The sequence below is a fragment of the Micromonospora sp. NPDC023966 genome (assembly GCF_040639095.1).
In the GTDB taxonomy this organism is placed as follows: domain Bacteria; phylum Actinomycetota; class Actinomycetes; order Mycobacteriales; family Micromonosporaceae; genus Micromonospora.
The window spans coordinates 1-57,671 of record NZ_JBEZZJ010000029.1 but is presented as its reverse complement, the minus strand read 5'-3'; the positions used below and the strand labels follow the sequence as shown (position 1 = coordinate 57,671).

Annotated in this window: 45 protein-coding genes and 3 pseudogenes (1 of these 48 running past the window's edge); 14 read left to right on the top strand and 34 right to left on the bottom strand. The window is 69.5% G+C overall.

The window, feature by feature from the left end; genetic code table 11:
- Together AB0F68_RS27285 and AB0F68_RS27280 are read left to right on the top strand one after the other, a co-directional pair.
- A protein-coding gene (locus tag AB0F68_RS27285; RefSeq protein WP_357343306.1) for an NYN domain-containing protein crosses the window boundary here: on the top strand, positions 1 to 475 show its end. The gene continues 980 nt to the left of window position 1, outside the view; the window shows 475 of its 1,455 coding nt (coding positions 981-1,455); the start codon falls outside the window, past its left edge; the stop codon is at positions 473 to 475.
- An 8-nt stretch (positions 476 to 483) separates the two neighbouring features.
- Positions 484 to 1,281, top strand: coding sequence for a hypothetical protein (locus AB0F68_RS27280; protein WP_357343304.1), 798 nt, complete (start codon positions 484 to 486; stop codon positions 1,279 to 1,281).
- Positions 1,282 to 1,527: 246 nt separating this feature from the next.
- Here the strand turns inward: AB0F68_RS27280 and AB0F68_RS27275 are convergent, their stop codons facing one another.
- The 6 genes from AB0F68_RS27275 to AB0F68_RS27250 all read right to left on the bottom strand — a co-directional run bounded on the left by AB0F68_RS27275 (position 1,528) and on the right by AB0F68_RS27250 (position 13,884).
- A complete protein-coding gene (locus tag AB0F68_RS27275) occupies positions 1,528 to 2,850 on the bottom strand; it encodes an AAA domain-containing protein (RefSeq protein ID WP_357343302.1) in 1,323 nt (440 codons plus the stop codon).
- 78 nt (positions 2,851 to 2,928) lie between these two features.
- Positions 2,929 to 3,357, bottom strand: a complete 429-nt coding sequence (locus AB0F68_RS27270) for an SUKH-3 domain-containing protein (protein WP_357343300.1) — start codon at positions 3,355 to 3,357, stop codon at positions 2,929 to 2,931.
- Between the two features lie 13 nt (positions 3,358 to 3,370).
- Positions 3,371 to 3,844: an SUKH-3 domain-containing protein gene (locus AB0F68_RS27265; RefSeq protein WP_357343298.1), complete on the bottom strand. Its 474-nt coding sequence runs from the start codon at positions 3,842 to 3,844 to the stop codon at positions 3,371 to 3,373.
- Complete coding sequence (locus tag AB0F68_RS27260; RefSeq protein ID WP_357343296.1) at positions 3,844 to 12,264, bottom strand: DNRLRE domain-containing protein; 8,421 nt, start codon at positions 12,262 to 12,264, stop codon at positions 3,844 to 3,846. The genes AB0F68_RS27265 and AB0F68_RS27260 overlap by 1 nt, the downstream gene beginning before the upstream one ends.
- A gap of 340 nt (positions 12,265 to 12,604) precedes the next feature.
- Positions 12,605 to 13,153 (bottom strand): hypothetical protein, encoded by a 549-nt coding sequence (locus AB0F68_RS27255; RefSeq protein WP_357343294.1) that lies wholly within the window; start codon positions 13,151 to 13,153, stop codon positions 12,605 to 12,607.
- A 143-nt stretch (positions 13,154 to 13,296) separates the two neighbouring features.
- Complete coding sequence (locus tag AB0F68_RS27250) at positions 13,297 to 13,884, bottom strand: TetR/AcrR family transcriptional regulator (protein ID WP_357343293.1); 588 nt, start codon at positions 13,882 to 13,884, stop codon at positions 13,297 to 13,299.
- Positions 13,885 to 13,931: 47 nt separating this feature from the next.
- Here AB0F68_RS27250 and AB0F68_RS27245 point away from each other — a divergent pair.
- Positions 13,932 to 14,480, top strand: a pseudogene (locus AB0F68_RS27245) (GNAT family protein); the annotation flags it as partial.
- A gap of 596 nt (positions 14,481 to 15,076) precedes the next feature.
- Here the strand turns inward: AB0F68_RS27245 and AB0F68_RS27240 are convergent.
- Entirely contained in the window at positions 15,077 to 15,988 is a 912-nt protein-coding gene (locus AB0F68_RS27240; protein WP_357343291.1) for an EamA family transporter, read from the bottom strand.
- A 353-nt stretch (positions 15,989 to 16,341) separates the two neighbouring features.
- On the opposite strand from AB0F68_RS27240, the gene AB0F68_RS27235 reads away from it, so the two are divergent.
- Entirely contained in the window at positions 16,342 to 17,268 is a 927-nt protein-coding gene (locus AB0F68_RS27235; RefSeq protein ID WP_357343289.1) for an NAD(P)-dependent oxidoreductase, read from the top strand.
- A 36-nt stretch (positions 17,269 to 17,304) separates the two neighbouring features.
- Here AB0F68_RS27235 and AB0F68_RS27230 read toward each other — a convergent pair whose 3' ends face one another.
- The 3 genes from AB0F68_RS27230 to AB0F68_RS27220 form a co-directional block, all read right to left on the bottom strand.
- Positions 17,305 to 18,168, bottom strand: a complete 864-nt coding sequence (locus tag AB0F68_RS27230; RefSeq protein ID WP_357343287.1) for an aldo/keto reductase family oxidoreductase — start codon at positions 18,166 to 18,168, stop codon at positions 17,305 to 17,307.
- A gap of 219 nt (positions 18,169 to 18,387) precedes the next feature.
- Complete coding sequence (locus tag AB0F68_RS27225) at positions 18,388 to 18,993, bottom strand: hypothetical protein (protein WP_357343285.1); 606 nt, start codon at positions 18,991 to 18,993, stop codon at positions 18,388 to 18,390.
- Positions 18,990 to 19,253: a hypothetical protein gene (locus tag AB0F68_RS27220; protein ID WP_357343283.1), complete on the bottom strand. Its 264-nt coding sequence runs from the start codon at positions 19,251 to 19,253 to the stop codon at positions 18,990 to 18,992. The genes AB0F68_RS27225 and AB0F68_RS27220 overlap by 4 nt, the downstream gene beginning before the upstream one ends.
- On the opposite strand from AB0F68_RS27220, the gene AB0F68_RS27215 reads away from it, so the two are divergent.
- The gene (locus AB0F68_RS27215; protein WP_357343281.1) at positions 19,233 to 21,311 is read left to right on the top strand and encodes a helicase-associated domain-containing protein; all 2,079 of its coding nucleotides are present in this window, start codon (positions 19,233 to 19,235) and stop codon (positions 21,309 to 21,311) included. The two genes, AB0F68_RS27220 and AB0F68_RS27215, sit on opposite strands and share 21 nt — an antisense overlap.
- Positions 21,312 to 21,338: 27 nt before the next feature.
- On the opposite strand, the gene AB0F68_RS27210 is transcribed toward AB0F68_RS27215, so the two are convergent.
- Together AB0F68_RS27210 and AB0F68_RS27205 are read right to left on the bottom strand one after the other, a co-directional pair.
- Complete coding sequence (locus AB0F68_RS27210) at positions 21,339 to 22,397, bottom strand: DUF2293 domain-containing protein (protein WP_357343279.1); 1,059 nt, start codon at positions 22,395 to 22,397, stop codon at positions 21,339 to 21,341.
- A gap of 160 nt (positions 22,398 to 22,557) precedes the next feature.
- A complete protein-coding gene (locus AB0F68_RS27205; RefSeq protein ID WP_357343277.1) occupies positions 22,558 to 23,052 on the bottom strand; it encodes a hypothetical protein in 495 nt (164 codons plus the stop codon).
- A gap of 275 nt (positions 23,053 to 23,327) precedes the next feature.
- Between AB0F68_RS27205 and AB0F68_RS27200 the strand changes: the two genes are divergently transcribed.
- Positions 23,328 to 23,582 (top strand): hypothetical protein, encoded by a 255-nt coding sequence (locus AB0F68_RS27200; protein WP_357343276.1) that lies wholly within the window; start codon positions 23,328 to 23,330, stop codon positions 23,580 to 23,582.
- Between the two features lie 143 nt (positions 23,583 to 23,725).
- On the opposite strand, the gene AB0F68_RS27195 is transcribed toward AB0F68_RS27200, so the two are convergent.
- Both AB0F68_RS27195 and AB0F68_RS27190 read right to left on the bottom strand, forming a co-directional pair.
- A complete protein-coding gene (locus tag AB0F68_RS27195) occupies positions 23,726 to 23,998 on the bottom strand; it encodes a helix-turn-helix domain-containing protein (RefSeq protein WP_357343274.1) in 273 nt (90 codons plus the stop codon).
- A 32-nt stretch (positions 23,999 to 24,030) separates the two neighbouring features.
- Complete coding sequence (locus AB0F68_RS27190) at positions 24,031 to 24,225, bottom strand: type II toxin-antitoxin system RelE/ParE family toxin (RefSeq protein ID WP_357343272.1); 195 nt, start codon at positions 24,223 to 24,225, stop codon at positions 24,031 to 24,033.
- A gap of 569 nt (positions 24,226 to 24,794) precedes the next feature.
- Here AB0F68_RS27190 and AB0F68_RS27185 point away from each other — a divergent pair.
- The 4 genes and pseudogenes from AB0F68_RS27185 to AB0F68_RS27170 all read left to right on the top strand — a co-directional run bounded on the left by AB0F68_RS27185 (position 24,795) and on the right by AB0F68_RS27170 (position 26,302).
- On the top strand, positions 24,795 to 25,127 hold the full coding sequence (locus tag AB0F68_RS27185; RefSeq protein WP_357343270.1) for a YciI family protein: 333 nt from the start codon (positions 24,795 to 24,797) through the stop codon (positions 25,125 to 25,127).
- A 413-nt stretch (positions 25,128 to 25,540) separates the two neighbouring features.
- Positions 25,541 to 25,768, top strand: a pseudogene (locus AB0F68_RS27180) (maleylpyruvate isomerase N-terminal domain-containing protein); the annotation flags it as partial.
- 85 nt (positions 25,769 to 25,853) lie between these two features.
- On the top strand, positions 25,854 to 26,036 hold the full coding sequence (locus tag AB0F68_RS27175; RefSeq protein WP_357343339.1) for a hypothetical protein: 183 nt from the start codon (positions 25,854 to 25,856) through the stop codon (positions 26,034 to 26,036).
- Entirely contained in the window at positions 26,033 to 26,302 is a 270-nt protein-coding gene (locus tag AB0F68_RS27170) for an SCP2 sterol-binding domain-containing protein (protein WP_357343338.1), read from the top strand. Before AB0F68_RS27175 ends, AB0F68_RS27170 begins: the two co-directional genes overlap by 4 nt.
- Positions 26,303 to 26,455: 153 nt before the next feature.
- On the opposite strand, the gene AB0F68_RS27165 is transcribed toward AB0F68_RS27170, so the two are convergent.
- The 9 genes from AB0F68_RS27165 to AB0F68_RS27125 form a co-directional block, all read right to left on the bottom strand.
- The gene (locus AB0F68_RS27165) at positions 26,456 to 27,109 is read right to left on the bottom strand and encodes a 4Fe-4S single cluster domain-containing protein (RefSeq protein ID WP_357343268.1); all 654 of its coding nucleotides are present in this window, start codon (positions 27,107 to 27,109) and stop codon (positions 26,456 to 26,458) included.
- Positions 27,102 to 27,929 carry a helix-hairpin-helix domain-containing protein gene (locus AB0F68_RS27160; protein WP_357343266.1) on the bottom strand — a complete coding sequence of 276 codons (828 nt, stop codon included), beginning with the start codon at positions 27,927 to 27,929 and terminating at the stop codon, positions 27,102 to 27,104. The genes AB0F68_RS27165 and AB0F68_RS27160 overlap by 8 nt, the downstream gene beginning before the upstream one ends.
- The gene (locus AB0F68_RS27155) at positions 27,913 to 28,125 is read right to left on the bottom strand and encodes a DUF2997 domain-containing protein (RefSeq protein ID WP_357343264.1); all 213 of its coding nucleotides are present in this window, start codon (positions 28,123 to 28,125) and stop codon (positions 27,913 to 27,915) included. Before AB0F68_RS27155 ends, AB0F68_RS27160 begins: the two co-directional genes overlap by 17 nt.
- Entirely contained in the window at positions 28,122 to 28,577 is a 456-nt protein-coding gene (locus tag AB0F68_RS27150; protein ID WP_357343262.1) for a hypothetical protein, read from the bottom strand. Before AB0F68_RS27150 ends, AB0F68_RS27155 begins: the two co-directional genes overlap by 4 nt.
- 31 nt (positions 28,578 to 28,608) lie before the next feature.
- Positions 28,609 to 30,312 carry an AAA family ATPase gene (locus AB0F68_RS27145; protein ID WP_357343260.1) on the bottom strand — a complete coding sequence of 568 codons (1,704 nt, stop codon included), beginning with the start codon at positions 30,310 to 30,312 and terminating at the stop codon, positions 28,609 to 28,611.
- A 353-nt stretch (positions 30,313 to 30,665) separates the two neighbouring features.
- A complete protein-coding gene (locus AB0F68_RS27140; protein WP_357343258.1) occupies positions 30,666 to 31,214 on the bottom strand; it encodes a hypothetical protein in 549 nt (182 codons plus the stop codon).
- A gap of 117 nt (positions 31,215 to 31,331) precedes the next feature.
- Positions 31,332 to 33,659 (bottom strand): acylase, encoded by a 2,328-nt coding sequence (locus AB0F68_RS27135; protein WP_357343256.1) that lies wholly within the window; start codon positions 33,657 to 33,659, stop codon positions 31,332 to 31,334.
- 152 nt (positions 33,660 to 33,811) lie between these two features.
- Positions 33,812 to 34,630: a hypothetical protein gene (locus tag AB0F68_RS27130; RefSeq protein WP_357343254.1), complete on the bottom strand. Its 819-nt coding sequence runs from the start codon at positions 34,628 to 34,630 to the stop codon at positions 33,812 to 33,814.
- A complete protein-coding gene (locus AB0F68_RS27125) occupies positions 34,627 to 35,982 on the bottom strand; it encodes a hypothetical protein (RefSeq protein ID WP_357343252.1) in 1,356 nt (451 codons plus the stop codon). Before AB0F68_RS27125 ends, AB0F68_RS27130 begins: the two co-directional genes overlap by 4 nt.
- Before the next feature lie 845 nt (positions 35,983 to 36,827).
- On the opposite strand from AB0F68_RS27125, the gene AB0F68_RS27120 reads away from it, so the two are divergent.
- The gene (locus tag AB0F68_RS27120; RefSeq protein ID WP_357343250.1) at positions 36,828 to 37,694 is read left to right on the top strand and encodes a DUF2637 domain-containing protein; all 867 of its coding nucleotides are present in this window, start codon (positions 36,828 to 36,830) and stop codon (positions 37,692 to 37,694) included.
- 453 nt (positions 37,695 to 38,147) lie between these two features.
- Positions 38,148 to 39,086, top strand: a complete 939-nt coding sequence (locus AB0F68_RS27115; RefSeq protein WP_357343248.1) for a replication-relaxation family protein — start codon at positions 38,148 to 38,150, stop codon at positions 39,084 to 39,086.
- Positions 39,087 to 39,211: 125 nt separating this feature from the next.
- Here the strand turns inward: AB0F68_RS27115 and AB0F68_RS27110 are convergent, their stop codons facing one another.
- The 6 genes from AB0F68_RS27110 to AB0F68_RS27085 all read right to left on the bottom strand — a co-directional run bounded on the left by AB0F68_RS27110 (position 39,212) and on the right by AB0F68_RS27085 (position 40,973).
- Entirely contained in the window at positions 39,212 to 39,466 is a 255-nt protein-coding gene (locus AB0F68_RS27110; protein ID WP_357343246.1) for a hypothetical protein, read from the bottom strand.
- A complete protein-coding gene (locus AB0F68_RS27105; protein ID WP_357343244.1) occupies positions 39,463 to 39,753 on the bottom strand; it encodes a hypothetical protein in 291 nt (96 codons plus the stop codon). Before AB0F68_RS27105 ends, AB0F68_RS27110 begins: the two co-directional genes overlap by 4 nt.
- Before the next feature lie 262 nt (positions 39,754 to 40,015).
- Positions 40,016 to 40,186 (bottom strand): hypothetical protein, encoded by a 171-nt coding sequence (locus AB0F68_RS27100; protein ID WP_357343242.1) that lies wholly within the window; start codon positions 40,184 to 40,186, stop codon positions 40,016 to 40,018.
- 18 nt (positions 40,187 to 40,204) lie between these two features.
- The gene (locus tag AB0F68_RS27095; RefSeq protein WP_357343240.1) at positions 40,205 to 40,459 is read right to left on the bottom strand and encodes a hypothetical protein; all 255 of its coding nucleotides are present in this window, start codon (positions 40,457 to 40,459) and stop codon (positions 40,205 to 40,207) included.
- Positions 40,456 to 40,722, bottom strand: a complete 267-nt coding sequence (locus AB0F68_RS27090; protein WP_357343238.1) for a DivIVA domain-containing protein — start codon at positions 40,720 to 40,722, stop codon at positions 40,456 to 40,458. The genes AB0F68_RS27095 and AB0F68_RS27090 overlap by 4 nt, the downstream gene beginning before the upstream one ends.
- Positions 40,719 to 40,973 (bottom strand): hypothetical protein, encoded by a 255-nt coding sequence (locus AB0F68_RS27085; RefSeq protein ID WP_357343236.1) that lies wholly within the window; start codon positions 40,971 to 40,973, stop codon positions 40,719 to 40,721. The genes AB0F68_RS27090 and AB0F68_RS27085 overlap by 4 nt, the downstream gene beginning before the upstream one ends.
- 418 nt (positions 40,974 to 41,391) lie before the next feature.
- Here AB0F68_RS27085 and AB0F68_RS27080 point away from each other — a divergent pair.
- Positions 41,392 to 41,619 (top strand): annotated as a pseudogene (locus AB0F68_RS27080) (winged helix-turn-helix domain-containing protein).
- Positions 41,620 to 41,802: 183 nt separating this feature from the next.
- On the opposite strand, the gene AB0F68_RS27075 reads toward AB0F68_RS27080, so the two are convergent.
- From AB0F68_RS27075 to pglW, 5 genes are all read right to left on the bottom strand, one after another.
- Entirely contained in the window at positions 41,803 to 42,405 is a 603-nt protein-coding gene (locus AB0F68_RS27075) for a BREX system ATP-binding domain-containing protein (RefSeq protein WP_357343234.1), read from the bottom strand.
- Between the two features lie 9 nt (positions 42,406 to 42,414).
- Positions 42,415 to 45,108 (bottom strand): BREX-2 system phosphatase PglZ, encoded by a 2,694-nt coding sequence (gene pglZ / locus AB0F68_RS27070; RefSeq protein WP_357343232.1) that lies wholly within the window; start codon positions 45,106 to 45,108, stop codon positions 42,415 to 42,417.
- Entirely contained in the window at positions 45,105 to 48,914 is a 3,810-nt protein-coding gene (locus AB0F68_RS27065) for a hypothetical protein (protein ID WP_357343230.1), read from the bottom strand. The genes pglZ and AB0F68_RS27065 overlap by 4 nt, the downstream gene beginning before the upstream one ends.
- 97 nt (positions 48,915 to 49,011) lie before the next feature.
- The gene (pglX, locus tag AB0F68_RS27060; RefSeq protein WP_357343228.1) at positions 49,012 to 52,605 is read right to left on the bottom strand and encodes a BREX-2 system adenine-specific DNA-methyltransferase PglX; all 3,594 of its coding nucleotides are present in this window, start codon (positions 52,603 to 52,605) and stop codon (positions 49,012 to 49,014) included.
- Positions 52,602 to 56,777, bottom strand: coding sequence for a BREX system serine/threonine kinase PglW (gene pglW, locus AB0F68_RS27055; protein WP_357343226.1), 4,176 nt, complete (start codon positions 56,775 to 56,777; stop codon positions 52,602 to 52,604). Before pglW ends, pglX begins: the two co-directional genes overlap by 4 nt.
- A 335-nt stretch (positions 56,778 to 57,112) precedes the next feature.
- Here pglW and AB0F68_RS27050 point away from each other — a divergent pair, with 335 nt between their 5' ends.
- Entirely contained in the window at positions 57,113 to 57,649 is a 537-nt protein-coding gene (locus AB0F68_RS27050; protein ID WP_357343223.1) for a hypothetical protein, read from the top strand.
- The last annotated feature ends 22 nt before the right edge of the window (positions 57,650 to 57,671 follow it).

The following is a 57,671-nucleotide window of genomic DNA, read 5'->3' as shown; positions in this document are numbered from 1 at the left end:
CGGCCTCACCATGGAGAGCTTCCGCACCCAGAGCCGGACCATCCCGTTCCGCCGCCTTCCCGGCCTGCTCAGCGCGACCGGCGTCGGGCAGGGCCCGGAGAAGTTCAACGCCGGCCTGGTCAACCGGGTCCTGAAGTACGCGAGCGCGGCAGGCGTCGTGGACGCGGTCGCGGTCGACGGCGCCCGCCACGCGCTCCCCACGAACTCGCCGTTCGCCCGTCCCATCGAAGACGCCTATCACGAGCTCTACCGCGCGTTCGTCGCTCGGGCTCCCAGCCCGATACCGGAGAGCGAGATCCTCGAGTTCATGACGGTCAAGGACCGCGCGCGGGCCGAGCCGGTCTTCGGCTACGACCAGCGTGACCGGCACCGGATCCTGCGCGTCCTGGCCCAGTCCCGGGCCATCACCTGGCGGGGCGAGAAGGTCACCATCCCCCAGACGCGGTGGGGCGACGCCGGTTCGCCGTTCGCCTAGGAACGCGCGTGCTGCGCCGGACGTGGATGTGGCTGCGCGGCGCCGGCAGGTACGGGCTGGCGGTGCTGCGCCGGACCTGGACCTGGCTGCGCGGCGCCGGTAGGTACGGGCTGGTGCTCGCCGGGGCGCTGGCGGTCTGCGCCGCCGGCGCGGCCCTCGTGGTGGCCTTCACCTGGCGGGCCCAGCGGGCGGCCGCGGTTGCCGGCTCCTTCGCCGCCATCGCGTCCACCATCGGCGTGCTGGCGGCGATCTACCTCTCCCGGCAGGCGCTGTCCCGGACCGACCGGCAGCTCACCGAAAACCGCCGGGCCCTGGTGCTGAGCCGGTACCCGCTCCTGCTGCCGATCCACCAGTCGGTGGCGTTTCCGGACTCCGGCGGCATGCTGGCCCAGCACCCACCCGCTCAGGAGCGCTTCGCGCTGACCTCCGCGCCCGCCCCGGCGTACGCGTTCCTCGCGGTCGCCAAGGACCGGTTCCTCATCCCGGTGGAGAACGTCGGTGAGGGGCCGGCGCTGCGCGTTCGCGGGACGTTGTGGTGCTCGGACGGGCGCAACGGCGCGGTCGACGGCGTGGCGGCCCTGGGTGCGGGCCGGACCGGCGTGATGGCGGCCGTGATCAGGGCGGACGGACGGCCGCTGCCGGAGGAGTTCCGCACCGCCCTGGACGACGCAATGGGCGTCGCCTACTGGCTTGATCTCGACTATGCCGACGTCTTCGCGTATCCCCGCCGGACGGTGGCGCTGTTCGACCCGCGAGGGCTCGGCGCGTGGCACTACGTGCAGGGACACGAGCCGGGCACGCTCTGACCGCGCCGGCCGCCCCTGCGGACAAAGTGAAAGCCCCAGCACGGAGGCTGGGGCCGGGTATTGAGACAGATCGAACGATGACTACATTTCAGCTCATCATCGCCAGCCACCATCTCCCCTATGAGTAGAGGCTACGGACACGCTCCGCGAGCGTCAACTCGGCCACCCGTCCGTGTCTGCACACCGATCAGCCATCGAAGACCGCGATTCGACGCCCGCCGCCGGCCATGAGGTGAGCCGCGTACCTCACGGGGCGCGGTGGGCGGCGAGGTGGGCGAGCATCGTGTGGTTGGCCTCCCAGCCGTCCGGGAACTTCACCGGCACGTCCAGGTGCACCCGCTCGGTCGACGGGTGCGCGTCGAGCAGCTCGGTGATCCCCGCCCGCGCCACCACCACACACGCGTGCCGGTGCCGGGAGGCCAGCACGCAGAGCCGACCCGACTCCAGGTGGAACGCGGTCGCGTCCCGCCGCCCGGAGAGCGGGTGCAGCACGATCGTCACGTCGTACTCCCGGCCCTGGAGCCGGTTGGCGGTGTCGACGGTGATGCCCGCGCCGGCCGCGCCCAGGTGCGACCGGATGGCCGCCACCTGGTCACGGTGCGCGGCCCCGACGGCGATCCGGTCCGCGGTCACCGGCACGCCGCCGGGCGCCTGCTCGGAGAACCCGACCGGTCCACGGTCCAGGAATCGCCGGGCGAGGGCGGCGCAGGCCGCCGCGGCCTCGGAATCGGTACGCGGCGTGTGCCGGGCGGGCAGCTCGTGCAGCGCCCAGCCACCTGAAGCCGCCACCTCGACCGTCGCGTCGAAGCCGTCCCCCGGCCCCGGCTCGGTGAGGGCCAGCGCCCGGTCGACCGGCCCGGTGCCGGCGCGGAACCCGGTGAACGGGTAGAACGCGGCGGCCACCACCGGCGCGGCGGTGGCCGGCAGCCGCCAGGACACCGGCAGCCGGTGCACCGGCAGCTCCGGGTTGTGCCGCAGCAGTGTCGCCACCGCCGACTGCATCGGATCCCAGGTCAACCCGGCCCACCGCGCGGTCTCCACGGTGGAGAACGGGTCGAGCTGCCCCGGGTCGCCCACGAACAGCGCCCGCTCGAACCGCCCGGCCACGCGCAGCAGGGCGTCCGCCCGCATCTGGTACGCCTCGTCGACGATCGCCCACGGCCAGACGCCCTCGGCCACGGTGGCCCACTTCGCCGCCGTACCGACGATGACGGCCGCGCCGCCGAGGTCGGCGATCTTGGCGGCGACCCGGACCGTCGCATGGCCCTTCACCCGGTCGGTGGGCTGGTAGTCGGTGGCGGAGAGCCGGCCGATGGGCAGCTCGGGGGCCTTGCGGGCGAGCCGGTCGATGAGGTCGTCGACCTGCTCGTTGGTCTGCGCCACGATGATCAGCGGCTCGCCGGCGGCGGCCAGCTCGACCGCGGCGCGGACCACGAGGGTGGACTTCCCGGCGCCGGGCGGGGAGTCGACCACCACGCCCCGATGGTCGCCGGAGCGCAGGTCGGCCAGCACGGCGGTGATCACCCGCTCGGCCGCGACGGCCGGCGGCGCTGCCAGTTCCGCGAGCATGGACCAACCTCCCCGAGCCGACTGCTACGCCCCGCCACCATACGAGCCGTGGCGAGGTCGCCCAGACCTCGCATCTGATCAGCCTGGATACGCGTCCCATCTGGTGTCCGGAGCGACGCCGAGAATGAGCTTCTCCACGGCCTGCCGAGCCGGTCCGTAACTGGCCAACCAGTCGGCCACCAGATACACCTCTCCGGTCTCGTCGATCCCCAGGAAGAACCGCCCCTCGTCGAGTTCGCCGAGCGGGAACAGCGATCGGTGGATGACCGACGACCAGTCGGCGAACCGGTCGTCCTCGCCGAGGCACAGCAGCGGGTCCAGCTCGAACGGGGCACGCGCCTGCGAGATGCCCGGCCCGCGGTGGGCGACCGTCAGCCCGCCGAACTCGGCGAGGAACCGTTCGGCCGCCTGGTGCATGTCGAACCCACCCGCCTCCAGCTGCGTCCGCCATGCGCTGGTGTCCACCCGTCGGCCCGGCTGCCAGCCGGCTTCGGTCAGTATCCGCACGACAGTACGGGGATCAGTGGCTGTAGGTGTGCAGCACCGGTGGCTCACGGTCGGCTAGGAGCATGACGCGTAAGGCGTCCGCGAAGCTGTCCGCGACGTGCAGCACTTCCACGTCGTGATCATCCACTACCGTCCCGGCCGAACCGAGGAAGACCGTGCTGTTGGTGATCCATTCGGCGATCGGGTAGAAGTCCTGCCCGAACATCTTCTTCAGCTCCACGGCGATGTCGAACATCCCGCTGCCGGCGAGCTCGGGCTCGAAGAGGATGTCGCTGTTCCGGAAGGCCCCGACCGCGACCGGGGGCGTCACGCGGAGCCCGCCGAAGTTCTCGAGCACCTGCCGGGCCAGTGGATGCAGGACGAAACCCTCGGCTCCGAGGATCTCGTGCCAGCCGCGGACGTCGACCGAGCGGTCAGGGGCCCAGCCGGCCGCCCGCAGCGCCTGCACTGCGGCTGCGGGCAGCCGGCTGGTGAAATCCTGTGCCATCAGAACTTGATACCCAGCCTTCCCAGGAGTGGGGTGCAGTAGTCCGGACAGGGGTCGATCGGGGTGCCGTGAGCGTCGCCCCCGGATTGCTGGGAACGTACCCGGACCGATCGCATGGTGCCACCGTAGATCCCGCTCACGCCCTCCTGGTTGAACGCCTGGATGAGGCAGTGGACCTCGCCGCACGCGCCGTGCCGGTTGCTCAGCGGTGCGATCTTCTCCATGATCGCGCGGAGTGGCCCGGGAATCGGGAGTCCGTGTCCGCTGCGCCCGTAGTACGTCTGACCCGACGGCGAGGTGTACTCCGACGCCACCCGCGGGGTCGACGCCTTGTTGGGCCCGCGCAGGCTGTCCGCGTGTTCCGCCAGCGACTTCGGCTTGGCCGGAGCCGCGGCCGGCTTCGCCGGGGCGGGAGCGGGCTTGGCGGGGGCGGCGGTGGGCTCCGGAGTTCCCGCGTGCGGCGCGGCCGGGGAACCAGGCGTCCCCTCCTTGGGAGCGGCGGTCGACGGTTTGGGGGCACCGCCGCCCCGGGCCTTGTTCAGGCCCGCCCGGAGGAGCTTGCCGCCGCCGTGGAGCAGCCCGGCCGTGGCCGCGCCGATCAAGCCGTCGACCAGCACGGTCTTGCCGAAGTCGCCCCAGTCCCAGGAGTGCTCACCCTGCGCGGTGTCGACGCCGTAGCCGTAGGCCCCGGCCGCCGCCCCGGCTGCCGCGCCGGCCAGGATCACGCAGCCGACGCCGGTGGCGCAGACGGCGCCCACCGCGATCGCCGCCGCCGCGCCGATGGCGACCTCGCCGACGAACTGCAGCGGGTCTTCCTTGATGTGGTCGACCACGCCGGAGGCGAAGCTCTTCACCGAGTCGAAGAACCCGTGCCCGTCAAGCTCGACGTTGGAGATCGGGTTTCCGCCGGCGAAGGCGTACCGGCTGCCGCTGAACGGGTCGATCGCCAAGGTCAGGTCGTCGAGGGCCCCGTTGTACATGTCCCGGCTGAGGAAGCGGTTCAGGCCCGGGTCGTAGTTGCGGAACCCCATGTCGTACGTGCCCGAGGCCTGGTCCCAGCGGTGGCCGTTGAACCGGTACGAGTTGTACGGCTCGGCGTCCGGATTCTGCGCGTCGGGCTTGTCGGCGCCGGTGAACTTGGTGTCGTCGTTGTCTCCGTAGGCGGTGTAGCCGTAGGTGGCACGGGTGGTGCCGTCCTCGTGCTTGGTGATTGCCTCCACATCACCCTTCGGGTGATAGGTGTAGTGCGAGATCTCGGTGCTGCCGTCGTCCTTCTTCTTCAACTGGGTGAGCTTCTGTCCCCAGGCCGAGTACTCGTAGGACTTGGTGACCTTGTCCGCGACCTCCTCGTACAGCACGTCACCGGACGTGCCCAGGTAGGTGAAGGTGGTGGTCTTCTCACCCGTCCCGCCGGCGTTGGTGGTCTGGGAGGTGGTGCGGTCGAACGGGTCGTAGACGTACCGGGTGGTCTTCGCGGCGGTCCCGGCCCCGGAGCGGAGCTCGGCGATCCGGTCGAACCCGTCGTAGCGGTACTTCTCGGTGACCTGCCCGCCGCTGGAGACGGTGTCCAACCGGCCCAGCGGGTCGTAGTTGTACTTCGAGGTCAGCCCACCTACGGCGGTGGACGTCATCAGCCGGTTGCGGTCGTAGTTGTGGTTGGTGGTGACGTCCTTGACCGTCTGCGTGATGACGTTGCTGTTGGCGTCGTGGACGTACGTCTCGACGGTGGGGTTGGCCCCGGTCTTGTCGAGCCGAGCGATCCGGTCCTGGGGGTCGTAGGTGAAGGTGTAGGTGTTGTCCACGTACGCCGAGCTGTTGTCGGCGTTCATCAGCCGGGCGACGTCCCGGGCCGGATTACCATTGGCCGTGTACTCGAGGGTGTGCTCGGCGACGACCCCGCCTCCGGACCGCTTCTCCACCTGGTGCTGCAGGGAACCGTTCAGGTAGTAGGTGAATTCGACGGTGTTGCCGTTCGGCTTGACCTGGTGGTCCAGCTGACCGCGCGGCGTGTAGGCGTACGTGGTGACGCGCTTGTCGGTGGCCGACGCCGAGGCGGCGTTGGTGACCGTGCTCAGCAGATCCCGCACGTCGTAGTCGAACTTCGACCAGGTGGCGTCGTGCGTGCGGGTGGCGACGTTGGCGTTCTCGTCGTAGGTGAAGGACGTGGTGTTCCGGACGGTGCTGCCGTCCTTCTCCTCCACCGCGGACACCCGGTTCAGCGCGTCGTAGGTGGTCAGGTAGCTGTCCACCTGGGCGTCGGGGTCCTGGTCGCCGACCTCGACGAGGTTGCCGTTCGGGTCGTACCGGTAGGTGAAGTTCTTCTCCTCGTCGTCCACGTCGGCGGAGTTGTCGCGGACCAGCTTGACCGCGTCGGCCACCACCGTGCCGTTCGCGTTGTCGCTCAGGGTGATCTTCTGGTTGGCGCCGTCGGCGGTGAAGGCGTACCGGCCGAGGCTCACCCAGGTGCCGGCTCCGCTGGTCTGGTCGACCGTCTTGCTCGCCGGGCCGCCGGCGTGGTCGACCTTGAACGGGGCGTTGGACGCCGCCCCGGTCACGGACGGGTAGCGGACGTAGACGTCGTAGTCGCCGTCCTGGGGGATGACAAGGTTCCAGGTGAAGGTGTCGGCCCCGGTTCCCGCCCCGCTCGTCTGGTAGTCGTATCCCTGGAAGGAGCCGGTGGTGGCCACCGCCCAGGTGCCGGCCTTGTCGGCGTTGTTGAAGTCGGAGTTGTCCACCAGCACGACCTGCTGGCCGACCGGCACGCCCTCGTCGCTGCGGGCCTTCAGGTTGCCGCTGGGGTAGAACTCCCACCGCATGGTCCGGGACACCGACCCGCCGGCTGAGGTCAGCTTGTTCTCGGTCTGCTGCCCCAGGACGTTGTAGTCGTAGGAGGTGACGATGTCCCACGGGTCGGTGGACGACTTCGTCCAGCCGTTGTCCCAGTAGGTGTAGTGGGTGTCGTTGCGGACCGACTCCCCGCTGGACGGCGGAGCCGACACCGTCGCCAGCCGGCCCACCGCGTCGTACTCGTAGATGGTCTTATCCGGCTTGTTGTACCGGGAGTCGTTCGGGTCGTAGGCGGTCCACTCCTCCTTCACCCGGTTCAGCTCGTCGTAGACGGTCTGGTAGGTGAAGTCGTCGGCCGCCAGGGTCGCCGTCCCGCGCGGCGTGACCACCTTGGTGCGGTTGCCGACCTGGTCGTAGTGGAACTGCGTGGTGTTGTGGACGATGGAGCCGTTGTCGTTCTTGTACGGCACCTTCTGCTCGACCACGTCGCCGCGCTTGTTGTATCCGACCGTCGAGCGGTTTCCCTCCTCGTCGATCGTCGCGACCGCCAGCCCGTCCCGGTCGTACTCGGTCGACGTGGTGTGACCGGCCGCGTCGGTGACGGTGGTGACCCGGTGGTCCAGGTCATAGTCGCGCTTCTCGGTGAAGTCGTCCGGATCCGCGGTCGCGTTCTTCCGTGGGTCCACCACCATGGTGAGGTTGCCGACCTCGTCGTAACTCGAGGTGATCTTCTCGCCGGTGGCCGTGGTCACCGTCACCAGTTGGTAGATCTCGTTGTACGTGTTGGTGATGGTGTAGTCCCCCGCCGTCGGGCTGAGATTGCCCTTCGGTTCGGTGACCGTCAGCCGGTTGCCGACCAGGTCGTAGGTGAAGGACGTCCTCCGCTCCGGGTCGTTCGGCTCGTCCTTCGGGGCGAGGTTGTATTCGACCCGGTCGCCCTCGTCGAACACCGCCTCGCTCACCGCGCCGTTCGGCGCGAACGCCTTCAGCACGTTGTCGTTCGCGTCGTACACCGGCGCGGGCGTGGTAATCAGTTCCCCGTTGTCCTGGTCCTTCGGGACGGTCTGCTCGAGCGGCCGGCCGAAGATGTCGTACGCCTGGGTGGTCTTCTTGCCCAGCGCGTCGGTCACCTCGGTGACCCGCCCCCGCGCGTCGTAGACGAAGGTCGTGGCGTTCTGCTTCGCGTCGGTGATGGTCTGCGGGTACCCGTTGGCGTCGAAGCGGCTGTTGTCGGTGGCGTGGCCGTTCGCGTCGGTCACCCGGGTCATCTGGCCGGCGTTGTCGTAGTCGTAGCTGGTGGTGTAGTCCGCCGGGTCGGACGTGGCGGTGCCCAGCGGGTCGGTGACGGTACGCAGGTTGCCCTTGATGTCGTAGCCGAACCGCCAGGCGCGACCCTCCGACGACGACTTCTCCGTCAGGTCGGCGACGTACCCATTGAGGCTGGTGGTGTAGTTAAGCGTGGTGCCCGGCCAGCCGTTCTTGTTCGCCTCAGCCGACTTGATGGTCAGCGGGTAGCCGGTCTTCGGGTCGAAGTTCCAGGTCTGGTAAGCGCCCTTCGCGTCGGTCAGCCGGGTGACGTTGTGGTCGCCGTCCCACTGGACCGTGACGCTCTGGTTCTTGGCGTTGGTGACCGACTCCGGCCGCCCGTACGCGTCGAGGACGAACCGGGTGTCGTGCTTGAGCGGGTCGGTGGCAGTGGCGTGGATCTTCCCGCCCTGCGGGCCGTCGGGGTCGACGTAGTCGAAGTGCGTGATCCCGTCGACCCGGTCGGTCAGGTCCGCCAGCTTCCACTTGTTCTGCGGGTCGACCGGCGCCGTGTAGTAGCTCAGCGTCGTGTCGTGGCCACGAGGGTCGGTGACCTTGATCAGCTTGACGTTCTTGTTGCCCTGGGTGGCGTCGTACCGGAAGCCGAAGACCTTGGGCTGCGCGGAGCCGACGCCGTCGACCATCTTGGCCATCAGGCCCTTGCCGGTGTACGTGAAGCTGATGGTCCGGCCGGCGATGTCCGTCATCGACCTGACGTTGTCGATGATGAACGGGTTGGTGAGGTTGTCGGCGGCGACCTCCTGCCAGGTGTCGTCGTCGATGTAGCGGTAGCTGTCGCCCTTGTCGTAGTAGTCCAGCGTCAGCGTGCGCCGGCCGGTGGCGTCGCTGATGTACCGCAGGAACTTGGTCGGCTTGTTGTTGGACTTGCGCCGTTCGTAGACGAACGACATGGTGTTGCCGTTCTTGTCGACGATCGCCGACTGGAAGCCGTCCTCGTCGAAGAAGAACTGGGTCCGGTCCGGCTTGGTGAACACCCAGGCGCGCATCGGGTCACCCGATCCGGTCTGCTGCAGGTACAGGTGCACACCGCGCGGGTGGGTGTAGTCACAGGTGGACGGGGTGCAGTCCTTGACGTCCCGGCCGTGGGTGTCGAGGACCCAGACGTTGGTCGTACCGTCGCCGTCGGTCGCCCGCACCTGGGTCGGCCACTTCTGGCCCGGCGGGTGGAACGACAGCTGGGACCCCAGCCGCTGGACCGTCGAGGTCTGCAAAGACCAGCCGAAGCCCATCGACGACGCCGAGGTGTCCAGGCTGTTGTAGTTCATCCGGACGAAGGTGTGCGGCCCGCGTGACGGATTGGTGAACGCGTTGTACGACCACACCGTGTTGCCGGCGTAGAGGTTGGTCATGAGGGTGCCGCCGGCGCCGGTGGCCTTGCCGGTGTAGGCGTAGAACTTCTCCAGGCCCAGCAGGTCGCTGGTGGGGTCCTCGACCCGGATCTGCTGCGGCAGCTGCGGCAGCTGGCTGGAGGCCGACTTCCAGTTGTTGCTGCTGGTGTCGTAGATGTCCCAGGCCAGGGTGTACGCCTCGGCCTTGTTGCCCGCGCCGGACAGTGCGGGGGCCTTCACCTGGGCGTTGACCGTGACGGTCTGCCCGGCCGCGAGATCCGACGGCAGCGTGGTCAGCAGCTGGTTGTCCGCGCTGCTGGCGTTCGTCCCGTCCGGGTTCTTCCACCAGTAGCCCAGCCGGGTGGAGGCGGCCGGCCAGGTCTCGGCGGTGGTGTTGGTGACGGTCACCGGCACGGTCACCGTCTCGCCCGGGTTCAGCCGCGACGGGGTGGCGGCGGCGTGGTACGTGACGGTGGTGTCGGTGTAGCGGACGTGCAGCCGCGGCTGCACCGACGGCTCGGCGCCCTCCGACGACACGAACGTCGCGCCCTCACCGCTACCCGCGCAGGCCTTGTTCGGCTCCTGGGTGACCCGCACCAGGATCCCGTGGTTGGCGGAGGGATTCGCCCGCCACGACTGCACCTGCGAGGTCAGATTGAAGTTGACCCACACCGAGTTGAGAGTCGGCCCGAGCCCGATGACGTCGATCGGCGCGGACACGGCGTCCCCACCCGCGTACGTCCACCGCGTGCTGCCGGACGCGTTCAGCCAGGTGGCGGTGGCCTCGTCCCACGCGCGGGTCACCGCATGGGTGGCGAAGTACGCGGCGTTGCCGTTGTACATGGTCCGCCACAGGCGCCCCTCGGCCTGGGTGATCCGCGCCGTCGCCGGGATCGCGGACAGGTCCCAGCGCAGCAGGGCGCGGGTGATGCCGGCGCCACCGGGCACGTACCCGACGCCCACCATCGGCCGCCCGTTGAGCACGTCGTGGGGCTGGGTGTACTGGCACGCCGTCAGCGTCGTATCCGCCACCGTGGGCAGCATCGCGTCGACGTAGCCCGCCGGAGGCGTCTTCACCGCGACCGCCGGGGAGGCCGGTCGCTGCCCGTCCTTGCGGACCACGACCACCCGGTAGTACAGCGTGGTGTCCGGGGTCGCGGTGGTGTCGGCGTACGACGTCGTGCCGTCGGGCAGCGGCGCCACCAGGCTCGCCGCCGACGGCGCGAAGTCGGCGCTGGCGCCACGGTGCAGCTGGTACTCCACCAGGTCGTCGCCGGAGGCGGCGGACGGGTCCACGTACGCCGACCAGGACACCTCGGCGCCGGTTGCGCGGACGGTCTGCACGTCGGAGACGGTCACGGCCGGCAGCCCGAAGGTGAGCGTGAGTTTCGGCGCGGTCCGGGTGGTGTAAGTCGGCCACTCCCCGGCCGGCGCCACCGGGAATTCGCCGGCCCAGAAGATCGGCCCGCCGGCGACCTGCGCCTCGTTAGCGGCCTTGAGCATGAACCCGTAGTTCGGCCGGGTCCCGGCCACCCACTCCCGCACCATGCCGGTCACCGGGAAGTTGGTCCACGAGTTGGTCTGGCTCGAGTTGTAGGTGGCGGTGCCGGCCAGGTCACCGGCCGCCGCGTTGATCGAGTTCCAGGTCACCGTCGACGGCGTCCACGCCTGGGTGACCGCGCGCGCCTCCAACGCCACCGGAGTGCTGGCGCTGGTGCCGGCCAGCACGTTGTTGTCCCAGTAGAGGGAGAGGTCCGCCGCGTCCACCGGCGTCCCCGCCGGGACCACCCCGGCCAGGTCGAACGCCAGCAGGCTGCGCACCCGCCCCCACTGGTCGACGCCGACGCCCAGGCGCGGGTCGCCCTCGTAGTTGCTGGTGGCCCCGTACGAGACGATCATCGCGTCCCTGGCGGTGGCGACGTCCGGCTGCACCGTGATCGTCGGGTCCAGCACGACCGGGTACCGCCGGTCCTTCGCCGCCAGCCACGCCTGGTCCGGCTTGAGGCTGATCGTGCCGGTCGCGCTGGAACTCATGGTCACCTTGTCGGAGTACGCGTACCCGTGGGGTGACCGTGCGTCCCGCTTGGCGTCGATCATGAACGGCTTCGGGAAGGTGAAGACCGGCTGGCCGGTGACGTACTTGCCGGGGGCGAAGAACCCTACCGACCCGTCCGGCAGCGTCCGTGTGGTCAGCCCGGCGGTGCGCAGGGTGAAGTCGTACGACGGCGCGGCGGCCGGGGCCGCAGCGAGGACGATCGACTCCTTCACCCCGGTCGGGGTGACGTCGTAGACCAGGTCCGCGCCCGCCCAGAGACCGGCGTACGTGACGGTGGAGCCCTTGACGGTCGGCGTGACCTGCCGTGCCGGCCCGGCCACCCCGACGGTCAGCCAACGGTCCCCGAGCTGGACCTTGAGCAGCGCGTCGGACCGCTCCCCGAACCGGGTCGAGAACCCGGTCGCGTCATTGCCGTAGCGGTACCCGCGGTCCCGGACGGGCGCGACGCGGGTGTCGATGTTCCGCCACGCCCCCGCGCGGTCGCGGTAGCGCACCGGCACGCTGGACAGCTCGGTCTGCAGTCGCCCGTCCTCGAGCTGGTAGACCGTCCGGGTCGCGGTACGGCTCCGGGTGATCTCCTTGACCCGCTTGCCCGGCGGTTTGGGCTTCTCCTGCGCCACCAGGGCCGCCCGTCCCGGGGGCGCCCAGCCGGCGCCGGCCCGCAGCTCACCCTGACGTTCCTTCGGTCCGCTCCCGCTGACCAGGTCCTTCAGATCGGTGAGGCCGGAGGCCAGCCAGGAGATGGGATTGGCGCTCCCGTTGGGCGCGACCACCGACGATGCCGGCACCAGGGCCAGCACGAGCAGGCAGACCAGGACCGCGGCGGTCCTGCGGCGGGAGCGGCCGGCGCCGCGTCGCTGCCTCAGGGTCCGGATCAGTGAGTTCCAGAGATGACGAACGGATGCCGACAGCGACGCACGCATTGATCAACCCCCGATGACCAAGGTGGACAAACGCTGCGATCGTACGGGACTCCATCGTTGTATGTAAATACTTGAATCAGGCACTGTGCGATTGGCGCGTTGCGTTCGGCAATTGCGGTCCGGGCGCGGCGGACGGGCCGTAGAGCGGCCTCGTCACCATCAGCGGCCGGGGGGCCGATTGTGTTACGGGCCGCTGTCAGTTGGTCGCGCACGGCCACGCGTTGACCTCAGACCGCTCCAGCCGAGCCGCTGCACGGCCGGCGCGCGTCGGTGCGGTGCCGCGCAGGTCAGCGGCAACAGCAGAGCAGCGTTCCGGTCCGCGGCGCCGGGTTGCCGCGTCTCAGCGCGAACGCTGGTCGGTCGACGGCGGGGCCGTCAGCCGAGGTTCCACATCCTGCGGCAGCTCAGCACCGCAGAGCGCGCAGATGTAGTCGTCGTCGCGGACGAGGTTGCGCTCGCCGCAGTCGAGGCAGCGCCGGAAGACGACGGCCGCGGTGAAGCCTTCCGGACGGTCAATATCCGCCCGGTCGAGGGCGCCCGCCACCGCCACCCATGAGGTCAGATCGGGGCAGTACCCGGTGGAGTGGTTGCTCACCTCGGTCACAACCCAAACGCCCCGCTCGCCGGCGAAGGCGATCTCCCCCGCGCCGAGGACCTCCCCACCGCCGGCGCAGGCGACGTGCTCGCTGCGTCTCGGCGCGAGCCGCAACGTACCGCCAAGGTCGATGACATACGTGAACGGCTCGTCACGGTCGCGCGGATCCGCGGCCGCCAGGTAGGTGTCGAGATCGACCGGCGATCGGATGGGCCGGCCCTCGGGGGCATCGACGACCGACGCCTGCACGTCCGCCGGGCCGACGTACCGGTATCGACGCCCCGCCCCCACCACGGCACCGACCCTACGCCCGCGGCGGGCCGCAGTGGACAAACCACACCGGTCCCGCCGCCTGGACCTGACCGCTCGCCCCTGGCGATCCCGTCCCCCGGGGCCCGGCCTTCCGCGTCAACTTTTCGGTGCCAGGGCGTCGCGGTTCAGCGGGTGAACGCGGCGAGGAAGTCGTCGACGAGTCGGGTCTGTGTCGCGGCCGGCAGCCGGTCGGGGTCGAACAGCGCCTGAACCACCAGGCCGTGAGTGAACGCCAGCACGGTCGTCGCGAGCCGGCCCGAGTCACCGTCGGGAAGCTCACCCAGCCGTTGGGCGTCCTCGATGGAGGTGCGCAGCCCTGCCCGAACGCGTTCGTAGCGAAGGGTCTGGGCGGCGAACAGGTCGGGGTCGGACAGGGCGACGTCCCAGGAGCCGACCCAGATCCGGTTCATCGCCGCCGCATCGGGAGTCAGCGGGAGGATGTTGAGCACCTGCGTGCGCAGCGCCGCCAGTCCGGGTGCGGGAGCGGCCTGCCGGGGGCGCTGCGCGGTGCGTACCTCGAGAATGTCGAGGGCGTGGGCGATCAGCTCGCGCTTGCCCGCGAAGTAGTGGGTGACCAGTCCGGTCGAGGAGCCCAGGGCCGCCGCGACGGCGCGCATGGTGAGGCCGCCGAAGCCGTGCTCGGCCAGGACCCGCCAGACCGCCTGTGAGACGTCCTGGCGGCGGGAGTCATGGTCGGTGCGTGCGGGGGTCATGGTCTGTTAGCGTACATACCAAACGTTTGTTATGTACGGAGGCTGTGATGTTCGCGTTGCCCCTCACCGACTCGGCCGTGCTGCGCCCGCTGGAGCCCTGGCACGCCGAGGAGTTCCTCCACCACCTGGACCGGGCGCGCGAGCACATCCTGCCGTGGGTCTCGCCCGCGTTCGTCGCCCGCGACCTCGGCGGGGCTCGCGAGGTACTGCGGCGTTACGCGGACAAGCGGGCTCAGGACAGCGGCGGCATCTGGGGCATCTGGCTGGACGGCCGCCTGGTCGGCGGCGTCATGTTCGTCTCCTTCGACCCCGCGCTGGGCGTCTGCGAAGCGGGCTGCTGGCTGGAGCCCGGCGCACAGGGCCACGGCCTGATCACCCGCGCCGTGGAGCGGATCATCGACTGGGCCGTCGAGGAACGCGGCATTGCTCGCGTCGAGTGGCGCACCAAATCGCGCAACGCGCGCAGCATCGCGGTCGCGCAGCGGCTGGGAATGAGCCGCGACGGCACGCTGCGTCAGGTCTACCCGGACGGCGAAGGCGGACGGATCGATCTGGAGATCTGGTCCGTGCTGGCCGACGAGTGGCGGACCCGCCGCGCCGGCCAACCCGGCCTTGCGAGCAAGGGCAGCATGTCCGCGGAGGTGAAGGCCGAACTCGACGGCCTGATGGCCACCTTCCTGGGCGCCTTCGCCAACCCGGGCGGCACCAAGCCGAACATCCAGGCGATCGAAGACGTGTTCATCCCCGAAGGGATGATCATCAGCACCGTCGGCGCGACCCCGGTGATCTACGACCTGCGCCAGTTCGTCGAACCTCGCGAGAAGATCCTCACCGACGGGACGCTGACCGAGTTCCGGGAATGGGAGACCTCGGAGACCACCGAGATCTACGGCTCGATCGCCCACCGGTTCAGCGAGTACCGCAAGTCGGGCTACCTCAACGGCGAGTGGTTCGAGGGCCGGGGCGTGAAGACGACCCAGTTCGTCATGACCCCGTCGGGCTGGAAATTGAGCTCACTGGCCTGGGACGACGAGCCGACCCTCGGGCAGGCCACGGCAGGTGCCTGAGCCGGACCGAACGCGGCCACGACGGTCTCTGCAGCGCCGGGGATCGCTGCTTCCGGCGGGAACGCCGAAGGCCTGACACCCGGGGCCCGGGCAGGTCCTGTTGGTCCTGCCCGGGCCCCTCTTTGTCACCGGCGCCCGCGGGTGTTCAGCACAATGGCGGTGGTGATCAGCCCAGCGCCGATGAGCCCGGCCGAACTCAGGCGATCGCCGAGGAACAGGGTGGCCAGGAGTGTGGCGACGAGCGGTTCCAGCAGCGCGATCAGCGCTGCCGTACTGGCCGGGGTGGTGCGCAGGCCGCGGAAGTACAGGGCGTACGCCATCGCGGTCGGCACGGCGCCCAGCAGGAGCAGCAACCCCACGGACGTCGGGGTCGGGACGAAGTTCATGCCGGACGTCAAGGTGCACGCTGCAGCGAGCACGGCCCCGCCGAGGGCGAAGCTCACGCCGGTGGCGGTGAGATCGTCGAGACCGGTGACCGGCCGGGTGCCGATCAATGTCATCGCGGCGAAGCCGACGGCCGACAGCAACGCGAGTCCGCCCCCGGTGAGCGCCCCGGTGGTGGTGATGCCGCCGGCAGGCGTGCCGACGAGCAGGGCCAGACCGGCCACGGCCAGCGCCACCGCGGCGACCATCGACCCGCTGACCCGCCGCCGTCCGGTGACCCGTTCAGCGAACAGGACCAAGACTGGCGAGGCGCCGATGGTAAGCAGGGTGGCGAGGCTGACGTTGGTCAGTGACACCGCGGCGAAGAAGCAGGCCTGGAAAACCGCGGCAAGCAGTGCGTTCACGGCCATCCGAGCCCAGGCTTCCCGGCGGCGGGGCAGCGGCTTTCGCGCCAAGCAGAGCCAGCCGATGACGAGCATGCCCGCGACGGCGAGCCGGTAGGACGCCACCGCCAGCGGTGACAGCCCCGTTTCGTGGGCGAGGAGGCTGCCGGTGGGGCCACCGGTGCCCCACAGCACGCCGGCGGAGACAAGCGACCACAGGCCGGTGGCCGAGCGCCGGGCGGCAGCCACCGGTTGTTCAGAGACAAGCATGAGGAAATCGCTCCTGCGACGAGAGGAATTGGGGTCGCGGAAGCGGGGCGTGCCGGACTCAGCGCTGGGTGAACCGCGTGTCCAGCCGACACCGGCTGGACACGATGAGCGCAGGCGCCCCGCTCAGGAGCGCGGCGGGGCGATGATGTCGAAGGTCCGGCCCATGACCCGATCCTATGCACCGCCACCGGACGCCAGGAACCCGTTCTCGCCGGGCACCGAGCCGACGCATCTCACGGGTCAGGGCCACCAGGGACGACGACGGCTGTGCGAGACGACACACCGCCAGGTCATCACACGCCCGACCGGTACCCCGTCCATAGGGGCGAGACCTAAAGGAAGGGACCGAAGCCATGAGAGTCCTGCTCGCCGGCGCCTCGGGCGCGATCGGTACGCCCCTCACCCGCCAACTTCTCGCCGCCGGCCATCAGGTGGTCGGCATCAGCCGCAGCCAGTCCAACGCCGAGCGGCTGCGCAACGCCGGCGCCGAGGCCGTGGTGGCCGACGTGCTGGACCGCGAGAGTCTGCTCGCCGCCGTACGGGGCGTGCGGGCCGACGCGGTCGTGCACGAGTTGACGGCGCTGGGCACCACGAAGATGGGCGAGGCGCTTCAGGGCACGAACGCCCTGCGTACCACCGGCACGGCCAACCTGCTCGCGGCGGCCCGGGCGGTCGGCGCCCACCGCTTCGTCACCCAGTCGATCGTGCTCGGCTACGGCTACCGCGATCACGGCCCGCGCGTGCTCACCGAGGACGACCCGTTCGCCGAACCCGTCAGCGGCAAGCTGGGAGAGGCGGTAGCGGCGATCCGTTCCACCGAGGAGCAGGTGTTCTCGGCCGACGAGATGGAGGGCGTCGCGCTGCGCTACGGGTTCTTCTACGGGCAGGACCGGATGACCGACATGATCGTCAACCTGGTGCGCAAGCGCCGGTTGCCGGTGCCCTCGTCCGGCGGCTTCGCCAACTTCATCTACCTGGAGGACGCCGCCGCGGCGACCGTGGCCGCGCTGAAGAAGGGGCGGGCCGGGCAGGCGTACAACATCGTCGACGACGAGCCAGTGCGCTGGGGGGACTACCTGGACACGCTCGCGGCCGCATTCGGGGCCCGCCGGCCGTGGCGGGTCCCGAGCTGGATGCTGCGGCCCATCCCGTACGCCCACGCGATGATGACCACGTCGATGCGCGTCTCCAACGCCAAGGCCAAACGCGAGCTGGGCTGGGCTCCGGGGGTGCCGACCTACCGCGAGGGCATCCCGCTGATCGCGAGGGCGACCAGCTGAGCGCCCGCCCGGGGTGGTGTCAGGCGGCGTGGCCGGTCAGTCGATGCTGTTCAGTTCGGTCAGGGCGTCCTCGGGGAGGGCCAGCGCGGCGGCGGCGACGTTCTCGCGCAGGTGCGCGACGGAGGAGGTGCCGGGGATGAGCAGGATGTTCGGGGACCGGTGCAGCAGCCACGCCAGGGCGAGCGCCATCGGGGTGGCTTCCAGGCGGGCGGCGACGCCCTGCAGCTCCTGGGACTGCAGCGGGGTGAAGCCGCCCAGGGGGAAGTAGGGCACGTAGGCGACGCCCTGCGCCGCGAGGGAGTCGACGAGCGAGTCGTCGTCGCGGTTGGCGATGTTGTAGAAGTTCTGCACGCACACCACCGGGGCGATGGACTGCGCCTCGGCGGCCTGCTCGGCGTTGACGGTGCTGAGCCCGAGGTGCTTGATCAGCCCTCGCTGTTGCAGCTCGGCGAGGACCGTGAACGGCTCTTCGATCGAGCCGGGGGTGGGCCGGTCGAACCCGCCGACGCGCAGGTTGACCACGTCGAGCACGTCGAGGCCGAGGCGGTCCAGGTTGTCGTGTACGGCCTGGCGGAGCTGCTCCGGCGCGAGGGCCTGCGGCCAGTTGCCCTCGGCGTCGCGCAGCGCCCCAACCTTGGTGACGATGTGCAGGTCATCCGGGTACGGATGCAGAGCCTCTCGGATGATCTCGTTGGTGACGTACGGGCCGTAGTAGTCCGCCGTGTCGATGTGGTTGATTCCCAGGTCGACGGCCTCGCGCAGCACGGCCACGGCAGCGGCACGGTCGGCCGGCGGGCCGAAGACGTGCGGTCCGGCCAGCTGCATCGCGCCGTACCCCATCCGGGTGACCGTCAGGTCCCCCATGCGGAACGTCCCACCAGGAAGGCTGGTCGATGTCATGGAAGTTCCTCTCCTTGTGGCGGCAAATCCGCAAGCTTCCCACCGACACGACCACCAAACCGTCGCGGCGTCAGCCGGTGCGGACTCCAGGCTCCGCCACCATCGGGCAGGGTGAGACGCGATCCGCAATCAGGAGGCGGTGCGAACCCCGCCCGCGCCACCATCACGCGCGCGTGCCGGTGCCGCGAGCCGCGCCCGTCAGTGGCGGCGCTCCCCCGGTCAGGCCCAGCGGTCGTGAAACAGCGCCATCTCCACCTCGTCGGGCTCGATGCCCCGGCGGTGCGCCTGATCCGCGGCCCAGCGCAGGTAGGCGAGCCATTCCTCCGACACCCACCCGGACTCGCGTCGCACACCGGCGTCGACGGGCAGCCGGCGCCGGACGACGCTGTCGAGGATGAGCGGTTGCCGGCCGGGTGCGCCCCGCCGGTAGCCGGCGAAGTAGAGCAGCTTGGTGAAGAACGCCGGCCCGAGCCGTGGCAGCCGCGCCTCCTCGGGGTCACGCAGGCGCTGGTAGGCGGTCGGCAGGGCGTCCTCGTCCGGAGCTGGCGCGCGCAGCCCTTCGAGCGCGTGCGCCAGGCGCTTGCCGTCCGGGTCGCCCTCCAGCGACCGCGCGGCGCGCCACGGGCCGTAGCCAATCGGGCCGTAACCCCACATGAGCACCGCGCTCAGCAACTGCCGGCGTTGCAGCTCGAAGGCGAGCCGGTGCAGCAGCGCGTCGACGTCCTCGGGCCGGTAACCCTTCCGAGCGATGGGGATCCGCAGGGCGGCGATCCGGTTCGGGGTGAGCGGGCCAGCCAGGGCGTGGCGGCTGCGGTAGACGGTCATCGCCACGGGATCCGGTTCGGCAGGTGCAGATGCTCGGCGGGTACGCCGGCGGCGAGCAGCCGCAGCCGCGCGCCGGCCAGCATCAGCGGCGGCCCGCAGACGTAGACGTGCTGGCCGGGCCGGTGGCGGTAGAGGCCGACGGACAAGGTGTCGCCCTGCTCGACCGGCTCCGCGCAGAGGTCGTGGGAGAAGGCCGGCGCGATGGTTCCCGCCAGGTAGGGGCGTCGTAGGTTGGCACGGTGCAGTCCCTCGCCGCTCATCTTCGTACCCTGACCCAGGAGCAGCTCACCAGTCTGCTGGCGAATCGTCGCGACGCGACCGTCGAGCCTGCGCCGAAGACCGTCGACCAGCTCGCCGGACGGCTGCTTCAGCCGTCGTCGATGGCGGCTGCCTGTGCGTTGCTTACCCTGCCGCAGCTCCAGGTGGGTGAGGCCGCCGCGGCGCTGGGCGGCGGGTGGACCACCGCGCGGCTGGCGACGCTGTTGGGCGTACCGGAGGGCGACGCGAACCTGGCCGCGGCGCTGCGTCGTCTCACCGAGCTCGCCCTGATCTGGCCGTACGCCGACGGCTTCGCGGCGGCACATCTGAGCCAGTTGTGGCCGCACCCGCTGGACCTCGGACCCGGCGCCGCCGAGCTGCTCGTCGCCCGGAACATGAACGAGCTGCGCAGGCTGGCGAAGGTGTACGCCATGCCCGTGACCGGTTACGGCAAGGACGAGTTGATCGTTGCGCTGGTCGGCTGGCTGGCGCGGCCGGAGAACGTGCGCCGGCTCGTGGCGCAGGCCCCCGCCGACGTTCACGCCCAGCTCGCCGCGCTCGCCTTGCGGCCGGCAGGGCCCTTGAATGTGCGAGGGATCATGTTCGGCTCGGCCGGGGTGGCGCTGCCGTGGGCCGCCGAGCGTGGTCTCGTTGTCCGCTCCGCATGGGGCGTCGAGGAGATGCCCCGCGAGGTCGCCCTCGCGCTGCGGAAGGGCTACGTCGCTGCGTTCGACCCGCAGCCGCCGACCGTGCCCACCGCCCCGGTCGAGGCGAAGGATGCAGAACGGGAGGCCGCAGCCGCCGCCTCGCAGACCCTCGCCGCAATCACCGCAGTCGCCGGAACCATCAGCGGCGGCCCGGTGCCCCTGCTCAAGACGGGCGGCCTCGGCGTACGCGAGCTCCGTCGGATCGCCAAGTCGTCCGGCCAGAAAGAGGACTGCAGCCGCCTGAGCATCGAACTGCTCGCCGCGGGCGGCCTCACCGAAGTCTCGGACACGGGTCTGGCCCTCTCGAGGGCCTATGACGAGTTCGCCGCCGCCGAACCCGCGGACCAACTGCTGGACATCGTCGACACCTGGCTGACGATGCCCGCGTGCCCGCTCGCCCCGGCCGACTCCACCGCGGTCTCCGCCCGCGTCCTCTACTGGGACGAGGGCGAAGAGATCCTTTTGACGGGTCTGCGCGCCCTGACCTTGCGCACTCTCGCCGACGTCTTACCCGAAGGTCACGCCACCGACCCCGGCGCGCTGGCCGACCGGCTGGCCTGGCAGAGCCCTGTCCTGGCCGACCAGGCCGACGAGGATCTGCACCGATATGTCACCGGCATCTGGCGGGAAGCCCACCGGCTCGGTCTGCTCGCTCACGGAACAGCGACCAGGCTCTGCCGTAGCCTGCTGACCGGTGACGCCGACGCGAGTCGTCGGCACGCACAGGCCATGCTGCCCCGCTCCCGCGACACGGTCCTGTTGCAGAACGACCTCACCGCGGTGGTGACCGGCACCCCGTCGGCCAACCTACTGGCCCTGCTGGACAGCACGGCCATGCCAGAGTCCCGCAGCGGCGCCTGGACCTGGCGTTTCTCGCCGGCCAGCATCCGTAGCGCACTCGACGCCGGAAGCACCCCGGCGGATCTGCTGGCCCGCATCACCGAGGTGGCCGAAGGCGGCCGCATGCCGCAGACACTCACCTACCTGATCAACGATGTAGCCCGCCGATACGGCCGCGTTCAGGTACGCCCAGCCGGCTGCTGCCTGTGCAGCGACGACGAAACCCTGCTCACCGAGATCCTCAACACCCGCTCGCTGCAGGCCCTGCACCTGGTCCGGCTCGCCCCGACCGTGCTCGCCAGCGCAAAATCCCAGGCCGAAACCCTGGCCGCACTGCGCGACGCCGGCCACGCCCCGGCCGGCCTCCGCCTCGACGGCAGCCCAGCGATCGAGATCCCACAACGACGCCGCGCCGATTCATCACCCGCCGAGCCGGACAGCGGTGACATGTTCCCTCTGCCACGCCTGAACGACCCGGCCGACGTCGCCCGGACTCTGCTCGGCAACCGCTGACCAGCGAGGCTCGGGACGGTCCGGCGTTCAGGCCGGACGCCGCCACCGTTCGAGGACCCGATCGATGTCGTCCCAGACCCGCTCCCGGGCCTGCTCCCGTGGCACACCGGCCATCAGCAGCTCGTCGTAGGCGGTGTCCTCGTGCCGCACGGAGGCGACCACGGCCCGGGTCACGGCGTCCGGGTCAAGCGCCCGACCGGCTGCGCTGCGCCCCACCCGGCCGCTGCCGCGGGTGCCGGTGTGTCGGCTGATCGCGGCCGCCCGCATCGGCGGGCAGCTGGGGAACAACTGGCCGATCTGTTCGGCCAGATCCTGCTGGAACCGCTCGTCCGCGGTCTCTCGCCGCTGCCGGTCCCGCTCGCGGCGGCGGGCACGGACCTCCTCGTCGGAGAGGCACTGCTGCTCCGCCTGCTCGACCGCGGCCTCCTCGACCAGCAGTCCCTGCCGCTCGTGACGCTTGCGGGAGCGGCTGAACCGCACCACCACCGCCGAGAGCCGGCTGGCCTGTTTGGCCCGACGGGTCAGCGCCGCGTCGCCGGCTGGCAGGAACACCAGGTGATCGAGGTCAGCGCAGGTGAGGCACGCCGGCCCCGGGTCCTCCATCATCAGCATGTCGGCGTCGATACGCCCGCAGCCGACGCAGGTGAACGCCTTCAGTAGCTGCACCACCACCAGGTCCGGCGGCTTGCTCTGCCGGGCAGTCAGCCGCTCCCGCTGCCGCTCCGGCAGGTCCGCCGGCGTCCAGTGAGTGCGGTACGTCAACTCCAGTGTGAGGTCGCCGGCGGCGGTGAAGCGCAGCGGCCGCCGGTCGCGGGTGGCGGCGAGGTACTCGACCTGGCTAGGGCGCAGGCCACGGCTGGCTGTCCAGCGGCGGAACACCTCCAGCGCGTCGGCGAGCCGGTCGGCCGACACCGCGGCGACCGCTTCCAGGTGCGGCGCCCGGCCCTGCCGCCAGTCCGTCACCAGCCCGAGCGGCACCCAGCCCATCCGGGTCAACACGTCGAGTGGACTCACGTAACGCTGGCGGCTCAATGCCTGCTCGGCAGCGGTCACCACCCGGCGCTCCAGCTTCGAGGCGGGCTGCATGGACGGCAGCCTACCCGTGCGACGTTCCGCCGGTCGGCAGCGCCGCCCGTGGGCAGTCTCTCAGCCGGTCCGCTGATCTGCCGTCAGACTGGGCACAGGGCTACCCCGACGGAGTGCCGGACGAGGACTTGGTGACCGTCACCGGCAGGCCCATGATCCTTCACGAGCTGATCTGCTGCACGATGGCCGCGAGCTCCCGATTGGGGCTGACATGGCGCTGGTAGAGCGGGCTACACGGTGTCGCGGCCAGCCGCACGGCGACATCGAGAAGGTTCGGCTCGGCGGCGTCGCGCCAGGTGTCGGCGAGGAAGGCGAACTCGGTCATGATGCCGACGACGCTGCGATTGGCCGTCGGCGCGATCCGCCACTGGCGCATCTGGTCGACCTCTGCGCGGACCACCAGGTCGGGCACGCCGTGGGCGGCAAGCACCGCGCCGACCTGGTCGGCGACCCGGGCCGGCATGGTGGCGGCCGGCGCGAGGGCCATGAGTACGGGCAGCAACGTGCGCTCGTTGACGAGCAGCGCGACCTGCGGTCGCCACGGGAGCATGGTGGCGTACCAGTCGCCGAGCAACGTCGTGGACCGCTCGCCGTCATGCGGGGCGGACTGGCCGATGCGTTGGCGCAGCTTCGCGGTTGCGCGCAGGATGAACATCGGCCCATCCTGCCGCCTGCAGGCGTCCGCTTCCCGGTGCCGTCTGTGTCACGCGATGGTTTACGGCACGTCGTCCCGCGTGAGTCGGTACCAGGCGTGACCATGCAGGCTGGGGACTGCAGGCGACAAACCGAGCGTCGCTGTGTTGGCCAGGTGGCTCGTGCTGGTGGGCAGCACGTCGCGGCAGCCCTTCGGCTGGCCGCCCCTGGGTAGCGATCGGCTCTGTGGACACGGTGGTTCGGGATGGAATGCGGGAGCTGTCGTAGGGTGCTGCGGTGGGTTCACTCAGCCGCCGGGCCGAGTTGGATGCGTTGGTCGGCGAGGCGACGGTCGACGCCTACGACGATGATGAGCAGTTGTCCGGACTGTTCACGATGATCGAGGACAATCTGGCGGTGCCGTTCACGACGCAGGTTCTGGGTGTTGAGGTGACGGTGCGGGGGCATGCCCGCCTGACGGACACGGTCCGTCACGCGTTCGTACGCATTAGGCCCAGGGCCAACAGCGCGGCTGGCACGGCATCGCCGTGAGCGGCGGACTCGCAGGCGGTCAGCGAGATTGATGCCGCAGTCAGCTTCCCGGTCAACGGCGAAGCCCCGGCATCAGCCGAGGCTTCGCGACGTGCACGACAAGCATGAGGGCAACGACAGAGGGGCCCCTCATGCCCCGAGCATCAACTAAGGGTCACACGTTCGCCGTCGAATTCGGCAACGAACTCAGCCTTGCCGCCAAGGGCAGCAATGTACCGGGCAACCGTGCCGACCTCAGCCTTCGGCAGCTCGGCGCTCTCGATGGCGGCGACACGCGGCTGCGAAACGTTCATGCGGTCGGCAACCTGCTGCTGAGTCAGGCCACGCTTCTCGCGCATCTCACGTAGTCGCGCTGCGCGTACCTCGCCGCGCATGCGCTCCTTGTGCTGCTCAACCTTGGCCTCGTCGAGGTTCATGCGGGAGCGGACATCCCGCCAGCTACGCGCCATCAGTCCTGTCCCTTCAGCTCTCGCAGATGGTCGGCGAACTTCTTGTCGGCTTCGAGAATGCTAGTTTCGTACCAGCCCTTCCAGTTGCCGCTCTTGTCACCCGCCACCAGCAGGATGGCTTCCCGCTGAGGGTCGAAGGCGAACAGGATACGGATCTCGGTTTCCCCTGCCGAGCCTGGCCGCAGCTCCTTCATGTTCTTGTAGTTCGAGCCCTTGACTCGGTCGACGAACGGTCGACCGAGCGCCGGGGCCCTCGGCGGCAAGCAGATCAATGGCCGCAGCGACCTGGTCAGCGGAGTCAGGGTCAGACTTGGCCAGGTCTAGCAGCCAGTCCTCGACGTCTTCGGTAAGGCTGACCTCCCACTCGCCCACACACCCACTATAGCTCACAAATAATGCCAGCGTTATAGGGACGTGGAGTGCAGGCGGAGGGCGAGAACGGACGCCAGGGACGAAACCCCCGCCTCGCGCCCGGTCATGGGGTACCGGGTGACCCCTCAGTGCCAAGGACCCGCATCGACGCCCCCGTCAACGCCGGCTCACAATCGACCAGGCTGCTCGCGGCCGCGCTCGGGGCGCGGCGGCCGTGGCGGATCCCGCTCTGGATGCTGCGGCCCATCCCCTACGCCCCAGGCCCGGCCACCAAACCCCGGCCGGCCAGTGAGGCGGGCGTCCTCGTCGAGCGCGTTGTCCTGGTTCGCCGTGGCCACGATGGGCACTGAAGGTGTGACGATTTTCCGTGGCAAGCAGAAGGGAGCCTGTGGTGGCGAGATTCGTGACGATCGGATACGGGGACCAGGAAGGCTACGACAGTACCGACGCTGCGGTACTCGACGAGGCGCACGCCCATGACAAGCGCCTGCGCGAGGCGGGGACCGTGATGGCTATTGCCGAGTCCCCCGTACAGGTGCGGAACCTCAACGGTGCCGGCATGACCGTGCAGAGCGGCTCGTTCCTGTCCTCGGCGCTGCCGGTGGCCGGATTCGCGATCATCGAGGCGGAGACGCTGGAGGAAGCCACCCGGATCGCGTCGAGGACGCCATGCGCGGTCGCGCAGGGGGTCGTCGAGGTGTGGCCGTTGCGGGAGGCACCGTAAGGCCGAGGTGGTGGTGGCCGCAGCCGCCGACCGGCGTGGGTGGGGTGCGCTCGGCTTACCTGCGCGACCCCGAGGGCAACCTGGTCGAGGTACAGACCCGGACGGCCCACTGAGGGTGCGGCCGGCACCGCCGTACCAATTTCGCCGTGCCCCGGCTCTGCTCCCGTCCGTGGCGGCATCAGTGCCTGCCTGCCGGCGCTGACGATCAGCCGGCTCGGTCGTCAGCGCAGACGCTGGTCGGTCGCTGGCTGGGCCGTCAGCCGTGGTTCCACATCCTCCGACAGCTCAGCACCACAGAGCGCGCAGACGTAGTCGTCGTCGCGGACGAGGTTACGCTCGCCGCAGTCAAGGCAGCGCCGGAAGACGACGGCTGACCCACCGAGCGCGGCGATCTGTCCGGCGAAGTCCTTGCCGTGGCGGGGCGGCTGGCCGACCTGATCGGCGCGCTACCCGACGCCGACATTCCCATCCCCGACGCGGAGTGGACCGTCGCCGAGGCGGCGGCCCACCTGGCGATGGCCAACAACTCATGGCGACGATCGCCGCCGGCCGACCGGCGACCCACGGGGATGGGACGAAGGCCGGCTGGCCGCCGCGAACGCCCAGTCGCTGAGCGAGGACGGCGAGCTCGATCCCGCCGTCCTCGCGCAGCGGATCGCCGGACAGGCTGCCGCGTTCCTCGAGGCAGCCCGGGCCCGCCCCGCTGCAGAGATCGTCGACACGCCTATGGGCCCGATGCCGCCGGGGGTGTTCGGCTGCTACCTGCTCGCGCACATGCTGAGCCACGGCAGCGCGATCGCCGCCGCCCTCCGGCAGCCGCCGATCGTCCGGCCGCGGCACGTAGAACTGATCCTGCCGTTCATCCACACCACGATGCCTCGCATCGTCCAGGCCGCCGTGCGGGCCTGAGCGCCTGCTACGAGCTACGGCTGCGCGGCGTTTCCCGGTTCTGGGTGCGCTTCACCGACGGGGTGGCCACGGTCAGCGACACGGCGCCGGGGCGGGTCGACTGCGCCATCTCGGTCGACCCGGTGTCGTTCTTCCTGTTGAGTGCGGGTCTGAGCGGCCAGCGGCCGTTGATCGCGCGCGGGAAGCTGCGAGCGTGGGGCCGTAAGCCGTGGCTGGCCTTCCGTTTCCTCAGCTTCTTTCGCCATCCCGTAGACGGCGTGACCTGACCCGAGCGGGACCGGTGATCGGTTTTCGCGGCCTGCTTCTTAGTCGCCGCTGCCAGCTGCGCGGCGCGGCTTCGGGCACCCGCCGGTTGAAGCGGGGCTCGAGGGCCAGGACCAGGGCCTCCTTCGTCGCCTCCGGGTTGTCGGTCTCCGGTGTCAGCCGGGTCGACCCATGGACTCCAGCAACTCGTGCAGCATCTCCAGCTGTGCCCATCCGTTGACGCCGATCTGACCAGAGGCGTCGACAGTGATCTCAAGTCGGTCCGGGGTGGAGTCAAAGTCGACGAGGAGATCCGGGAATTGGTCGGTCAGCAGGACGAAATCCTGGTTGGCCGAGCCGACCCAGGGCCGGACGGTATCGATCTGATCGGCGAGGAACGGTCCGGCCACGAGCAGATCTGTCTGGGTCAGCAGCCTGGCAACATCCTCGCGGCCCCCGTCTACCGCATGCCTTAGTTGCGTCAGGGTGTAGCCGGTGAAGGTCATAACCGACCGGCCGGCCTGGCGTACCCCCGCTGCGACCGTTGACAGCGGGGCGGCCTGGTCGAAGGGCTCGCCACCTAGCAGCGTGAGGCCCTCAGTGTTGGCATCGAGGATCCTGTCGATCAAGTCATCCGGTGCGGCCTTCTCTCCGCCCCGAAAGGTCCACATGTGCGGGTTGAAGCAGCCTTGGCAGCGAATCGAACAGCCCTGCACCCAAATCGCGGTGCGTTCGCCCGGCCCTTCGGCGCGGGTCGACGAGACGAACCTGGCGATCGACACCAGCGACGGGTCGGCGACGGTGCGCGGGAAGTGAGCGGCATCAGACATCGAGTACTCGGCCGTGCGGCGAATGGCCTGCCGGCGGCTGCGGCGGCGGCGTGCAGATCAGCAGGTTCCTGAGGTAGGCGAACTCGTGCGGCGCGAGGCTCGCGACCATCGCAAAATCCTCGACACTGCCAAATCCGTGTCGGTTGTGCCGTTCCGCCAGCACCCGGCTCGCGCGCTCCGCTCCGAAGCCGGGCAGCGCGGCGAGTTCCTCGAACGTCGCCGCGTTGACGTCCAAGGGCTGCGGGGCCGTGGCTGGCGACGACGGCGGAGCCGGTGGGGTCACTGGCGGCGACGGCTGCTGGGGTACGGAAGTCGCGGCGGGCCCCGCCCCGTAGTACGCCTCCGCGCTCGTCTTCAGGTCGGCGACCATGGGCGACGCGGCGGTGGGCGGGTAGGGGTTGCCGGGCCAGGTGGGAGGCGGCGCGGTGGGCTGGGCGTACCACGGAATGTGGCTAGCCCGCCAGCGCAGCCAGGCCGGGTTGATCAGGCACGCGTGCACGATGTTGGCAACCCAGCTGGCCAGGACCACTCCGGTCGCCCAGTCGCTGTGCGCACTCTGCTGGTCGGATTCGCCGTTCAGGGCGAACGCGGCCCAGCCAACCAACATGTAGACGATGCCAGGGATCCACCAGGCCGCGCGACGGGCGCGCAGCCCGACGTAGATGAGGCCGGCTCCGCCGAGGCAGCTACATCCCAGGATCGGAAGCAGTAGCCACAGGCTCTGCCGGATCCGCCAGTCACGGCTCGCCGCCGGATTCGTAGGCGCCTGATTCGTAGCGCCCGGCGCCGGGACCCACCCACCATTATGCGTGTTCGACATTGCGTTCTTCCTGGTTGCTGCTGAGCATGCGCTTGCTGTAGTCGGCGGTGTACGCGCTCTCGACGGTGCGCGCGTCGAGCAGATCTTCGAGTATGGCGATGTAGTCGAGGCAGGTGTCTCCGACTAGGCCTTTGGTCTCGGCGCTCACCAGACCCTCGCTGGTCACCGTCAGCACGATCCGCTTCTGCTCCGTCACGATGACCGCCCCTCGACCGCGAAGACCAGACGTACGCTCGCGTCCTCCGCGACAGCCTCCGACTCCAGGCGGAGTCCGGCGGCCGGGGCCCGTTCCCGAAGCCGCTCAAGTACGGCACGCTGGACCTGCCGGCCGTAGCCGGCGTCAATGGCACGAATGATGCCCACGGCCCGCTGCTCGTCGATGTCGCCCGTGAGGTGTGCCGACCAGACGCCGTCCTGCCCGCGCTGGAAGTTCGCCCGTACCCGGTCCCAGGCCGCGACGATGTCCTTGCCATCGGCCGTGACCACCGCGTTGCTCTCGCGCAGCGCCGCGGCCAGCAACGTCTCGTCCCGCATGCGAGTCTGCACCTGGCAGACGACGCGGCCCTGGCTGTCTCGGCCGGCCATCGCGCCGTGCGCGGCCGCCACGGCAGCCACGGCCATCGGCACGAGAATCAGTGAAACGCTCACCTGCCACCTCCCCTCAATGTTGTCGTTCGCATCAGAACTCGATCTCTCGGCCCCCACCGTGACTGGGTGGCAGATCGCTGGGGCGGATACCGGGCGCGGTGGCGACGTTGCTGCCCGCCGGGTCCCAGTCCTCGGCGGCCGTGGCCGCGACCGCGCGCATCTCAGCCCAGGCCCGTACGGCACTGATCCGCTCCGCCTGCGTGACACTGAGCGGCACCATGTTGACCACCGCCCGGGTCAGATCGTCCTTGCGCAGGGCGCGCCGGTCGGAGAACGCATCGAAGAGGCCGGCGACAACGGCCTGCTCGATCTCAGCGCCCGAGTACCCCTGGCTCAGCTCGGACAGCTCCTTCAGGAGCGCTCCGTCGACGGTGAGCCCGCCGGCGACCGCGGGACGGGTCAGCCGCTTGTTGATGTGGACGGCCCAGATCGACTCTCGTTCGGCGCGCGTCGGGAGATCCACGAAGAAGATCTCGTCGAAGCGCCCCTTGCGCAGTAGCTCGGGCGGCAAGTTTTCGATGTTGTTGGCGGTGGCGACGACGAACACTGGCTCTGTCTTCTCCTGCATCCAGGTCAGCAATGTCCCGAATACCCGCGAAGAGGTGCCGGAGTCACCTGCCGACCCACCGCCAGCAAAGCCCTTCTCGATTTCATCCACCCACAACAGGCAGGGCGCGCTCGCCTCGGCCGTACGAATCGCGTTGCGGAGGTTCTGCTCGCTCGATCCGACTAGCCCGGAAAACACCCGGCCGATGTCGAGCCGCAGCAGCGGCAGACCCCATGAGGCGGCTACCGCCTTAGCAGTCAATGACTTGCCGCAGCCGGGCACGCCGGTGATCAACACACCGCGGGGTGCGGGAAGACCGTACTCCGCCGCTTCTGCCAACCAGGAACCATCCCGCTTCCGCAGCCATCGCTTCAGGTTTTCCAGTCCACCAATGTCGTTGAGGCCGACTTCAACGTCGACGAACTCCAGCAGCCCGGCCTTGCGTACGATCTGCCGCTTCTCCTCGTGCACCAGGACGATGTCTTCCAAGTCGAGCACGCCGTCGTTCACCATGGCGCGGGCGAACGCGTTCTCTGCCTCCTGAAGGGTGAGCCCGAGGGCAGCCTTTGCCAGCTTCTCCCGACCCACCTCGTCCACGGCTATGCGAATGCGGCCGCTGGCGGAGTTGGCTGCGATCATCCCCTCAAGCACCGCGCGGATCTCCACCTCACTGGGGAGCGGGAAGTCGACGATCGTGACGTCCTTCTCGAGCTCGACTGGCAGTTGCAGCACGGGAGAGACAAGCACGAGAGTTCGGGCGACCATGCCGGACTTGAAAGCCGCCGCCAAGTCGCGCAACCTCCGGACCACCTCGGGATCCCGCGGCCGGTCGCCACCGCCGTGCGCCGCATGCAGGTCCTTGAAGATGAGGACGCCGGGCTCATCGATACGCATCGCCGCACTCAGGGCGTCCGCTGGGTTGGTGGTGCCCTTCCTCGCCGTACCGTCCGGTTGGATCAGCCCTTCGGTCGCCGACCACGTCCAGACGCCTCTGGGGGTGCGCACCAATGCGGCGTCGCGGGCGACGGCGGTGACCTCCGCTACGACCCGCTGCTCCTCATATGACTCGATATAGAGGATTGGAAATCGGGCTTTGAGCATCTGCGACAACGCCTCGCGAAAGGGCCTCGCCACCTCGATCTCCTCCCCCATGAGCGCCGCGAGCGGGCAGACCGTAGCAGCCTGCATGGTCTGACGTCGGAACGCATCCCCCGTTTTGCTGATCTTGTGCGCCCGGCGAGCTCCGCTGGAGGGTCGCCGACCGCTACCCCCTGAACCTCGCAAGCAGGGACCCGGGCATGGCGAGGACGTGGTGCGATTGCGGTCGTTCCCTGGTCACGTAGGTCACGGGCGCCTCGCTGTCTGTTCGGCGACCATGGCTTCGACCTCGTGTTCACTCAGGCCGCGGCGGACCAGGACCCGCGGTCCCCAGCGGTGCAGGCGGCCTTTGAAGACACCGCCTTTTCTCACCGGCGTTGCGGTCGAACAGGCCCCGAAGGTGCCACCTAAGGCAGCGCTTCTCGATCAGCCGGCTCCTGTCGTCAGCGCGAACGCTGGTCGGTCGCCGGCTGGGCAGTCAGGCGAGGTTCCACATCCTCGGGCAGCTCGGCGCCGCACAGCGCGCAGACGTAGTCGTCGTCCCGGATTAGGTTGCGCTCGCCGCAGTCGAGGCAGCGCCGGAAGACGACGGCCACGGTGAAGCCGTCAGGGCGGTCGATGCCCGCGCGGTCGAGGGCGCTCGCCACCGCCGCCCAGGAGGTGGGATCGGGGCAGTACCCGGTGGAGTGGTTGCTCACCTCGCTCACGACCCAGCCGCCCCGCTCGCCGGCGAAGGCGATCTCGCCCGCGCCGAGGACCTCCCCACCGCCGGCGCAGGCGACGTGCTCGCTGCGTCTGGGCGCGAGCCGCAAGGCCCCGGCGGTGTCGATGACGTAGGTGAAGGGCTCGTCACGGTCGCGGGGATCCGTGGCCGCGAGGTAGGTGTCGAGGTCGGCGGGTGATCGGATGGGCCAGCCCTCGGGGGCGTCCGCGACCGAGGCCCGCACGTCGGCCGGGCCGACGTAGCGGTATCGATGCCCCGCTCCTACCACAGCGCCGACCATACGCCCGCGCCGCGGCCGCTGGGGACGATCGCAGCCGAGCTGGGCGCGGCGGCCGGCCGGCTGGCCGGCCGCCGGGCCCTCGCTGGCGAAGTGGGTGCTGCCGGCCTACCGCTCCCCCACCCGGTACGTGACCAGGTTCGGGTCGGCCTTGAGCTGCCGCTCGGTGTACTTGATGGTGTCCCAGCCCTTGCCTGAGTACAGCCGGGTCTGGTCGGCGTACCAGGGTGAGTTCGGGTTGGCCGACTGGGAGTAGGTGAGGATCTGCCGGCCCGACGGCCCGTTTCGGCCCAGCTCGACGGCCATCACGAACGACGAGCCGTGCTGCACCTTCGAGTAGCCGACGCCGGGCTGCAGCACCCCGATGATCATGTTGAAGACGCCGGCTTCCGCGCGGCCGCCGTGGATCGGGATGCGCTCGGTGCCGCGCGGCTCGGTTTGGATGTCGCCGAGGCGCGCGTCGAGCGGGATGCCGTCCAGCTTGCGGACGGCATTGGCGAGGGCGGTGCGTACCCTCGGGTCGTCGACGGCGAGCCGGCTCGGCGTGGTGAGCGGGGCGGCCGGGTCGAACGCGTCAGCGAAGCGCAGGCCGCCGGCCAGGGCGAACTCGGTGAACAGGTGCGCGCCCCGGCTGTCGAGGTTGACCTTCAGGTCCCAGCCGCGCAGGGTGGCGCAGGCGGCGGCCAGGTCGACGGTGGTGCCGTCGGAGGCGGTGGCGGTCGGCTGCGCCTCGCAGACCCGGACCAGGTCGTCGCGGACCAGTTCACCCCCGTACGCCCGGTTGCCGAACGTCACGTCCCACAGCTTGCCGGTGGTGAAGCCCTTGCCGGGGAGCCCGTCGGTGCCCGCGATCCGCTGCTGCACCTGGTGCACGCCGAGCCGGGTCCGCAGGCTCCGCGGGGTGCGCTCGTCCCCGATGATGCGCGGGTAACCCTCCAGTGGGCGGGCCGGGTTGGCCAGCCAGTAGCTGTCGTTGGAGTTGGTCACGTAGTCGCCGCGGACCAGCGCGGGCAGGTTGCCCGGGCCGAGGATGCCGGGCACCGCAGCGTCCGGGTCCCGGCCCAGCTCACAGGCGGAGCGGGAGCCGTCGAGGACGGCCTGGCCGCTGCCGGCGTACAGGGGCTGGAAGGGCGCCGGGATACAGGCGGCCGCGAGGGAGCCGGTGACCCGGGGCACGACAGAGTGGTCGGCATAGAGGGCATTGCCGTCGCGGTCGGCGGCGATGACGTTGACCCAGGGCAAAAACTGCCGCCGGTCCAACACCGCCCGCAGCTCACCCACCGACTTCGCCCGTCCCATGGCGAGCCAGCCGTCGAGCGCCCGGTTGTTGGCGGCGTTGACGTCGGTGATCGCGTACGCGGCCTGCGCCGTCCAGTCGAAGGTGCCCGGCACCACGACGACCGGGCCGAAGTGGGTGTCGTAGAAGGTACGGGCAACTGGGCCGCTCGGGGTCTGGACGGTGACCGTGCGGGAAGTCATCTTCCGGGGCTTGCCGTCGTAGAGGTAGCTGGTCGGGTCGCCGGGCACCAGCGTGAGCCGGTGCCAGACGAACCGGCGGGCGGTGGAAACGGTGTGCGACCAGGCGATCCGGCCGTTGTGGCCGATCTCGACGATCGGGTCGCCGACCAGGGCCGCGCCCTCGACGTCGTACCGGCCGGGCACCTTGAGGTGCATCCGGTAGAAGCGCTCGCCGCCGTCCCAGGGGAAGTGCGGGTTCGCGAGCAGCATGCCGGCGCCGCTGGCGGTGGCGTCGCGGCCCAGACCGTACGCGTTGCTGCCCACCCCGGCCGGCGCGCCGTCGCGGGCGGCGACGACGGCTTCGGCCTGCGGGGCGCTCGCGGTTCCGCCGGCACCGGGCGGCGCGGCGGCGACGATGCCGTCGGCGAGCGCGCCGGAGCTGGCCCGGATCATCCGCGTCCAGTTCGCCCGCCACATGTCCAGCTCGGTGATCGGGCGTACCCAGTCCTTCCCCTTGCAGGCCGGGTCGGTGATCTTGTTCTTGGCGCTGCGGAGGTAGGCGTTGTAGCCGGCGACGAAGCCGCGGATCTGGTCGCGTACCTCGTTGGAGGGTGCGTGGATGCCGTCGCGCGGGCCGGCCAGCAAGCGCTCGGCGGCCCGGTCGTCGATGGCCTTCTGGTGGAAGAGGTCGCTGGTGACGTTGCTGGCTTGCGGGCCGAACCAGCGGGACCGTTCGGCCCGGACGGTCACCATCTGCTCCGCGATCAGGCAGATGTTGTCCTCAGCCTGGGCGTAGCCGACGCCGTAGCCGAGACTGGCGAAGTCGTGGGCGGTGATGTGCGGTACGCCGTACGAGGCGCGCTGGATCAGGGCGGAGTAGCCGGGACCCTGAGCGACGGCGGTGCCGCCGTTGATGGTGAGGCCGGCGGCGACCAGGACGGTGGCCGTCGCCGCGGCGGCAAGTGGGCGTGCCCTCATCGGGCGCTCTGGTGGTGGCGTGGACGGATCATTGGACGTCCTCCCCGAGTAGTGACTGTCCAGGTCCGACCGACGCTAGTAGTGAAAGTTGCTCAAGTCACCTGTCGATCACCGCTGAGGACGCACGGGTCGGCGGTCGTGGTACGTCCGCGTCAACGCGGTACGGTCACCTGCTGCTCCGGGGTCGGCTTGCCAGCGCCCGGGAAGTGCACCTCGGTGTCGAAGGCGAGCACGCCGTAGTAACCGCCCGAGGTGTATCCGGAAAATCGGATCGTGTAGGCGTCGCCGCCCGTCGTCGGGGTGACCGCGTGCGGCACCAGCCGGCCGCAGGACGCCGTGTGCCCGGGCCCGTTCCCGCTCGGTGAGGTGGCGGTGAGGGAGTAGTCCTGCTCGCCGGCGTGGATGACCCGGCAGGTGATGGTCAGGCTGACCGGCTCACGGGAGTCCGGGAGCCATCGGCCGCCGTCGAGGAAGAAGGGCTCGACGAAGACGTACGGGTTGAGGTAGTAGCCGCCCGTGTCGTTCTTACGCAGCCGTTGGGTGCAGAAGCGGAAATTCCCCTTCGTCTTGCCGCTGCGCGAGACGTACACCTGCTGGCCGAGCTGGAGGGCGCAGGTCTGCGACAGCAGCGTGTAGCCGCGGGGGAACTCCGGGGCCAGAGTGGCCCGGGCGGCCGGGGCCGGCGGCGGGGCTGCTGCCGAGGCGCCCTGCGCTGCCGCCGCTGGGCGCGGTTTCGGCTTGGGGGAGGCGCTCGCGGACAGGTTGCTCGGCGTTGGTGTCGCCGCGGCACTCCTCGTGGCCGCAGCGGCGCTCCCCGTCGCTGCGGCGGTGGGTGCCGGGACGTCCCAGACGGCGCCGCCGGCTTCGGTGGCACCCGGTCGCGCGCAGCCCGCAACGCCGGTGGTGAGCAGCAGCAACGTCAGCGCGCCGCGACGGACGAGCGGCGAGCGCCGCCGGATCGGCGCGCTCACCGCTGCAGCACCGCGGCTGCGTAGCCGTCCGGGTAGAACTGCCAGTAGTCGCGGTACCGGACCGTGAAGGTGGTGGTGCCGCGGGGCAGCGCGTAGGTGAGGGTGTACCTGCCGCTGGCGTCCATCTTGCCGCGCCAGAACTCCCGCTCGGCCCCGCCGTTGGTCGACGCGGTGATCCACCAGTAGTTGTCGTCGCCGATCGGCGAGCTCCAGGTCACGGTGAGCTGCGCGGTGCCCTTGTCCTTGCCGGTCCCGACCTGGGCGGTGACAGCGAGGTCGGTGACCGGGGGCTTCGGCGGGTGCGCCGGTCCGAAGGAGTGCAGCAGCTGCGTTTCCTGGTAGGGGTCGGTCGAGCTGACCGCCCAGGCCCGGGTGCCGGCCTGGTTGACCAGCAGCGTGCCCTCCCAGAGGCTGTCGCCGTTGCGGAAGTCGACGGCGTACGTCGGGACCGTGCTGCCCTTGGCATAGAGGTAGACGTCGGCGTCACCGGTGGCGGTCGAGGCGCGGCCGATGGCGACGGTGGAGCCATCCCCGGACCAGGCGGCGTCCTGCGGGTACACCCCACTGGGATAGACGGTGGCGTCGGCGAGGTCCGGCAGCCGGTAGGAGTGATGCTCGTACGGGTGGCCGACCGTCTCCACCACCTCGGTGCCGTCCGGGCTCACGGCGTAGTCGATGAGGTTGCTGCCGGTGTTGTCCCGTCGGGCGACGATCCTCGGGCTGTCGCCGGAGACGTCGATGACGTACGTGGTGACGGGCGAGTATCCGGTGTCGCCGGCGACGAGGAGGCCGGGTGCGCCGGGGCTGGCGTCGATGATCGGGTGGTAGTTGGGGCCGCCGGTGTAGACCACCGGCGGGGTGCCGGGCGCGGACCAGATCAGCAGACCGCCGGAGCCGATGCCGGCGTCGATGAACCCGCCGACGACCTTCTCGCCGGTCGGTTCGACGGTGTACAAGTGGGCGCCGGGGGGTGCGGGGTAGCTGGCGACCATGGTGAGGGTGGCGGCGTCCAACGCGATGATCCGGTTGAAGCCCTGGGCCGCGTACAGGATGCGCCCGTCGTCGCTGAGGACGAGGTCGGAAATGTCAGCGACGGCGGTGACCCGGGACAGCAGCCGGCCGTCGAGGTCGGTCACCACCAGCGGCAGCGCGCCACCGACCCCTTGGGCGATGTAGAGGCGGCCGCGCGCCTCGTCGAGCTCGATCGCCCGGAGGTCGTCCACCGGCAGCTGGGTGCCGACGCTCTTCAGCGGGGCCGTCTCGGCGGCGGCCGGCGCTGCTCTCAGTAGCTCCCCGGCGCTGAGCCCGATCGCCGTGAACATCCCGGACGCCAGCAGTTGACGACGCCGCATGACACCTCCCCGTGTCGGCCAGCCGCCGTACCGACGGCCAGGCAAAACCCTAGTACCGGGCTCGCGGGGTTTGGAAGCAGCGCGATGACGTGATCTGGCGAAAGGACCAGGGCACCTGTCGCCGGTCTGCCGGCGGGTGCCCTGCCGGATCGCACTCCACCGGACTGGCGTCACGGCTCGTGACTGAGCTGCCCGGAAATCGGGGTTGACTCGGCGGGTGTTCCCGGGGCGTACTCGATATATGCACCCGCACCGCCGGCTGGCGCGGTCGGCCAGAAAGAGGCCGCAGGCACTCTCAGGACGGGGTGCCGGCTGTTGCTCGCGCTGGCGTTGGGGGGCGTCGAGAGATGGGAGGTCCCACATGAAGGATCACTCGTCGGCAAGTTGAGCTGCACCATTGTGGCGCTTGTCGAGCGCTGCCGGTGGCGAGCGTTGCGACCGCTTGTGGCTCGGCTTGGCCGCCCCGTGTCCGCTCGTTGACCTCAGCCTGCAGTGCGGGTTGTGGCGGCACCTGCTGCCCGGCTGCTTGCCCCTGCGCGGGGCCTGGATTGTTCGTTGGCTCGATCACAGTGAGGTATTGGCCGACCTCTGCACGCACAAGGGGTGCGCCGGGCCGGGCAACCCCCGGCAGGGGTTGCGCCCGCCCGCGAACTGGCCCTGTGTGGTAGGCGCGACCTAGACGGCATCCCCGTCGCCCTTGAATCCCTACAAACGAAGCTGGAGCACGAACATGACCTCGACCTTCACCAATACAGATAGGCTGGCGGCTGCCTTCTCGGTTCGCCGGCCCAGGGTGACGCCATTCGAGGCTCTACCCGGACGACGTGTCGACAGGTGGTGGGCCGTTGGCACCACTTGAGCAGCGGCCGTCTGACCTGCCCAACGAGATGCGGTCGGGGCGGGAGCGGCTGGAGAACCGCATCCAGGTGCTGATCATGCTGTTGATCGGCGGCGCGGCCGGCGCAGCCTCTTTCCGTCACGTCCATGACGTCGCGGCGGCGCACGGCCAGCCGGGCTGGCTCGCCTGGGCCGACGCGGTGGTCCTGGAACTGGCCTCGATCGCCGCCGGTCTGGAACTGCGCCGCAACCGGCGCCTGGGAAAGAGCGTCGCGTTCCCGGCGACCGTGCTGACAGTGGCGGTGTTCCTGTCCTTGTCGGCCCAGGTCGTGGAGGCGGAAGCGTCGGTGATCGGCTGGGTCGCCGCCGCGTTGCCGGCGCTCGGCTTCCTGACGATGGTGAAGATCGCCCTCGGCCGTGCCGACCCCGCCCCAGCCGAGCAGACTGCCCGGCCGATGTGGACCGAGCCAGGACCGCCGCTGATCGTGGACGCCGCGGTCCCGGACACCCGCGAGCCGGTCCCCGGACCGCCGCTGCCGGTCCCCACGCCCACTGTCCCGGTCCGGGACTGCACCACCGCGGTTGCGGCTACCGCGGACCAGGACCCGGCGGTCCGGGACGGCCGCGACAGCGGCCCGCCGGTCCGGGACCGGGGTCCGGAGATCACCGCGCTGGTCCCGGCCGCCCGGACCGCCGCCCACACGCTCGCCACCCACGGGACACCGCTGTCCCGCAAGGAACTCGCCCGACAACTTCGCGCGGACGGGCATCACCTGTCCAACGCCACCGCCTCGGCACTCGTGCGCGTCCTCCGCGCCGAGGCCGTCGCACCGGCCCCGGCCTCGCCGGACCTGTCACGTCAGGCGGCCGCGTGAGGGAACCACTATCGGCGACTTTTGTCAGATCAGCCCACCCCTGTCAGACCAGCGCCTGTCGGGAAGCCCGCTTCCTGACAGAACCTGACCCGACCTGTCAGAGCGAACACCGCCCCGCCCGGCCCGGCACAGCAGCCAGTGCACCTACGGCCCCTTCACCCGCGTCCCGATCCTCAGAAGGAGCGACGAGCATGTTGACCCAGGTCAACGGCCCCCAGCCGCGCCACCAGCGCTGTCACCGGCCCGCATCACACGCCCGCTCACACCACGGTCACAGCGGTGTGACCGGCCGTGCCGGTGTCGGTGTCGATGCCCGTTTTACCGTCGGCCTTGATACTGACCCCCAAGCCGACCCCCCGTACTCGCTGACAGCCCAGGTCAGGCCCGCTCTCGCCGAGCCCGGGCGGTTCCAGACACACCCTCATGTGTGGGGTGTCCCCCCAGGGGCCGCTCATGCGTAAACCGCTACCGGCACCGGATCCGTTGCTGCGCCTGCAGGCCAGCGTCACCGCCCGTGACGACCGTCTCCTCGGCTGGCTCTACGACCACGGGCTGCTGACCACCGACCAGATCGCCGCTGCCCTGTTCCCGTCCCTCGATTTCGCTCAGCGCCGGCTACGCCGCCTCACCGTTCTTCGCGCGGTGGACCGGTTCCGACCCAACAAACCCGACGGTGGCTCCTACCCGTACCACTACGTCCTGGACCAGCTCGGCTACAGCCACGTCCGCGCCCAACGCGGCCTCGGGCCACCACGCCGGGACCAGGCCCGCCGCCGCAAGCAATCCCTCACGTCGCGCCCGGACCTGCCCCATCTGCTCGGCGGCAACCAGGTCTTCATCGACCTCGCCTGCCACGCCCGCACCCACCCCAACAGCCGCCTGGACCGTTGGCAGCCCGCGTCCGCCTTCCACGACCCGGGCGTGTTGTACCGCAGAGGCGGGGACCCGCAGATCATGGTCCACGGTCCGAGCGGCCTGCCCCGCCCGGACGGTGCCGGGGTGTGGACCGAGCAGGACCGTTCGGTGCCGTTCTTCCTCGAATACGACACCGGCCGTGAACGCCTCGACATCCTCACCGAGAAGATCGCCAAGTACGAACGCTTGTTCGCGATGAGCACCTGGGCATGGCCGGTCCTGTTCCACCTACCGTCGGCGCGACGTGAGGCGAACCTGCACCACCGCCTCGCCGGCCGCACGCCACGGGCGTTCATCGCCACCACCACCGCCGACCTACGCGCCGCCATCGGCGCGAGCCCCGCCGAGCAGGTGTGGCACCTGGTTGGTCTCGGCGTCGGCCGTCGCCGCCTCATCGACCTGCCCTACCTCGACACCCGCCACGACCCGGAGTTCCCTACCCGCACCGCGGCCGGGCCGCACGGGCGAGCATCCTGATGGCCTTGACGGTGTGAGCAGCCCGGTTGACCGGGCTGCTCACACCGTCTATTCCGTGCCGGCGGATGCGGTGGGGCGGGAAGCCGGGCGGGCTCCTGCGACCAAGCGGCGAGCCAGCCGTGAGATCACCGAGCTTGATATGTCTGCTGCTCCGACTGCCACGCCCGTAGCGCACACTTGATGCGCTGGTTCTCCGCCCGCACGTCGCCCCGCTCGCGAGTACGCCGCTGCAGCTCGAAGGCAAGGCGGTCCAGCAGGGCATCGATTTCGTCGACCTGGTAGCCGCGCCGCCCTCGTCGGGTCAACGGCAACGGCAGCGTGGCGATCCGATCCGGGGTGAGCGGGCCGCGCAGGGCGTGCCGGCTGCGGTAGACCGTCACCGCCACGGAATCCCTTCCGGCAGGTGGATCCGCCCGGCGGGCACGCCGGCGGCGAGCAGCCGCAACCGCGCGCCGGCCAGCATCAGCGGCGGACCGCAGACGTACACCTGCTGCTCACCACGCAGGTGGTCGAGGGCGACCGTCAGCGCGACACCCCGCTCCCCCGGCTCAGCGAGCGGATCATGGGAGAACGACGGCACGACGGTCAGCCAGTCATGCGCCTGCTGAAGCTTGTCGGGGGCGCATGCCGTGACCCGAACGTGCCATAGAACGACGTACCTAAACACCGCCTGATACTTCGGCGAATTGCGATCTAAGGAGGGCCTACCGGGGAGGCAGGGGGTGCCGCTTCGGCACCTGCCGGTTGAAGCGGGGCTTTAGGGCCAGGACGAGGGCTTCCTTACGTACCCTCCGGGTTGTCGGTCTCCTGCCAGCGGACCTCGCACCGGCCCAGCCAGCCGTCGATATCCTGCCTTATCGCTCCTTCGGTTGGCGTGTCGAGGCGCTGGCCGACCTGCTCGTGCAGCACGGACGAGCCCCGGTTGCCGGTCAGGTGCTGCCGGACGCGGTTGCGCAGGTTCCCGGTCCAGCCGACGTAGACGACCGTGCCCGGTCGAGGACCACGTGCACGCCGGGCGAGGTGGGAGCGTCGGCGGCGGCTTTCATCGTGTACGGCTGGGGAGGCGTGAAGCCGGTCAGGAGATCTTCGGCGTCGAGCATTCCCGGACGGTACCGACATCAGCTCTCCCCCGCCGTCCCACACGATCCGGAGTGCCCGTCGCGGAGCCGGCACCGCAGGCCGCCATCGAGTCGGGTGTCGCACCAGACCCGGTGGCGGAGGTGCTGTGCGTCCTCCTCGCTGAGGGTGGTCTCGCCGAAGTCGAGGGCGGTGACGTGGCCGAGGGAGTCGCGCAGTGCGGCGGCCAGGTCGGTGGCGACGTCCTGGCTGGTCAGCGTGGTGGGCAGGTGGATGATCCAGCGGGGTGCGGTCATCGTTGCCACCGATTGTTTGGTGACCGGTCGGGGTCGGTGAAGCGGCAGCCGGTGTGGCGGGACTGCCACTGGCGTAGGGCCTGGCGGATCCGTTCCGCCTCGGTGTTGGCGGTGGTCAGCTCGCGGTGGAGGCGGTCGAGTTCGTCGGCGAGCTGGTTGAGGTAGGCGTGGACCTGGTCGGGATCGAGGCCGCGCCAGCGCGTGTCGAAGGCAGCGACCCGGATTTGGTGCGGGTACAGACGTTCCCCGGTCACGTAGATCATGACTGCGTCGCCGTCTGTTCGGCGACCAGGGACTCAATTTGGCGCTCGCTCAGGCCGCGGCGGATCAGGACTCGGCGGCCCCAGCGGTGGAGGCGGCATGGGTGCGGGTCGCGGTCGTTTCGGCAGCGTGGGCCACTTGGCCGGTGTTCGGCGGCGTGCACGGCGACGGCCTTGACGGCGAAGGTGACGTCTTCGGTGGTGATATAGGGCGGTAGGGGTAGTTCGCCGCGGATGTTGTCGATCGAGTCCATGACCCTCCCTAGTCGGATGGTTGCGGCGCCGAGGCGGGCGGGGACGGTCGGTTACGACCGCGCGTTCGTACCGGCCGGAGCCCAGCACCCACCCCGGGCCTGCTTCTGCCATTCCGTAGCCGTTGCGAGCAGCTAAACGATGTGCGATGCCTTGCCTTCCGTTGGCGCCTCAGCGCTCGTGCGCCGAGTGAAGAGCTCAGGCTCAGCGATGCCGGGACAGCTCTGACGACCTGGTTCTCCGTCACAGCCGCTGCCCCGACACGCTGGGCAATCACCCAGGACGCGGGAAACCAGGCTGCCGAGCGAGGAAACCCGCGCCGACGACGTTAGGTGACGTACTTACCTAAGTCAACATGCATCTTGTAGTTGATGACCTCCTCGTGCTCAAATCGAAGAGCCGAGCGAGGAGTGCCATCACATGCCCAACCGACCCGCGGACTATCTACGCGTCGTCAACGCCATCACGGAGCAGATCGACAATGGAGAGCTGACACCGGGCGACAAGCTGCCCACGTACGCCCAGCTGGCCGAGTAGTACAAGGTCAGTGTTTCGACCGCACAGGCTGCACTACGGATCCTTCGCGACCGAGGCCTCGTGGAAGGCCAGCAGGGCAAGGGGACCTTCATCGCTGAGCATCAGAGATAGCTCAAGCTCCCGCCGTGACGATGCCGCTGACAGCCAGTCCGCCGCGGCCTCCTGCCGATCAAGCGACGACACTGCTGCCGCTCAGGGCGTGACGCGACGCTGCACCCGGAGCCTGGACCTGGGACACACGGTTTTGGAAACCGGTGCTCTATCCCCTGAGCTACGAGGGCGCGAGCGCCTATTCTACCTGCCAGCGGATACCCACGAGTGCCCAGGAGTGCCCTGCCGTGCCCACCGGTGTGGGCTGCCGTTGCGCCGACCGGTGGAGCACACCTGGAGCATGTGATCGTCGACCGGCCGGGTTCCGTGCCCGCCAGTGCCCAGGAACAGGCGAAGCTGATCGAGTTCGAGGCTGACGCGTTCGGCGTGGAGCTCGTGCAGCGCACACTCGTCCTGTCCGAGCACGTAGAGCCAGCCGTCGACGACGTCGCTCAACGCACCGCTGGAAACGCCTGGCGTCGAGAAGTTCTCGACGATGCGCCGATAGACCTTCTCCAACTTGTACAGGGGTGTCTCGGTCTCGCAGATCTGAACCTCGGCCGTCGCGAAGTTCCTCTTCTTCGCCCGTTCGGTCAGCCAGCGCGAGAAGAACGTCTTGCCGGATCCGTCGTCGCCGCGGACCGCCTTGAACTGCGCTCCACCCTGCGTGACGGCCTCAAGCTCGTCATCGATCGCGGCCTCGAACCTGCCACGCCCTACAGCCATGATGTCGAGCCCTTGCTGCGGCACGGTGCCGCGGCGCAGGGCGTCGATGATCTCCCTGCGCCGCCGGGGGGCTGATCGCAACGTCCGCCATCACGCCACCTCGAACTGGTCCTTCAGCAGCTTGAGGTCGAGCCGCAGGGTCTCGCCGTCGCTGTCGAAGGAAAGGATCTCGTACCCCTCGACGTTCAAGATGCGCTTGACGACTGCGAGTCCCTGCCCGATGCCGGCATACGGCAGCCCCGCCGCCGAGGCGACCGTCTCTTGGTGCGCTCGCCCGCCGCGGTCGACGAGGGTGCGCAGCACGGTCTCCACGAGCAGCCCTGCCCCCGCGGCTGCACGACCCGCCAGCCTCAGCTGGTCGGCGTAGACAGACGAATCAAGCACTCGCGCCACGAAATCATGCGGTTTCCTCGGTAGCGAGGGGTGCGGCGCTCCTGACTCCATCTCCAACTCGAAGAGCGCGGGGACCTTGTCCACCACGGCCTTCTTGCGCGACTTCTTCGCCGCAGCCGTCTCAGCTGGTTCGACCTTGGCCTCGACGACCGGGTCGTTCCACCACGCCGGCGCCTGTGGCGGCGCCAATTCCCATCCCTCAGGCGCTGACTGTGCCAGCGATCGCTGGTACACCAGCACCGGCACGGTCAGCTCGGCCAGCGACGCACCGCCGTGGTACCCGGCCCGAGCAGCTCCGTATCTCGCGTCGTCGCGCCACAGCATCACGACCTCGCCTGCGTCTACTGCAACGCGCGGCCCCCTGACGAGCACCTCGCCATCCTTGGCAGGACCAGACGATGCTGGCCGCCAGCGTGCGTCACCCCCCGCGGCGGCAGGCAGCATCTCGGTCTCACGCTCGACGACGTGGCCGTGGTCGGAGGTGAGCACGACGGCACGACCCGCAATCGACGCGGCGTTGAGGAGCGCCCGCAGCGGATCGAGCTCGGCCATCGTCCATGGCCGAGTTCTCTCATTCTTGTGTGTCGCGTCGTCGATGGCATTGATGACCACGCCGACGACGGGGACGGCCGGATCGGCGATCGCCACGGCCACGCCGTCCGCCAGCTGCGCCCCTCCACTGGCCCGCAGATCCCCCTTGTGGAACAGCCGCGCGCCGGGGAACGCGGTAGCGAGGCCCGCCTTCTCCGTCGCCGAGTTGCCGACGCGAATCTCGCCGCACAACAGACTCGTGCGTGAAATTCCGGTCATCGACGGCAGCGCAGCCACCGCCGAAAGTCGGCGCTTGGTCGCGGCCGGTACCCACTCGACGAGCCCCGAGCGCCCGACCTCGGTGGCGAGGTCGACGGCGACCGCACCGCTCATGCCGTCGATGACCACCAGCAGCACTCCGCCGTGAGACTTCCACGGGTCGACGACGGCGCGAAGGACGTTCTCGATTCCGAGCGCCCGTCCATCGGCCAGCAGGTCGAGCGAACGCTCTACAGCCGAGTCGCCCAGGTGCGTCGCGGCTGTCTCATCGCGCCTTCGGCGCCGAGCACGCACGCGCTCGATCAGCCGGCCGTACGCGGCGCCTATCTCCGCGTCAGGAGAACCACTCCAGAGCACGCCGAGGGCCGCGTCGACCCAGGTGCCATCGTCGAGCTGCCGCTGGAGGTCTCCTCCGAGGCTGTGCACGTCCCGCTCCGCAGTGGCCAGCCAGCGGGCAAGTCGCACGGCCATCCTCGGTGCGAGGTCATGTCCGTCCAGGGTTGCTTCGCGGTGGTCGAGCACCGCGGCCAGTGCCTCCTCGGCCCCTGCCCCGGCATCGAGTGCCTGCCCGAGGACTCGAAGCCGAGCGGTGAATCCTGGGCGAAGGATCGCCGACCGCTCGGCGCCGGCGGGCCAGCCCAGGTTGTCGCGCAGCAGCGCCTCGGCCTGGTCGAGCACGACGCCGAGCCGTCCCTCGGGGTCGCCCTCTCTCGACAGGCGCAGCACCGCGGACACCGAGGCGTTGGCGATCTCCCGCGCCTGCAGCGGTGTGACGGATCTACCGCCCACGTAGCGCTCGAGCAACCGGGTGCGCGCGGCAACCTGCTCCTCGGTGAGATCGCCGGCGGGGTGAGGCCACAGCACGTCAATGGCCAGCCCGAGCGCGAGGGGCTTGACGAGCCCGCCCGGGGCGGCAGTGGTGCGCAGCGCGAACCCGGCGGCGGGGCCATACTCCTGCTCGGCCCACTTGACCAGGTGATCCTGCAGCTCCGGATCCACCGCAGACCAGGAAGCGCGGGACCCGTTGTTCAGCGCGGTGAGGATGAGAACGCCGTCGAGGTCGCCCGAGTCGATCCCCAGCAGGTGCGCGAGCAGGCCGCCGATGGCGTGCTCGGCGGTCACGGCGAGATCGGTCGACGGCGCCCATCCCCCCGCAGGCTCGTGGTCGAGCAGAGCCGTGGCCGCCCAGTCGAGCCGGCGCAGCTCGCGGCTGACTTCGCGCGCTGCGCCGAACAGTGCCGGAACGCTCCCCCATTCGTCGGGGTCCTCGATCTGCTGGCGGTAGGCTCGGGCAAGCACCGTGTCGCTGAGATCGGTGCGTGGCCGGTCGGTTAGCACCACCAGGTACTCGTCGTCCCGCTGTGCGGCATAGGCATCGAGGATCGCCAGCTGGGAGATGCCCTCGACCACCCGGACGCGCTGACCCTCGACCGTCAGGTCCCCGCCGTGCCAGCGCGGCTGGGCGCGCATCACGAGCACACGTGAGTCGCCGCCCTTGGCGATGAGCTCGGCGGCGCGCGAGCGCACGAGCGCCTCGGAGACGGCGACGGTGCGCGTCACCTCGGGCTGGGCGCTGGTCACTCCCACCTCCAGCTCACCCGCAGCTTCTTGCCCGGAACGGGGTTAGCAAGCTCGTCGCTGATCTGCCGGCCGATCTCCTGGACCTCGACGACGCGTGCGACGAGCTGGCTCTTTTCAGCCAGGCGCTGCCGCTGGCGCTCCTCCTCTTCCAGGCGAATCCGATCGAGCTCGGCGAGCTTGCGGGCGATCTCCGCCTCGCGCTCCTGCTGCTCACGACGCTGGGCCTCCAGCCGCTCTCGCTCGCGCTGGAGCTCCGCCTCGCGAGCCGCACGCTCCTCAGCAGCCTTGCGTTCGGCCTCTTCCCGCTGGCGTGCGGCTTCCGCCTCACGGCGACGCCGCTCTTCCTCCTCCCGTCGGCGACGCTCGATCTCGTCGGGGTCGTCAAGAAGAGCCTCGGTCGCCTCACGCGCGGCAGTCTCAAGGGCTGGCTTGAGCGGAGCGTGCAGCTCCGCCTGCCGAGCGGCCTCCCGCAGCTGCGTCAGCGCGCGGGCCGCGCGATCCCCGCCGAGCGCGGGCAGCCGATCTATCAGCCCCCAGTTCGCGCCGCGCAGCGCGGCCACGACGTCGCCCGCCGTGCTGATGGAACGGGCGATCGCCTGCGACTCGGCGGGGAGGTCGAACTGGGCGAGCGCCTGGATCCTCGCCACTGATCCATCGGCCGCGGCGAGCACGGCGACCAGGTCCCGGCCGCGCGTCACCGTCTGCCATCGTGGCGCGGTCTCGTCTAGCCCGAGAGTCTCGCGGTGCGCGGCCATCTCCGCCGCGGCGTCCGCGGTCGTGTGCAGGGCTGGACGGACCTTGCCCAGGAGCGCATCACTGACGCGCTGCAGCGCGGCGGTCGACAGGTGGTACTCGTCAGCTCCCACGCCGAACAGGGCCTTGGCGCGGGTCAGCGCCACCTGCCACTCCTCCTCGGACGGCAGCACGGGTTCGCGCAAGAGCATGTCCGGGGCCAACGAGCCGATGCCGGGCTCGGGTGTGCGAGCGCCGGCGCGGTACCACTCGCGGTCGGTGATCTTCGCCCACGCCAGCACCAGCAGATCCATGACGTCGGTCGTCATGCCACGCTCGGCCAGCACGCCGCGCAGGGTCCCGACGGTCACGTCGCCGGTGCCTGCAGCGCGGGTGAACTCGTCGAAGAACACGAAGTGCTGGGCGTCCAGCGCGTAGGTCGTCTCGCGCAGGGCCCCGACGCCGTAGGCGGTCACCATGCGGCGTACCCGAGTTCCGGTAGCCCGGTCGACGTCGGCCAGACGACCACCGGCGTCCACGGCCTTGCGCGCCAGGTCCAGCACGGCGTTCAGCTCGGCACGGCGGACTTCCTCGGTGCCGCGCTCGATCTCCGGGTGCTTAGGGTAGCGGGCGGTCAGCGCAGAGCTGAGCACTCCGACCACGGCGTCGCGCAACGTCGCGGCCGAGGGTTGCATCGGTGTGAAGCCGTCGGCGAGGGTGACGAAGTTGGTCCCAGCGACGAAGGTTCCGATGTTCTCCTCGTTCCTGGCGTCCACGCCGTAGGCCTGGCGTAGGAGCGCGGCGAGCTGGCTGCGCAGCGAGTCGCGCTGACTGGTCAGGAGTCGGCGTGCGGGCTCGCGGTCGTTGACCGGCAGGCTGGTGGCGTACTGGTCGAACCGGTCGCCGGTGAGCAGGTACTCGAGCTGGACGAGCTTGCCCACGTCCTCCATGCGCTGCGTGGTGAGGAAGTGGGGCACCCACGCGATCGTGTCGCTGACGACGCCTTCCTGCCGAAGCGTGTAGATGCGCTCGACGTCGTCGGACGGTCCGCGGTCGTCCATGTCGTCGAACGGGAAGTCGACCACGAGCTTCCATCGCCCGTCCGACGCCTTGAGCGCTTCGATGGGAAGCGCGGCCTTGTCCCGCACGTTCCCGAACACGACGTCCACGGAGCGTTTCTGGCCTCGCCAGACGTGGTCGAGTGTGTACTCGCCCGCGTACGAGCCAGTGGCGACGGCGCCGATCTCGGTGATGAGCGTGTCGCGGATGAGCCGGCGGCGGTTCGGGTGGGAGTCCTCCTGTGTGACGTGCGCGAGGATGGAGTCGAAGTCCACGCCCGTCAGCTGCAGGCTGATCACCGGGTCCGCGGTCGAGCCGACGGTGATCTCAGAGAACTTGCCCTGCCACTCGGTGGCCAGGGTTACGACCTGCCCGGACACGTGCCCGCCGAACATGGACACGACGCTGCCGAAGTTGAGCGCGGCGAGCTTGGACGCCGTCAGGTCTTTTAGCGACGTGGCCCCCGGTGCGATCGCCGCGACAAGGAGAGTCTTGGCGAGGCGGTCCTCGCGCCGGAACGGGTGGTTGCGGTCGAGCGTCCGGGCGTCCGCGTCGCTGACGTGGTGCTTGTCCAGCAGGTACGGGCGCATCTTGCCGCGGTAGAACGAGGCGGCCGCCTCGAAGACCTTGACCATGTCGTCGGTCAGCGGCTTGGCATCACCGAGCACGACGACATCGAACAGGTCGCCAACCGGGATGACGTCGCCGACGGTGAGCTCGTCACGCCCGCGGTACAGCAGCTCGCTCATGATCTTCAGCGCGGTGCGCTCGCGCTGCATGATTGCCGACAGCGCGACCATCGCGTCCACGAGCGCCGGGGAGAACGGGTAGACCTTCTCGAAGTCGACGGCGCCCGAACCGGCCCCATCCGTGAGCAGGTGCTTCCAGTCCGTCGGATTGGCACGCACGCGAGCGACCGCGGAGGCCAGGGCCGTCTTGCCTGCCTCCGACGTGGGGGTCAGCAGACGCTTGTTGACGATCTCCGGAAGGTCGGCGGCGGCGAGGGTGATCTTGTCGAACCGGTCCTCCCACCACTGGAACGAATCCTCGAGCGCGACCTGCTCGGCACCGACGTTGCCGCCACCGAGGAACTCCTTCAGCGCGCGCTGCCGAGCAACGAACGAGATCATAGGGATTTCCATCTGCCCCGACCCGGTCTCGACAAGTTTGGCCACCTTGGACGTCTCGTTCTGAATGAACGCCGAGTCACGCAGGTGGTTGGCGAGCCACAGCACCAGCTCGTCGAGGAACAGCACTAGACCGTCGTATTCCAGCCCCTTGGCGTGCTCGGTCATGATCCGAAGCCCCTGGTCGATGGGCAGCCAGGCCGAGGTGGAGGTGTAGGCCGGGAAGTAGGTCTCTACCAACTTGGCCGCCACCGCCTGCCGGTCGCGCTCGCTCGCGGTGCCGTCGGCCGCCGCGTCGAGCTCCGCCGCAGTCAGCCCGCCCCCGCTCAGGGTCCCCAGCACCGGGTCGAAGTCCGCCGCGAACTTCGAGAAGAACAGCTCGTCGCCCATCTGCGTCCGGAGAGCCTGTGCGTTCTGGAACAGCAGGTCGCTCTGGTGGAGCACCGGGGCGGCCGCTTCCGGGTGCTTCGCCTTGACCGTGTTGATGTACCCCGAGAACAGAGCGGCCTCAAAGGATTCGGCCCCGATGAGGTGGTAGTCGACCGCCAGAAACTTCCGCGACAAGACGTCTGCGTGCTCGGCGACGACGGCCTGCAGCCCTTCGAGGGCCCGCGCGTGGGGATTGCCCGTGAGCAGCAGGTGCATCACGGCCATGTAGTGCGACTTACCTGCACCGAACGAGCCATGGATGAACGCACCCTTGGCGTTGCCCCGAGTGAGCGCGGACTTCACCAGGGTCAAGCCGTCGCCGAACGCGCCGGCGATCTTCTCCGTGACGACGTAGTCCCTGAGGGTCTGCTCGGCAGCAGGAACCCCCTCGTGAATCCGCATGACGAAGTCGTCGTCGTGGACGGCCTCGGGTACGTTGATCGCGTCGCGCAGCATCATCGCTAGGGCACCAGCGGTGGGAGTGCTCATCGGTGGGAACTTCCGTTCATCAGGTACGTCGCTTGTCGGTCGCTACGATTGCCACAGCCAAGTGCGATCAGGTGCGCCGACGTCGACCTCGCGCCGCCGCCGGGGGCCGCCACGCGTTCACGTCGTCGCGGGTCATCTGCAGCTGAGCCAGGAACTGGTCGATCTGGCTGGTGACCGCTTGCGCGGCACTGGATCCGAACTCCGGTTCGAGCTCGGTGTGCCACTGGTGCAGCCACGGCTCCAGCTCAACGAGCCCGGCAACCATGGGTACCAGCGCGTCGTTCGACGCACCGAGGGCCTGCTGGTTTATGCTCTCGCGGACCAACGCAATCGCCTGATCGCGGTGGTTCCAGCCGGCCCAGCCGAGGACGGGGCTGAGGTCACCCTCGCGCCCGACCCCCGGATAGAGCACGAACCGTTCCTTGGGCACGTCGAGCTTGCCGCGCGCTTTCCAGTACTCCACCTTTTGAAAGTCGGGAGTCGAGTACTTCGGAGGAACCGGGATCGTCACCTTCTCTCCCGCGTCCTCGCGCCGCTGCAGATCCCAGACCACCTGCCATTCGCGGAACTTCTCCAGGCCTGAGGGCTTGTACCGGTACGCCGCCAGGTAGGGAACAGCTTCGGTCGGCGCCAGAGAGCCGATCACCGCTACGAGATCCGGTTCAGGGTTGCCCGTCAGCTCTCGTGCCAGTTCAAGCACGACCTCGTCGTTGCGCAGCAGGTCCGCCAGCTGGGCCACCGAACGAGTGCTCGGCCCCTGGTAGTCGCGCCAGAGCTCCGCATCCTCGAGACGGTCGAGGATCGCCGCCTCCAGTGCCTCCTGGCGCTGCTTGCCCCACCCAGCAATCGCCCACCGGCGCTTGTACTCCGGGCGCTCGAGCAGTCGAATGCTCCGGTCCGACTCCATGAGCGCTAGCCGCTTCTCCACGAGCGCTCGGTAGTCCTCGGGCCACTCCGCGGGCACCTCCAGCATCGGGACCGAGCCGTGCCTTTCGAACCAGGCGGCGCCATCTTCGCCGCCTTCGATACGTCGCGCCAACGCGATCTCGAAGGCGCGCTGCCCAAGATGGATCGCCTCGAAAGAGGAACCGTCATAGGTCATCGGCTCGTCCACGACGCCATAGAGCGCGTAGGTCTCCCAGTCGAGCTCCTCCTGCTCGAACACGAGCCGCCCACGCAACCCCGACCACTGGTCATGCGCCCGGATCAGGGCCTCCGCGAGCCGGCCATCGACACGGCCTTCACGCCAATCGGCAACCACCGCGCGTGGCGTCACCGAGTCAAGCGCACGCGCCAGTTCGTCCAAGACCGCCCCTCGCACAGGAGGAAGGTGAGCAGGAAGCGGAAACTCCTGGAGCTTCGTGCCAGTGAACTCGTAAAAATCCTCCCACGGGGCCAGCGTCTGTCGAGCGCCGCTGGTGTCAACCGTGCTGCCCTTGTTGTGGCTGACCTGCTTGAGCCAGAAGCACGCCGTTGAGCTGTTGAGCACGCCAAGCAGTTCGAGGTGCTGCTCCTCGGTCGCGCCCTCCGGCAGCTTGATCACTGGCGCGGACTGCTTGAAGACCTTACCGCCGCGGTCGAGCACGAAGTGGTTGTGGGTCGCCACGAACGCGAACGTGATCGCCATTTTCGCCGTGATCGCCCAGCGCGTGAACTGCATGTAGTCCGACCAACGCAATCCTGCGTCTGCCATTACTCCCTGAAATGTGGCTCTCTTCGCGAGCATGGTCCGCCACGGCCACAGTGTTGTATCTAGCACGCCAGTAGATCGAAGCGTTTCTTCTTCGTAGGGGAACAGGATCTGTTCGGTACCGGCGTTCCGCCAATCACGGATTCCGTCGCCTACAACGAACTGGCGGGTGAAGTTTTTCAGTCCCCGCTCCGACGCAAGTAGCCGTGGGCGCATATACACCTCGTCGGCTCCTGCCCGGATCGCCCCGCCGACGGGTCGATCGAGTACTTCGCTCAGCCTGATCGCCGAGCCGGCTTCGACCTGTGCGAAGAGAGTTGCCGCTCCACCACCAGAGAGCGACCATGGGTGCGTCGAAAGCTCAGATCTATCTACGTCCGCGACCGAGACGTAGGTGCCATCGAACCCTGGGTCGTCCACGTGCTCGACGATCTCGACCCACACGTGACCCTTTGCGGGATCGTCCGGCTGACCCGGCTCGCCGCGCACGCCGAGAACTGTACGCACCTGGCCGCTCACGGGACGCCTCCTGCGCCCAACGACGATGACCGTTGGCGTGCCGTGTCCCGGAATGTAGGCACCATCTGTCGAGATGACTTCGAGGAGATCAACCGGGTTGTCCACATGAAAGCCGCCGAAAAGCTCCTCGATAAGCTTCTTGCCGAACTCTCGCTTCATGAACCCGTTTGACGTGATCTGGCCGGTGTAGCCCGCTGCTCTACCCCGTTCGCCCCGAATTGCGAGCCGGAAGAACAACTCCATGAATGGAACGGTCAACTGGTATTGGCGGTGCGCGGTCTTGTAGGCGGCCCTGTACGCGGCATTGAGTACGGGGTCCTTCACTGTGATGTAGGGTGGGTTGCCGACGACCACGTGGTAGCGGCCGGGCTTGAGGATGTCGACGTACTCGCTGAGGTCCTCAGTGCCGTAGGTGTAGGTCTCGTCGTTGTCGAAGAGTCCGACGCCGCCGCCCTGCTCGCCGAGGAGCGAGTCTCCGATCGCCAGGTGAAATCCCCACTCCGGCACACCGACGAGAGACTTCTCCCCTGCGGCCAAAATGCCGGCGACAGTCAGGCGGAAACGGGCGATGGCAACGGCGAAAGGGTTGAGGTCGACGCCGTGGAGAGAATTCATCGCCTTGCGCACCCGCTGCTTAGGATCAAGCCCCGGCGCCTCGGAAGCCCACTGTCGGTTGAGCCGCTCAAACGCTCCGAGCAGGAAGTGACCGGATCCGCAGGTGGGGTCAATCAGCTTGAGCCCATCGAGGCCGAACTCGGCGATTGCGGGCGTCAGGGTGCGATCGAGGATGAACTCCTCGACGAACACCGGCGTCTGCAACAGTGCGTAGGTCTTCCTAGCGTGCTCGGACACGTACTGGTACAGGTCCCCGAGGAAGCGGGTGTCCAGGTCGGGGTCGGTGAAGTCGTGCACCAGCGCGCCGCCGGCGTCGGTGCGCCGCCAGAAGTCGACGAGGCCCTTGGCGGCCTCCGCGCTGATTTCGGCGGTCCAGACCGGGTTGTGCTGCGAGTCGACGAGAGCTGCTCCGGCGGGCTGGGCGGCCAGCACGCGGAAGGACTGCTGGAGCCAGTCGCGGTCATGGTGGCTAGTGTTGACCCGGAAGTACGCGGTCTGGTTTTCGCGTGCGCGGAGGGTGCGGTCACCAGGGCCGGCGATCCAACCCACGGGGACGGGCAAGCCGTCGAGGGTAGCGCCGACGAGGAGGTCGTTGTCCTCGCAGAACCGGACGAACGTCGTCGCCACGATCCACGCGACGGCCGCCTGGTCGACCTCGTTGTCCCGCCAGGCCGTCCACGACAGCCCGGTGCGCTCGCGGCGCAGTGCCTTGGCGTACTGGCGCTGGAGGGTGGCTCCCCAGGTGGTGGTCGGGTCGTCGGCGCGCTCCTTCAGGTCGCCCTGTAGGACCCGCAGCTGGGCCTTCAGGTCGGTGAGGAGGGCGGAAGAGTTGATCATGCACGGTCTCCGGTCGGGCTGGTGCGCTGTGCTGCAGCGTGCTCGTCGTCGGTGAGCAGAGTGAGGTCGCGGGGAAGGTCGATCCAGCCGCTCGGTCCGAGCGGTACCGATCGTCCTTCCAGAAGCGGAGCCCGGGCGTCGCCGGCCTTGGCGACGAGCAGCCAGCGCACGGCGGGCCGCTTGCTGCCAGTGTCGAGCAGCGTCGCAAGCAGGGAGGCCATGCCGTAGCGCACCAGCGGGCCGGCGTTGGTCAGCAGAAGCGGCCGGTCTGAGCTGAGTCGTTCGGCCCAGACGGGTTCGACTGACCTCTGGACGACACCTTCGAGTGCCTTCCATTGCTTGCTGTCACGGTCCAGCGCGTCATAGCCGAGCAGACCGCTCCAGATACCGCCGGCCTTCTCGATCTGCTCTTTGGTCGCGCTGATGACGAGCTCGGCGACGTCGAGCACGTCGATGTCGAACTTCGAGGCCAGCGCCCTGGCGGCAGCGACGTACCGCTTGGGCGCGACGGTGAGGGTGAGCGCCGAATGCCTGTCGAGCGACTCGGTGAGCTTGCGCGTGACCTCAGCGGCAGGTGTGGGCGCGAACTGAGTCGTCGAGACCGTGCCCGTGGTGTACAGCACGGTGCTCTTGGGTGCGTAGATACCGTTCCGGTTGACCAGCTCGGGGTACAGCTCGCGCATGAGCGCGTCGAGCCTGTCGGAGTTGGGCAGCGGCTCGGTCAGGTGCGGGAACCGAGCACTGAGAGTGCGCCGCACCGCCATCTGGCTGATGGAGCGGCCCGGCTTGCCGCGCATCGCGTGCTCGAGCGCCTCCTTGATCGGCAGTGCGCGCAGGTACAGCTCCTGGAACCCTGACACGGCCGCGGTCTGGCTCGCGGCCGCGGCCAGTCGCAGCAGGCGCGCGTCGGTCACCTGCCACTGGCCGGCGCCGTCGAGCTCGTCGGTCACCCCGCGGAGTTCGCTGATCGCCGTACTGGCGGCGACGACGCCACCGGCAACCAGGTCGTCGGCCTTGCTGCCGAGCTCGCCGGCCAGGTCGGTGAGCAAGTCCGCGGGTGGGAAGGAGTCGCCGTCGTCCGAGACCGTCGCGTCCTCGCTCAATGCGAGCAGGTCGACCTTTGCGCCGGCACGGCGCCGGAGCACGAAGTCAGGTTCGGTGTCGCGGGCGTCCAGCTCGACGATCGCCCGCACCAGCGCGGTGCCGTAGGTCGTTCGCTCGGCGCCGTCGAGCGTGGAGCCGCGCACTGTCAGGAGCGCGGCGACCGCCTCGGGCACGGTCATGACGCGCCCGGCGTTTGCGACGATATTGGTCAGCTCGCTGCGCGCGGCGAGGAACGGCTTGTCCTTCGTCCACTCGCCGACGGCGTCGTCGAGCATGCTGGTGACGCGTTCGCGCGTGGTCTGGAAGCTGGCCGCGACCTCGGCGGCCGTGAGCCACGGGGCACCGTCGCCGAAGCCGAGGAGGCCGCGCGCGAGCGGCTTGTCCGCCGCGGGGAGCATCTCCAGCAGGTTGTCGACCACGCGGTCGACGCCGAGCGCTACCTCGAGTCCCGGAGCAGGCTCGGTGGGGCGCAATCCGGTGCGCCACTGGGTTATGCGCCTCTGGATCTCCTTGCGGTAGGTTTCCCCCAGGCCGCGAATGCCGTTGATCTTGACGGGGTGAACGCCGAGGACGTCGCCCACCGTGACCACGCCGTCCAGGCGGCGCAGCGCGGAGAGTGCCTGCGCCGACAGACCGGACTGCTCCAGCGGCGTCTCCAACGTGACCTTGGAGGCGAGCTCGTCGTCCTTCTGCCGTGCGTCGTCGTCCAGGGCAAGGCCTGCGAAGACGTCACTCCAGGCGCGCAGCAAATCTTCGACGTTGCCGAACCGCTCCTTGACCTCCGGCGACAGTGCCTTGCGGAACAGCTCCGTGAGTTGGGCGCCGACGGCGGGATCAAACGACGTCGGCTCGACCACTGGCCGATCGGTCGCGTTGGCGGGTGCGCTTGCGCCGTTGGGCCACCAGGGCAGCACGCCAGTCGCCATCTCGAACAGGGTCGCCGATACTGCCCACAGCTCGGCCGCCCGGTCGTAGCGGGTGCGGCGTCCCTTGCCGAGATACGGGTCGAGGTAGCCGGGCGTGCCGGAGGCGATGTTGTCCAGCGGCTCGCGGGCCAACGAGAGGTCGAACAGGGTCAGGTGGGGCTTGCGGTAGCCAGGGTCCGGGGCGATGCCAAGGTTCGCGGGTTTGATGTCCCGGTGGAAGACGCCCTTGACGTCGATCAGGTAGGCCATGGCCTCCAGCAGGTCGGCGCCCCAGCGCTGCAGCTGCTCCAGGGTCGACTGACCTTCCTTGACCAGACGCGTGGCGAGGGTCTCCTTGCCGGCGTCGGACATGAGCAGCACGCGACGGCCGCCGAGCTCAAGCGTCTCGACAAGCCGGACGACGCGGGGGTGCTCGAGCCCGCCGAGCACATCGGCCTCGACGTCGAGCCTGCGTCCGGCGGCGTCGTTGCGCGCAACCTTGAGGATGAGCTCCTTGTCATCGCCCGCCTGGTCATCCAGCACGGCAAGGGCAACGCCCGACGAACCCTCGCCGCGGCGACCGACGACGAGGAACCGTCCGCCGATCATGTCGCCGGTCTGGGCGTCGAGCGGATCCTCGATCTCCACCGGCGGGGCCTGGTCGTCAGGTCGGCGCACCTCGTCCCACGCCATCCGGACCAGTTCGAGCGCGTCCTCCACAGATGCAGGGCGCGCCGCCTCGTCAACGGAGGTCAGGTTGGCCACGACTTCGGCGAGCGTGTCGGGCAGGGCTGCGGTGACCGCGCGCGGATCGAACCGTCCGGCATGCTGCTGGACTTCCTGGACCTCGGCGATCGTCGTCGCCGGCGCCTTGCCCGTCAGGATCAAGAACGCCAAAGCGCCGAATCCGAAGACGTCCAGGGGAGCCCCGGGCACGTCGGCGACCGACTGGCGCGCCTCGGGCGCGAGCCACACCAGGTCTTCCGCGCCCGCGACGCCGAGCAGGTCCGTCACGCCACGGCTGATGACGGTCCAGCGTGTTGATGCGGCCGTCTCGCGGTCCTTCTGCGCCGAGTACCAGTCGCGTACCTCGAGACGGGGTCCGTCCGGCGAGGGCCGCACCCACACCCGCTGCGGCGAAAGGGCTCGGTGGAAAAGGTGGCGGTTGTGCGCGAACCGGAGGATGTCCCCAAGCTGCTCGACCATCGCAACGCGGTCGTCAACCGTGAGCGCGGCGCCCTCGTCAGCGAGGAACGCGTCGAGCGGCCGCTCGGCGTCCTGGTACTCGAAGACGAGAGCGGGACCGTCGTCGGTCACCAGGAACTGCTGGGGCACCGCGATGCCCTCGTGGCGGATGCCGAAGGTGAGCTGGTATTCGCGCTGGGCAAGCTGCTCGATACGCTTGCGCTCCGACGCGGACGCCTTGGGCGGCACGTCGTACAGGCGCAGCCGCTGCTTGATCTTGGTCAGGTTCGGGTGCGTGACCACCACGTCCTGCCAGTCGACTCCCTCGGCCACCGGGTCGGACTCGGCGACCGCGTAGTCGCCGACCATCCGCGTCTTGGGAGTCGGACGGAAGTCGGCCTTGTCGCACAGGTGCCGCACGAGGCGGGCGCGCTGCGGGTCGATGGCATCCTTCGGGTTGGCCGGCGGCGTCGCCAGAAACTCGCTCAACCGCTGCAGCGGAGGCTTGGAGGTGACGTCGTACGTATCAAGTTTGACGACGCCGGCACGGCCCGAGGCGTCAACCGCAAACGTGGATCCCTGTCCGTGCAAAACGACGAGCGCGTTGACCCACGGGACGCTCCGTTCCATGTGAGGGCTCGACGCGTACGACTTGAGCAGTGACGCGAGACGCTTGCCCTTGCGGTCGGTGATCAGGAACGGGTTCGGGTGCGTCTTGCCAGGCTGGTACCAGCGCTGAGAGTTGCCGGTGATGATGCCATGCCACCCCTTGAGTTCGACGCAGAAGAGACCGACCGGAGTCAGCAGGAGGACGTCGACCTCGGCCGTGCGGTTGTTGGTGTCGATGAAGGTCAGGTTCACCCACGCCGTGGTGCGACCATCGTCAGGCAGAACCTCACGGAAAGCCTCGAGCGCGGCCGCTTCCTCCGGCGTCGCGGGCGGGCCCATCACCTTCCAGTTGGGCGAATCGGCCTTCATCGGTTACTCGTTGCTCCGGGGTGTGCGACATCGATGTTGCTGCAGCCTAGCGTCCTGCACCGACAGCCTCAGGAGGAGTGCGAGCGTCGCGCAGTGGGGTGATCTGAACGGCAGAGCCCACCAGGGTGACACAGGGCGGGCTCGACCGCAAGCTCGAGCCGAGCGAAGGCGGCGAGGTGGACGAATTGAATCGACCCCTCGGTTCGAGCAATCTGCGCTGCTGACCTGGTCCGCTTCCGGCCGCGGCCACCCTGTAGGTCGACCTCACGAAGAGAGCGGCAAGGCGAGGCGCACTGCGTCCCGGCCGGCACCCCTGCCCGCGGCAGGTCACCGAGATGTACGCCCCGCTCGTCGCCGGTCTCGAGCGGGGACCGGGTCTGCGACTTCCGTCGGCGGCGCTGGGCCGGCTAAGCCTGCAGCAGGACGAGGAGACTCCCGACCTGGAACCACTGGGGGCTGTCTTCACGGCGACTGTTGACGGCCGGCACGACCCGCAGGCATGGACCGGCGACGACCGGACCAGGCGGGCAACGTTGCGCATCTTGGCTCGGTCCTGGCAGCTCAACCCCGACGCGGAGACCTGGATTGAGGCCTTCGCCAACGGGGTGGCCTACGGGTCCACGGCTCGCGAGGATCGGTTACTCGCCGAAGAGGAGCGCACCGACGCCTGGCGGGGTGTGGTGCTGCGGCACCATTCCGTCGGTGCGCGGCGGCACCTTTGGGCGGCATTGGTGAACAAGGTCCGAGACGCGGAGAACGCGGCCCGTAGCCACCTGCACGAGTGGATCAGCGATCAACTGCCTAGACGATCTATTCCAAGGGATACGGGGACAGCGCACACAGACGAGGGCGTCCATGATCGACGTTGCTGAGCAACGATGACCATGGAGGCCA

Coding starts and splice junctions, on each gene's coding strand:
- AB0F68_RS27275 (WP_357343302.1), bottom strand. CDS start 2,850: ATGCTCGCGGAACTGGCAGCGCCGCCGGCCGTCGCGGCCGAGCGGGTG.
- AB0F68_RS27265 (WP_357343298.1), bottom strand. CDS start 3,844: ATGGCACAGGATTTCACCAGCCGGCTGCCCGCAGCCGCAGTGCAGGCG.
- AB0F68_RS27260 (WP_357343296.1), bottom strand. CDS start 12,264: ATGCGTGCGTCGCTGTCGGCATCCGTTCGTCATCTCTGGAACTCACTG.
- AB0F68_RS27250 (WP_357343293.1), bottom strand. CDS start 13,884: ATGACCCCCGCACGCACCGACCATGACTCCCGCCGCCAGGACGTCTCA.
- AB0F68_RS27240 (WP_357343291.1), bottom strand. CDS start 15,988: ATGCTTGTCTCTGAACAACCGGTGGCTGCCGCCCGGCGCTCGGCCACC.
- AB0F68_RS27235 (WP_357343289.1), top strand. CDS start 16,342: ATGAGAGTCCTGCTCGCCGGCGCCTCGGGCGCGATCGGTACGCCCCTC.
- AB0F68_RS27230 (WP_357343287.1), bottom strand. CDS start 18,168: ATGACATCGACCAGCCTTCCTGGTGGGACGTTCCGCATGGGGGACCTG.
- AB0F68_RS27225 (WP_357343285.1), bottom strand. CDS start 18,993: ATGACCGTCTACCGCAGCCGCCACGCCCTGGCTGGCCCGCTCACCCCG.
- AB0F68_RS27220 (WP_357343283.1), bottom strand. CDS start 19,253: ATGAGCGGCGAGGGACTGCACCGTGCCAACCTACGACGCCCCTACCTG.
- AB0F68_RS27210 (WP_357343279.1), bottom strand. CDS start 22,397: ATGCAGCCCGCCTCGAAGCTGGAGCGCCGGGTGGTGACCGCTGCCGAG.
- AB0F68_RS27205 (WP_357343277.1), bottom strand. CDS start 23,052: ATGTTCATCCTGCGCGCAACCGCGAAGCTGCGCCAACGCATCGGCCAG.
- AB0F68_RS27195 (WP_357343274.1), bottom strand. CDS start 23,998: ATGAACCTCGACGAGGCCAAGGTTGAGCAGCACAAGGAGCGCATGCGC.
- AB0F68_RS27190 (WP_357343272.1), bottom strand. CDS start 24,225: ATGAAGGAGCTGCGGCCAGGCTCGGCAGGGGAAACCGAGATCCGTATC.
- AB0F68_RS27175 (WP_357343339.1), top strand. CDS start 25,854: ATGGGCCCGATGCCGCCGGGGGTGTTCGGCTGCTACCTGCTCGCGCAC.
- AB0F68_RS27165 (WP_357343268.1), bottom strand. CDS start 27,109: ATGTCTGATGCCGCTCACTTCCCGCGCACCGTCGCCGACCCGTCGCTG.
- AB0F68_RS27160 (WP_357343266.1), bottom strand. CDS start 27,929: ATGTCGAACACGCATAATGGTGGGTGGGTCCCGGCGCCGGGCGCTACG.
- AB0F68_RS27145 (WP_357343260.1), bottom strand. CDS start 30,312: ATGCAGGCTGCTACGGTCTGCCCGCTCGCGGCGCTCATGGGGGAGGAG.
- AB0F68_RS27135 (WP_357343256.1), bottom strand. CDS start 33,659: ATGAGGGCACGCCCACTTGCCGCCGCGGCGACGGCCACCGTCCTGGTC.
- AB0F68_RS27125 (WP_357343252.1), bottom strand. CDS start 35,982: ATGCGGCGTCGTCAACTGCTGGCGTCCGGGATGTTCACGGCGATCGGG.
- AB0F68_RS27115 (WP_357343248.1), top strand. CDS start 38,148: ATGCGTAAACCGCTACCGGCACCGGATCCGTTGCTGCGCCTGCAGGCC.
- AB0F68_RS27100 (WP_357343242.1), bottom strand. CDS start 40,186: ATGCTCGACGCCGAAGATCTCCTGACCGGCTTCACGCCTCCCCAGCCG.
- AB0F68_RS27095 (WP_357343240.1), bottom strand. CDS start 40,459: ATGACCGCACCCCGCTGGATCATCCACCTGCCCACCACGCTGACCAGC.
- AB0F68_RS27090 (WP_357343238.1), bottom strand. CDS start 40,722: ATGATCTACGTGACCGGGGAACGTCTGTACCCGCACCAAATCCGGGTC.
- AB0F68_RS27085 (WP_357343236.1), bottom strand. CDS start 40,973: ATGGACTCGATCGACAACATCCGCGGCGAACTACCCCTACCGCCCTAT.
- AB0F68_RS27065 (WP_357343230.1), bottom strand. CDS start 48,914: ATGATGCTGCGCGACGCGATCAACGTACCCGAGGCCGTCCACGACGAC.
- pglX (WP_357343228.1), bottom strand. CDS start 52,605: ATGATCAACTCTTCCGCCCTCCTCACCGACCTGAAGGCCCAGCTGCGG.
- pglW (WP_357343226.1), bottom strand. CDS start 56,777: ATGAAGGCCGATTCGCCCAACTGGAAGGTGATGGGCCCGCCCGCGACG.
- AB0F68_RS27050 (WP_357343223.1), top strand. CDS start 57,113: ATGTACGCCCCGCTCGTCGCCGGTCTCGAGCGGGGACCGGGTCTGCGA.